The organism is Pseudomonas sp. MT92 (assembly GCF_058792515.1).
Window position 1 is genome coordinate 559,443 of sequence record NZ_JBXAFA010000001.1, and the last position, 56,691, is coordinate 616,133.

Here is a 56,691-nt window from a genome sequence, read left to right on the forward strand (position 1 = left end):
GGGTTTCGCCCAGGTGCTGGTAGGCGAGGGTCAGGAACTCGATCAGGTCCAGATCATACCTGTCGTCAATCTCGACCTCGCCGCCTGCACGCTCCCAGGCTTGCACCAGCCCCTGAAGTTCCCAGTCTGGTTCTTCCGGTTCGATAGGCTCGCTCAAGGAGTCGAGGATGAGTTCCACCAGATTGGTGTCCTGCATCAGCTGCCGAACCTGCTCAGGATCGAGCCCGCGACCGTAGGCGATGCGTTCGGCTAGCCCCCAGTGCAGGTGTGCCCTGGCCCGCAAGGGCAGCGCAGCAATCGCCTTGTGCGCTTGCCTGAGACGACGGTTGGCGTCGGCAGGCTCGGCACTGGCGATCAGCGGCTTCTGCCCCTCCCGGTAGCGCCTCACCCGTTGTGCGGCTGCCAGCGCTTCGATCAACGGCTCAGGTTTTATACCCCACCACTCGGCCCGTTCGCGAAGGTCGATCATTCTTTTATCCTCCCGAAGACCTCAGCCATCGCTTTATCGGCGGCGGCTTGCTTGGTCTTGATGCTGAGGTGCGCGTAGCGTGCCGTCGATTGCTGGCTGCGATGGCCGAGAATCTGGCCCACGGTATAGAGGTCGGTGTCGGCGTTGATCAGGCTGGTGGCTGCATCATGCCTCAGGTCGTGAAACCTGAAAGCGACTAGACCAGCTTCCTTCAGCGCCGCGTTCCAGTGCTTGCGAAAGCACAGCGGTTTCTCGCCATCGCTGCGACCGAACACCAGCCCCTTCGACTTCCTGTGCAACATCAGCGCGGTAATCGCAGGCGCCGGGAACACCAGAACGCGAGGGTCTCCGTTCTTCGTGATAGCGAGCGTGGCAGTGCGTTTCTTCAGGTCGATCCCTTCCCAACGCAATGACTGCAATTCTCCCAGGCGTGCGCCAGTGGTCATTGCCAGCGTGACCAACAGCTTCAGCAGTGGCCATTCGGATTTATCGCAGGCAGCGAGCAGTGCCTTGCGCTCATCGTCGTCGAGGAATCGAATCCGCTGGTTATTTTCTGCCTTGCTGGTGATGCCTTTTGCCGGGTTAACGTTGACGTATTCTTCGTCGATGGCGAACTTGAACAGCGCTGACCAAGCCGCTTTGCGCCGATTCACAGTGGCAGGTGCGCGACCCTTGGCATAAGACTTGAGGTCCGCCTTGATCAGGCTTTCGGTGATGTCGAGCAGACGTACCGTGCCATGCGCATCAGCCAGGGCCTGGACGCGACCTTTGCGCGAGATATCGCGACCCGTCCAAGCTTCCATATAAAGCTCAACCAGTTTGGCGAGGGTGATCTTGGCTTTGGGATTACCCAGGGCTTCAAGGCGTTGACTGTCACGCAGCAGGGCATTGGCCCATATCGTGGCATCAGTTTTACGAGGGAAGGTTTTGGTACTGATCAGTTTGTCGCCGTCGCGGATTACAGCCTTGTAGCGTACCCCGGACTGGCGCTGGATTTTGACGAAAGTGGCGTGCATGGCATAACTCCCGAGGCCCGGATGGGCCTAGCTCGTCGAACGGGAGGACGTACCTTTTCCCGTACCTTGCACGCTTTCGGTTGTTGCGACATCGCAGGTAAACCCTTGATGCTGATGGAGAATTTGGTGGGCCCACACGGACTTGAACCGTGGACCAAAGGATTATGAGTCCTCTGCTCTAACCAACTGAGCTATAGGCCCTCAGTAGGCCGCGGATTATAGCGACGGTTTCGCGGCTGTGCTATCCGAAAAGTCTGAAACAGTTGAACGAAGAAACGTCGCGGCAAATTCGTCGGGGGGCAGGGGCAGGCTGACGATGTAGCCCTGGATCTGCTCGCAGCCTTCGTCGGCCAGGAATTGCTGCTGCGCGTGAGTCTCCACGCCTTCGGCAATCACGGTGAATTGCATGCTGCGGCCGAGGGCGATGATGGCGCGCACGATAGCGGCGTCGTGCGGGTCATCGGGCAGGCCGCGAACGAAGGATTGATCGATTTTGAGTATGTCCAGCGGCAGGCGCTTGAGGTAGCTCAGTGACGAGTAGCCTGTTCCGAAGTCGTCGATCGCCAGTTGCACGCCCAGATGCTTGAGTTGGTGCAGCACCGCCAGCGCTTCCTCGGCCTGGCTCATGATGAAGTTTTCGGTGATTTCCAGTTGCAGGAAACCCGGTTTGAGGTGGTTGTCCTTGAGCAGTTGTTCGATGCGGCCGAGCAGGTTGGGTTGGCGCAACTGAGCGCCCGCCAGGTTGACGGACAGCGGGCCGAGGCCGTCGTAGGTCAGGTTCCATTCGCGCATTTGCCGGCAGGCGGTTTCGAGCACCCAATCGCCGATCTGCAGGATCATGCCGTTCTCTTCGGCCAGGGAGATGAAGTGCTCCGGCGGTACGTCGCCGAAGGTCGGATGGCGCCAGCGAATCAGCGCTTCGGCGCCCACCAGGCGATAGTCGTCGAGGCTGATTTTCGGTTGGTAGTAGAGCTGCAGCTCGTTGCGCTCGATGGCGCGACGCAGTTCATGTTCCAGTGCCACTCGCTCACTGGCCTGCGCGGTGAGGTCGCGGGTGTAGCTTTCGACCCGGTTGCGGCCCTTGGCTTTGGAGCGGTACATCGCCGCGTCGGCGTTCTTGATCAGCGTGGCGACGTCGCCGCCGTCCTGTGGATAAAGGCTGGTGCCGATACTGGAGCTGATGAAAAACTCATGCTCGCCGGCCTGAAACGGAGCGGTGAAGCAGTTAAGCAGTTTGGTCGCGATGTTGTCGGCGTCGCTGGCTTGCTGCAGGCCGGGTAACAGGATGATGAACTCGTCGCCGCCCAGGCGCGCCACGGTGTCGATGTCGCGCAGCTGCTCTTTGAGCCGCACGGCAATGCCTTTGAGCAGTAGGTCGCCGACCGGGTGACCGAGGCTGTCGTTGATGTGTTTGAAACGGTCCAGATCCAGGAACAGCACCGCGCCCTGGCCGCCGTTCTCCTTCTGGGTATTGAGGGCGGTCAGCAGGCGGCTTTCGAATAGCGTGCGGTTGGGCAGGCCGGTGAGCGGGTCGTGGTGGGCCTGGTAATCGAGTCTGGCCTGGGCGTGTTTGAGGCTGGAGATGTCAGCGAACACGGCCACGAAATGGGTGATGAACCTGTCCCGGTTGCGCACGGCGCTGATGGTCAGCCAGCTCGGGTAGAGCTCGCCATTTTTGCGCCGGTTGGAAATCTCGCCTTGCCAGTGACCTTCGGCAGTCAATTGATGCCACATGGCGGCGTAGAACGCGCTGTCATGCAGGCCGGAAGCGAGCAGGCGCGGGGTATGGCCCAGGGCTTCGCTTTCGCTGTAACCGGTGATTTCGGTAAACGCGCGGTTGACGGCGCTGATGTGCTGCTGGGTATCGGTGATCAGTACGCCTTCGGCAGTGCTCTCGAATACCGTCGCCGCTTGTTGCAGTTTTTCCTGCATCAGGTGGCGCTCGGTGATGTCCCGGGCGATGGTCAGCATGCAGTCTTCGTCACCAATCGGCAGCGGACGGCTGGACACTTCGCAGAGGCGGATCTGGCCGTCGCTGCGGCGAATATGGCAACTGAAGTCGCGGACAAAGCCGTCGCGGTGCAGCAGGTCGAGCATCTGCTTGCGCTCGTTGAGGTTGACCCAGATCCCCAGATCCAGCGCCGAACGGTCCACCGACATCGCGCTGTTGAACCCGGTAATGCGGCTGAAGCCCTCGTTGACCTCGATCAGCAGGCCGTCGCTTTGCCGGGACAGCAACAAGCCGTCCGGCGAGGCGTGGAACGCCTTGGCGAATTTCTCTTCGGAGGTTTGCAGTTGTTGCTGGGTTTCCTTGAGCTGGGTGATATCACGTACGACCACCACCAGCGCCGGGGTCGTATCGAGGTCAAAGGGCTCGGCGGAGATCAGGCCGGTAAACACCTGGCCATTGCTGCGACGAAAGGGCATCTCCAGGTTGCGGATGCTGCCGGCCTGCAAGCGCTGCAACAATCCCGGGCCGACGCCGGGTATGCCCCAGATATTGAGGTTGGTGGCGGTCTGGCCGATGACGTCCTCGGCCCGCAGGCCGATCTGTTCTTCGAACGCTTCGTTGACCTCCAGCAGGCAGCCGTCGGAAAGGCGTGCGATCACCAGGATGTCCGGGCATTGCTGGAACACCGAGGCAAACTTCTGCTCCGACAGGCGCAGGGCTTCTTCGGTGCGCTTGGCTTCGCTGATGTCGATCATCAACCCGCGCATCACCGGTTCGTGGCCATGTTCGATCAGGCTGACGATATCGCGCACCCACAGGCAGCGCCCATCGGCGGTGATGACCCGGTAATCGAGGCTGTGGTCGCGTCCGGCCAGCACTTCGTGATCACAGAAGTTCTGCGCGCGGGTCAGGTCGGCGGGGTGAATGATGTTGCGCCAGAAGCCCGGAATCAGCCAATGGGACAGCGGATAGCCGAGCAAGGCCTCGGCGTGGGGCGACACATAGCTGTAGGTGAAGTCGCTCATCCGCGCTTCCCAGGCGATGGCCGACAGGCTCTCCACCAGCCCGCGGTAGTGGTATTCACTGCTGCGCAGTTCCTGTTCCAGATCGACGCGGCGGGCGATCTCCGAGCTCAGTCGGCGGTTGATCCGGATCACTACGGCCAGCACGACCATCAACAGCAGTAAACCCGGCAGGCCGTAGATCAGCAGATCGGACCAGAAAGTCCGATGATCGAGGACGTTGCCTACCCAATGTTCCTGAATGGAACTGATTTCGGCCGGGCTCATGTCCGCCAGAACTTTATCCAGAATGCCGACCAGCATTTTGTTGTTGCGGGGCACGCCCATGGCCAATTGATAGCGATAGGGGGTTTCGCCGCTGACGTAGAGGCCGTCCAGCTTGAGCTGGCGCAGACTCCAGACGCTGGAGGCAAGGTCGCCGACCACGGCGTCCACTTCGTCGGTGGCCAGCGCCTGCAAGGCCGAGCTGACGTTGGGCATCGCCACCAGATTCAAATCGGGGTTGTGGGTGCGTAACAATTCGTGGGGCGCGTAGTTTTCCACCACGGCAATTTTCAGCCCGTACAAGTCCTCGATTTTACGTGGCTGGGGCCCTCCGACATGGGCCAGGATGACAATCGGGAAATCCAGGTAGGGGCGGGTGAATGACAGGTAGCTCTGGCGTTCCGGGGTCGACATGATGCCTGGCAAGAGATCCAGCTTGCCTTGTTTGGCTTGCTCCAGCACGACGGTCCAGCTGACCGGCTCGATAGGCGTCAGTTCAACCGCCAGGCGCCGGCGGATCAGGTCGATGTAGTCTGCCGCAAGGCCCTGATAGCGGCCCTGTTCGTCGCGAAACTCAAAGGGCGGCCATGATGCATCGACACCCAGGCGCAGGTCCGGGTGGGCCGCAAGCCAGCTACGTTCTTCGTCGGTCAGAGTCAGCGCGCCAGCCGTTGCGGTCCAGGTCATCAGCGACAGCAAAAAAAACACGGTCGGCAGTCTGGGCATAACGGTCTCGTTATGGCTCGGGGGAATGCTTCGAGTGTAGACGGGCAAATCGGCGGGAGGGGTAGCGCGGGGGATTTAATCTGTAGAAAGCAAAACCCCCGGCCTGGGCCGGGGGTTCTGTGATCACTCGTCGAGGAAGGAGCGCAGATGCTCGCTTCTCGTCGGGTGGCGCAGCTTGCGCAACGCCTTGGCTTCGATCTGACGAATCCGTTCACGGGTCACGTCGAACTGTTTACCAACCTCCTCAAGGGTGTGGTCGGTATTCATATCGATACCGAAGCGCATGCGCAGAACCTTGGCTTCACGTGCAGTGAGGCCGGAGAGTACTTCGCGAGTCGCTTCTTTAAGGCTCTCAACGGTGGCAACATCGATTGGCGACTGCATGGTCGAGTCTTCGATGAAGTCACCCAGATGGGAGTCTTCGTCATCACCGATCGGGGTTTCCATGGAGATCGGCTCTTTAGCGATCTTCAATACCTTGCGGATCTTGTCCTCAGGCATCTCCATGCGTTCGCCCAGCTCTTCCGGGGTCGGTTCACGACCCATTTCCTGCAGCATCTGACGGGAAATGCGGTTGAGCTTGTTGATCGTCTCGATCATGTGCACCGGAATACGGATGGTGCGGGCCTGGTCGGCGATCGAGCGAGTGATCGCCTGACGGATCCACCAGGTGGCATAAGTCGAGAATTTGTAGCCGCGGCGGTATTCAAACTTGTCTACCGCTTTCATCAAGCCGATGTTGCCTTCCTGGATCAGGTCGAGGAATTGCAGGCCACGGTTGGTGTACTTCTTGGCGATGGAGATCACCAGACGCAAGTTCGCTTCAACCATCTCTTTCTTCGCGCGGCGGGCCTTGGCCTCACCGATCGACATGCGACGGTTGATGTCCTTGATCTCGGCGATCGTCAAACCGGTTTCGGTTTCCAGCGCGGTCAGCTTTTGCTGGCAGCGAATGATGTCCGGCTGCAGGCGACCAATGGCTTCAGCGTATTTGCTTTTGCCTTTGGCCAGCGCGTCGGACCAGCTTTCGTCGACTTCGTTGCCCGGGAACTGGCGCAGGAAATCGGCGCGCGGCATGCGCGCATCACGAACGCAGAGTTGCATGATTGCGCGCTCTTGCTGACGCAGGCGATCCAGAGCACTGCGTACACGCTCGACCAGGCCTTCGAATTGCTTCGGCACCAGTTTGATCGGCATGAACAGGTCGGCCAGGGCCAACAGTTCGGCAATCGCCGCCTTGTTGTGGCGCCCGTGCTTTTTCAGGGCCTTGCGGGTGATTTCCATCTGATCGGCCACAGCGCCAAAGCGCTGTGCAGCGATGATCGGATCCGGACCGCTTTCGGCTTCTTCCTCGTCGTCCGAAGCTTCGGCGTCATCATCGTCGGAATCGTCGTCCGCTTTCACGGCTTTCGGATCGATCGGTGGTGGCACTTCGGCAGCAGGCGGCGCAATGCCGTCGTCCGGGTCGATATAACCGCTCAGGACGTCGGACAGGCGACCACCTTCGGAGGTGACGCGGGTGTACTCGGAGAGAATATGGTCAACCGTGCCAGGGAAGTGCGCGATTGCGCCCATCACTTCACGGATGCCCTCTTCAATACGTTTGGCGATTTCGATTTCGCCTTCACGTGTGAGGAGCTCTACAGTACCCATTTCGCGCATGTACATGCGCACCGGGTCGGTAGTGCGACCAATGTCGGTCTCGACCGCTGCCAGCGCTGCTGCTGCCTCTTCGGCCGCGGCTTCGTCGGTATCGGCGTCGGCCAGCATAAGGGAATCCTTATCTGGCGCAACCTCGAATACGTTGATCCCCATGTCGTTGATCATGCGGATGATGTCTTCCACCTGTTCCGGATCTGAAATATCCTCCGGCAGGTGGTCGTTGACCTCCGCGTAAGTCAGGTAGCCCTGCTCACGACCAAGTGTGATCAACTCTTTGATACGAGACTGCTGTTGCGCTTTTCCGGACATAACACCCTATCCACTGAAGGTCTTGGCGGGCAAAAAACAAGCCGAGGATTATACCTGAGCTATGACCTCACGCGCCAGTTGAGGTCGGGTTTGGTACAGCCATATTGCGTTTTAATAGGTCGCGCATCTGATTTGCGATCTGATTTGCTTCCTCGGCAGTCAATCCTGGCTGCTTCGCTTTTCTGATGAGTTCTTCCAGGCTATCGGTGTGTTGACCCGCTGATAACCTAGTAATGGTGTCTAAAAACTGTTGTTCAAGGTTGTCGCCGTCAATCAGCCATTCCTTTTCGGCCAAGGCCTTCAGCAAGCGTCCCTGTTCAGTGCCGTGCCAGCGAGCCATTAACTGAATAGAGTTTAGCTTAGGGTTTTTTTGCACAGCCTCGATGAGGGCTACCAGCAATTGCCCATAAGTGCTGCTTTCATTGGCGAAGTGGTTGGCGGTTTCGACTTTGCCAGCCAGTTGCGGATGATGAATGAGCGTACGCAACGCAATGAGTGTAGGTGCTTCGACGGCAATGGGTTTGCGCGGGGCACTCTGTTGATCGCGATCGCCGCCACGCTTGCCGTTCTTGTCCCAGGGTTTTTTGTCCCATTTCTTGCCGCCGGCACCGGGCTTCTTCGGTGTCCATTCCTGTTGCGGCACATACATTTCTTGCGATTGCGGCTGATGATAGTCGCTGTAATCAGGCATCGCGTCGTAATCGATGCCAGGGTCATAGGCGGGCGGCGCCTCGTGTGGCGCGCTTTGCGCCAGTTGGCTGACCGTTTCGCTGCTCAGGCCGGTGATTTCGGTCAGGCGCTGGCGCATCAGAATACGCAGGTTGGCTCCCGGCACCTTGTCGATCAGCGGCGCTGCGAGGGTGGCCATGTGGGCCTTGCCTTCGAGGGAGCGCGGGTCCGATTCTTCCGTCAGCTGTTGAAAGAAATAATCTGCCAATGGCTGGGCGTGCTGGTTGATCCGTGCGCGGAAGGCATCCGTGCCTTCGGAGCGCACCAGGGTATCCGGGTCTTCGCCTTCAGGCAGGAACAGGAAGCGGGCCCGTCGCCCATCCTGCAGGCTTGGCAGGGTGGCTTCCAGTGCGCGCCACGCGGCGTTGCGACCCGCCTGGTCGCCGTCGAAGCAAAACAGCACGCTGGGCACGACACGGAACAGTCGCTTGAGGTGTTCTTCGCTGGTCGCGGTACCCAGGGTGGCGACAGCATTGCGCAGGCCTTGCTGGGCGAGGGCGATGACGTCCATGTAGCCTTCGACGACAATGATTTCGTCGAGGTTGCGGTTGTTCTTGCGGGCTTCATACAGGCCGTAGAGTTCCTGGCCTTTATGGAATACCGGGGTTTCCGGCGAGTTCAGGTATTTCGGTTTGTCGTCGCCCAGTACCCGGCCGCCGAAGGCAATGACACGCCCGCGACTGTCGCGGATCGGGAACATCACGCGGTCGCGGAAGCGATCATAGCGTTTGCCGGTTTCGGCGTTCTCGATCAACAGACCGGCATCGATCATGGCTTTCTGCTGCAGGGTATCGCTGCTCAAGTGCTTGAACAGGTTGTCCCAGCCAGGCGGTGCGAAGCCGAGGCCGAAGTCGCGGGCGATTTCGCCGGTCAGGCCACGACCTTTCAGGTAGTCCACCGCAGCTTTGCGCGATGGATGGCTTTTCAGGGCCTGACGGTAAAAGTCGGCCGCTGCGGTGAGCAGTGGATACAGCGGCGAATCGGTCGGCTGGCGCGGCTTGTGCGCGCGGCCGCTTTCTTCCCGTGGAACTTCCATGCCGGCCGCCTTGGCCAGATCTTCGACAGCCTGGACGAAATCCAGGTTGTCGTGGTCCATGATGAAGCCCAGGGTATTGCCGCCGGCGCCGCAGCCGAAGCAGTAATAGAACTGCTTGTCGGGGCTGACGCTGAACGATGGGGTTTTCTCTTTGTGGAACGGGCAGCAGGCGGTGTAGTTCTTGCCGGCTTTTTTCATTTGCAGGCGCGAGCTGACCACGTCGACGATGTCGGTGCGGTTCAGAAGGTCGTCAATGAAGCTCTGGGGAATTAGCCCGGCCATGGCGTTCTCGTCATCTGCGCTGATTGGGTCCGAAACGAAGGGTAGTCGAACGAAGGTCAGTGTTTGAGGCGCACAAGATGGGCGGCTCGACCGGTGTCGTCTGCGTAATCGCTATCGGGAAATGTATCTGCCGAAAATCCCCTGACGTTAATGCCAATCAGTATTCGACTTTTTGAAAGTGTTGCGCTGAATCCGGCTGCGGCCAGTCATGGGCCTCGGATAGCTCATCATTTGCACGCGTGAGGTGCCTTGGGCTGATCGTCGTGAGAGGAATCAGTGGGTGTGCTCGTCAGTAGCCTTGAAAGGCTCGTCAGAAAAGACGTGCACCGCTGGCAAAAGAGCCAGGTCTGACGCGATGAAGCGGATTTGTCTCAGTCGCGTCTGCGGCTTCGACGGTGAAGCATCAAGCGTTTTACGCAAATGCCATTAGCCCGGCGGAGAGCCGGGCTTGGCAGAAGCTTGCTACGATCGTCTGTGTATTAGTACAGACGAACGGCGCGGCGCTGTTCGCGCTGAACTTTCTTGGCGTGACGCTTAACAGCGGCTGCTGCTTTGCGCTTACGCTCAGAAGTTGGCTTCTCGTAAAATTCGCGGCTACGAACTTCAGCCAGTACACCGGCTTTTTCGCAGGAGCGCTTGAAACGACGCAGAGCTACGTCGAAGGGTTCGTTCTCTTTTACTTTGACGGCTGGCATCCAGAGCTACCTTCATTCATTACCGGGGTCAACATCCTCGCGGCAAAAGAGCACTTGAAGACGTCGGTTTTTAAGGGTTGCGGATGTTAACCCCTCATCGCACGGAATGCAAAGCCTCTGATCGAAAACCGCTGGTCGGGGCATCACGCGACGACTATTATGCGCGCCTTCGAATTCAGCCTAAACAAGGCGCAAACCCATGCTAGTACTGGGATTAGAAACCTCCTGCGACGAAACCGGTGTCGCATTGTATGACAGTGAGCGTGGCCTGCTGGCCGATGCGCTGTTCAGCCAGATCGACCTGCATCGTGCCTATGGTGGCGTGGTGCCGGAGCTGGCCTCGCGTGACCACGTCAAACGCATGCTGCCCTTGATTCGTCAGGTGTTGGCCGAAGCCGACTGCGTGCCGACCGAGATCGATGCGATCGCCTACACCGCCGGTCCTGGCCTGGTAGGCGCGCTGCTGGTCGGCGCTTCCTGTGCTCAGGCACTGGCCTTCGCCTGGGGCATTCCGGCCCTTGGTGTACATCACATGGAAGGTCATTTGCTGGCGCCGATGCTGGAGTCGCAACCGCCGGAATTTCCGTTCGTCGCTTTGTTGGTTTCAGGTGGTCATACGCAACTGGTTCAAGTCGACGGGATCGGTCAATACACGCTTTTGGGCGAAACCCTGGATGACGCCGCCGGCGAAGCGTTCGACAAGACCGCGAAGATGATGGGCCTCAACTATCCAGGCGGCCCGGAAATCGCTCGACTGGCGGAGCAGGGGCTTGCAGGACGTTTCGTCTTCCCGCGTCCGATGTGTGACCGACCTGGCCTCGATTTCAGCTTCAGTGGCCTGAAAACCTTTGCCCTGAACACCTGGCAGCGGTGTGTGAGCGCCGGGGACGACAGCGAGCAAGCCCGTTGCGACATCTCGCTGGCGTTCCAGCAGGCCGTGGTGGAGACTTTGACCATCAAGTGCAAGCGTGCCCTGAAGGCGGCAGGCATGAAGCGTCTGGTGATCGCTGGCGGAGTCAGCGCCAACAAGGCGTTGCGCACGTCCCTGGAAAAAATGCTCGGCGACATGAAGGGCGATGTTTTTTATGCCCGTCCACAGTTCTGTACCGATAACGGTGCGATGATCGCTTTTGCCGGTTGTCAGCGTTTGCAGGCCGGTCAGCAGGAAAGCCTGGCGATCAGCGTCCAGGCGCGTTGGCCGATGGAGCAGTTGTCAGCGCTGTGATGAGTGGCGCTGCCGGGCGGCATTTAAAAATGCCGTTCGCGCCCGGCAAACAGGTCGCGTAGATTGCCGCGATGACGCCAGACGATCATCCCCGTGAGCGCGCTCATGGGCAGCAGCGCCGCCGGCTCTTGCCAGGCCAGCAATGGCAGGGTCAGTGGGGTGGCGATCAAGGCGGCCAACGAGCTGGTGCGGGTCAGGTAGAACGTCAGCAGCCAGGCACAGACCGCCAGTAAGGCCGCAGGCGGGTACAGGCCCAGCAACATGCCGGCAGCGGTGGCGACACCCTTGCCACCGCGAAAGCGAAAGTACAGCGGGAACAGGTGGCCGATGACGGCGCAAACGCCAATCCAGGCCTGATCATGCAGGGAAAGTCCGGCAAAACCGGCGATCAGCACAGGCAGCAGGCCTTTGAAGAGGTCGCCGAGCAACGTCAGGACGGCGAGTTTTTTGCCGGCCAGGCGCAACATGTTGGTGGCGCCGGCATTGCCCGAGCCACTCATTCGCGGATCGGGGTTTCCGGTCAGGCGGCTGAGCAAAATGGCGAAGGACAGAGAGCCGAGCAGGTAGGCGAGGATCGCCAATAACCAAAACATGCTAACTATTCCGGGCGAGGACGCCCTGATTCTAACGGCGCATTGCGCCCTTGTCGTGTAGCGGAGAAAAGTGCTTGGACAGAGTGTTTATCGAGGGCCTGGAAGTCGACACCGTCATCGGTGCCTACGACTGGGAGCGAGGCATCCGACAGTGCTTGCGTCTTGATCTGAGTTTCGCCTGGGATAATCGTCCGGCAGCCGCTGGTGATGACCTGACCCTCGCGCTCGATTATGCGAGCGTTTCGTCGCGCATCCAGGCCTTTGCCGAGCAGGCGCAATTCCAGTTGGTGGAAACCTTCGCCGAGCGTCTGGTTGAAGTGCTGATGAGCGAATTCAAAATCACCTGGATGCGTCTGAAACTGACCAAGCCTGGTGCAGTCCCTGCCGCTACCGGTGGTGTGGGTGTGGAGATCGAGCGCGGATGTCGCTGACTCAGGTGTATCTCGGACTCGGTAGCAATATCGAGCGTGAAGCCCATTTGCAGGCCGGCCTGGAAGCATTGGCGGGTTTTCTGGTGGACATTCGTTGCTCGGCGGTTTTCGAAAGCCAGCCGGTGGGGATCAAGAGCGGGCCGTTTTTCAATTTTGTGGTGTCGGCCTTTACCGATCTGCCACTGATTGAGCTGGATCGACGGCTTAAATTCATTGAGGCGGACAATGGTCGCTACGCGCCGGACCGCAAGGGTTTGCCGCTGGACATCGATGTGTTGCTGTTCGGTGATCTGGTGGGCAACTTCGATGGTTTGGTGTTGCCGCGAGCAGAGATTCTGAAAAACGCCTTCGTGCTGTGGCCGTTGTCGTTAATTGCGCCGGATCGAGTTCACCCGGGCGTAGGCAAGAGTTTCGCCACGTTGTGGGCTGAATCACAGATTGATCAGGTGCTGGCTCCCGTGGCTTTTGAGTGGCGCGGTAGTCCGCTCACGCCTTCGAGCTTGCTGTGACTTCACAGGCGCCATCGCGGGCTTTTCCCGCGATGGCAGCGGTCAAATCGACGCAGTCTCTTTGTATGCTTTCAGGGCCTTTAGCCGTTCGCGCTTGATCGCCTCGCCCAATTCTGGCCCTTTGAACCCTTTCTCCAGCAATGGCTGCACCGCCACGCTACGGGCGGCGGTTGCCGCACCGCGAAGGTAATCCGCCTGTGGGTAACTTCGCTCTTCCAGTCCTTTGCGCCCGCGTGCATCCATCTCGCATGCCGCGATGAACTCCTCGAACCGCTGTGGTCGACGGTAAACGTCGAAGCTTTGCAGCAACTCCAACAGCGTCGATGGCTTCAGCTCCAGGGCACGATGGCCGTGGGTGTGATATTCGCCCACCAGCAACGCCAATTCCTGGCAGTCCCTCGGTGCCTTGAAGCGTTCGTTGACCGCTTTGATCAGCTTCAGTCCCTTGAACTCGTGGGCAATGTGTCGAGGCCATTCTTCCTTCGGCGTCAGGCCTTTGCCCAAGTCATGCAGCAGGCACGCCCAGCGCACGGTGAGTGGTTGCTTGTGGCGCGCGGCTTGTTCCAGCGCGCTCAGGGTATGCGCGCCCGTATCGATTTCCGGATGATGGGCTTGCGGTTGAGGTACGCCAAACAAGGCGTCAACCTCAGGCATCAACACGTTGAGCGCACCGCAGGCCCGCAGTACTTCAATGAACACCTGTGGCTGATCTTCCATCAGGGCGCGGGAGATTTCTTTCCAGATGCGTTCCGCTGTGAGCGCTTGCAGTTCACCTGATTCGCTGAGTTGACGCATCAGATCCAGCGTCTCCGGAGCGACGGTGAAGCCAAGCGCGGCATAACGGGCCGCGAAGCGCGCAACGCGCAGAACCCTGAGTGGATCTTCGGCAAACGCGGGGGAAACGTGGCGAAGCAGGCGGGCTTCCAGGTCGCGTTGGCCATGGTATGGATCGGTCAGGTTTTGTTGATCGTCTTCGGCCATGGCGTTGATGGTCAGGTCGCGACGGATCAGGTCTTCTTCGAGGGTCACTTCGGGGCTGGCGTGAAAGGTGAAGCCGCCGTAGCCGCGTCCGCTTTTGCGTTCGGTGCGGGCGAGGGCGTATTCCTCTCCGCTTTTGGGGTGTAGAAACACCGGGAAATCCGCACCTACCGGGCGAAAGCCCTTGGCGAGCATGTCTTCGGTGGTGGCGCCCACCACGACCCAGTCGATATCGGTGACGGGTCTGCCCAGCAGGCGATCACGAACGGCACCGCCGACTTTATAAATACGCATAAAAAACCTCCGTTAGCTCGACAGGATAACCTTTGCGTCGGGCTTTCGGAGGTCGAAACTGGATCAAAGATGAACGACGGCCAAGTCCAGTCGGCCGTAATCACCCTCCCCATGTTCGTTTCTGGGTGGAACGTGATGGGTTTTCATCACCTGATCGCCTTGCAAGGTTTCGAGGTGAATGTCGAAGCCCCAGAGGCGGTGCAAGTGCTTGAGCACTTCCTCAGTGGAATCTCCCAGCGGTTTGCGATCATGTTGCTGGTGACGCAGGGTCAGCGAGCGGTCGCCGCGCCGGTCGATGCTGTAGATCTGTACGTTGGGTTCGCGGTTGCCCAGGTTGTATTGAGCGGCCAGTGTTTCACGGATGATTCGATAGCCACCTTCATCATGGATGGCGGGGACCAGCAGGTCGTCCTTCTGGTCGTCGTCGAGAATGCTGAACAGTTTCAGATCGCGAATTACCTTCGGTGACAGGTACTGCAGGATGAAACTCTCGTCCTTGAAGCTACTCATGGCGAACTTGATGGCTGCCAGCCAGTCAGTGCCGGCAATGTCCGGGAACCAGCGGTAATCCTCTTCCGTGGGTTCTTCGCACATGCGCCGGATATCGCGGTACATGGCGAATCCCAGGGTATAGGGGTTGATCCCGCTGTAATACGGGCTATCGAAGCCCGGTTGATAGATTACGCTGGTATGGGACGTCAGGAACTCCATCATGAAACCATCGGTGACCAAGCCTTCGTCGTACAGGTCGTTCATCAAGGTGTAGTGCCAGAACGTGGCCCAGCCCTCGTTCATCACCTGAGTCTGACGCTGTGGGTAGAAGTACTGGGCGATTTTTCGCACGATCCGTACGATTTCCCGTTGCCACGGCTCCAGCAGTGGTGCGTGTTTTTCGATGAAGTACAGGATGTTTTCCTGAGGTTCGGCGGGGAAGCGTGCGTTGTCCTTGTCGCTGTATTTGTCCGCGCCTTTGGGAATGGTACGCCACAGATCATTGATCTGTTTCTGCATATGTTCTTCGCGGTCCTTTTGCCGGCGACGTTCTTCTTCGGCGGAGATCGGATAAGGCCGTTTGTAGCGGTCGACGCCATAGTTCATCAGGGCGTGGCAGGAATCGAGCAGGTCCTCGACCGCGTCGATGCCGTGGCGCTCTTCGCATTGCATGATGTATTGCTTGGCGAACACCAGGTAATCGATGATCGAACTGGCGTCTGTCCAGGTGCGAAACAGGTAATTTCCCTTGAAAAAGCTGTTGTGCCCATAACAGGCGTGCGCAACGACCAGTGCCTGCATGCAGATGGTGTTTTCTTCCATCAGGTAGGCGATGCACGGGTCCGAGTTGATCACGATCTCGTAGGCCAGTCCCATCTGGCCGCGGCTGTAGGATTTTTCAGTGCTGAGGAAGTGTTTGCCGTAGGACCAGTGGTGATAGCCCAGAGGCATGCCGACGGAGGCGTAGGCATCCATCATCTGTTCTGCGGTGATCACTTCGATCTGGTTGGGGTAAGTGTCGAGCGCATAGCGAGCCGCAAGGCGACTGATTTCTTTGTCGTAGGCCTGGATCAGCTCGAACGTCCATTCCGAGCCGGTGGAAATGGGTTGGCGCTTTTGCTCTTTGGCGGTCATGTCACTAACCTGCGCTGGAAGAGTTCACGGAAGACCGGATAGATATCCCCGGCCGAGACCAGTTGTTGCTGGGCAAAAGTGTCGGAGAACGCTTCGGCGATGCGCTCATACTCGAACCACAGGGCCTGATGTTCGCGTGGGGTGATCTCAACGTAAGTGTAGTACTGCACGAACGGCATGATCTGGTTGATCAGGATGTCGCGGCAAATCGGCGAGTCGTCGTTCCAGTTGTCACCGTCGGAGGCTTGGGCGGCGTAGATGTTCCACTCGTTGCTCGGATAGCGCTCGGCCATGATCTCCTGCATCAGTTTCAAGGCGCTGGACACGATGGTCCCGCCGGTTTCGCGGGAGTAGAAAAACTCTTCTTCGTCCACTTCGCGGGCGCTGGTGTGGTGACGGATGAATACGACGTCAATCTTGTCGTAATTACGCTTGAGGAACAGGTACAGCAGGATGAAGAAGCGCTTGGCGATGTCTTTGGTCGCCTGAGTCATGGACCCAGACACGTCCATCAGGCAAAACATCACGGCCTTCGAACTGGGATTGGGCTGCTTGATCAGCAGGTTGTATTTGAGGTCGAAGGTGTCGAGAAAGGGAACGCGATGGATGCGCGCGCTGAGTTTTTCAATTTCTGCTTCGATTTTCTGAATATCGCCGAAATTGTCCGGTTCTTCTTGCTTGAGTCGCAGAAGTTCCTCTTTCGCTTCGCGCAGTTTCGCCCGGCTGCTGCCGGACAGCGCAATTCGTCGCGCATGAGCCGAGCGCAGGGTGCGGATGATGTTGATCCGCGATGGGTTGCCCTCGTTACTGATGCCCGCGCGAACGGTTTTGAACGTGTCGGTGCCGGTCAGGTTGCGCTTGACCAGGTTCGGTAGCTCAAGATCCTCGAACATGAATTCGAGGAATTCCTCCTGGGTGATCTGGAAGACGAACTCGTCCATCCCTTCGCCCGAGTTGCCGGCCTTGCCAGGGCCTCGACCGCCGCCACCTCCCGGTGGGCGCGCAATGTGTTCGCCGCTGGTGAATTCCTTGTTGCCGGGGTGCACGACCGTCTGTTTGCCACCGCGACCATGGTGAAGCACCGGCTCATCGATGTCGCGGCCGGGGATGCTGATTTGCTCGCCGTGTTCCATGTCGGTAATGGAGCGCCGGCTGACCGCCTCTTCGACAGCCTTCTTGATGTGGTCACGGTAACGCCGCAGAAACCGCTGACGGTTCACCGTGCTCTTGTTCTTGCCATTGAGACGTCGGTCGATCACATAGCTCATAGGGAGCCCTCCGGACAGCTACAAGTTACCAGCTTCAAGCGGCAAGCTTGAAGCTTTCAAGGCAAACAGAGCCACCAACAGCCTCAAGCGCCCCGTTCGGTGTGCTTGAGGCTTGTAGCTTGCCGCTTGCGGCTGCCTTACTGCGATTTTCTGACCCGTAGATACCACTCGGACAGCAGTCGTACCTGTTTGTCGGTGTAGCCCCGCTCGACCATCCGTGTGACGAAGTCGTTGTGCTTCTGCTGGTCCTCTTTGCTGGCCTTGGCATTGAAGCTGATGACCGGCAGCAGGTCCTCGGTGTTGGAGAACATTTTCTTCTCGATGACCACCCGCAGTTTTTCGTAGCTGAGCCAGGTTGGGTTCTTTCCGTTGTTGTTGGCTCGGGCACGCAGTACGAAGTTGACGATTTCGTTGCGGAAATCCTTCGGATTGCTGATGCCGGCCGGTTTTTCGATTTTTTCCAGCTCCTCGTTGAGTGCCACGCGGTTGAGGATTTCGCCGGTTTCCGGATCGCGGTATTCCTGATCCTGAATCCAGAAGTCGGCGTACAGCACGTAGCGGTCGAAGATGTTCTGGCCGTACTCGCTGTAAGACTCGAGGTAAGCGGTCTGGATCTCCTTGCCGATGAATTCGATGTAGCGCGGCGCCAAGTACTCCTTGAGGAAGCGCAGGTAGCGTTCGCGGGTTTCCGCCTGGAATTGTTCCTGTTCGATCTGTTGTTCAAGTACGTAAAGCAAGTGCACCGGGTTGGCGGCGATTTCGTGCGGGTCGAAGTTAAAGACCTTCGACAGGATCTTGAACGCGAAACGGGTCGACAGGCCGTTCATGCCTTCATCGACGCCGGCGTTATCGCGGTATTCCTGGATCGACTTGGCCTTCGGATCGGTGTCCTTGAGGTTTTCGCCGTCGTACACGCGCATTTTGGAGTAGATGTTGGAGTTCTCCGGCTCCTTGAGCCGAGACAGCACAGTGAACTGGGCGAGCATCTTCAAGGTATCGGGTGCGCAATGGGCCTTGGCCAGCGAGCTGTTGAACAGCAGTTTGTCGTAGATCTTCACTTCGTCGCTGACCCGCAGGCAGTACGGTACTTTGACGATGTAGATCCGGTCGATGAACGCTTCGTTGTTCTTGTTGTTGCGGAAGGTGTGCCATTCCGATTCGTTGGAGTGGGCCAGCAGGATCCCGGTAAACGGAATCGCGCCAAGACCTTCGGTACTGTTGTAGTTACCTTCCTGAGTCGCCGTCAGCAATGGGTGCAGCACCTTGATCGGTGCCTTGAACATTTCGACGAACTCCATCAGGCCCTGGTTGGCCCGGCACAATGCGCCGGAGTAGCTGTAGGCATCGGCGTCGTTTTGCGGGAACTCTTCCAGTTTGCGGATATCGACCTTGCCCACCAGTGCCGAGATGTCCTGGTTGTTCTCATCTCCCGGCTCGGTTTTGGCCACGGCGATCTGGTTGAGGATCGACGGGTAGAGTTTCACCACGCGGAACTGGCTGATATCGCCGCCGAATTCGGCCAGGCGTTTGGTGGCCCACGGCGACATGATGGTATTGAGGTAGCGCCGTGGAATGCCGAAGTCTTCCTCGAGGATCGCGCCATCTTCAGTGGCGTTGAACAGACCCAGGGGTGATTCGAAAACCGGCGAGCCCTTGATGGCGTAGAAGGGCACTTTCTCGATCAGTTGTTTCAGCTTCTCGGCCAGGGATGATTTACCGCCACCAACAGGGCCGAGCAGATAGAGGATTTGCTTCTTCTCTTCCAGGCCCTGAGCGGCATGGCGGAAATACGACACGATCTGGTCGATGCATTCTTCCATCCCGTGGAAGTCTTCAAAGGCCGGATAGCGACGGATCACCTTGTTGGAGAAGATTCGCGACAGCCTCGAATTGGTCGAAGTGTCGAGCAGTTCCGGTTCACCGATGGCCAGAAGCAGACGCTCGGCGGCGGAAGCGTAGGCGCTGCGGTCCTTTTTGCACAGCTCAAGATACTCTTGCAGCGTGAGTTCTTCCTGGCGTGTGGACTCGAAACGTTGTTGGAAGTGGCTAAAGATACTCATGACGTCACCTCGCTCGATACGTGGAGCCGACGCCGGATCACTCAGTCGATGCTGGCAGCTACCGCACAGGCAGTCGCTGTTTACCCCCCAGAACTCTCTCGAAGCTGACGACTCCGAAAGCTACTCCCGATGACCCGCGCGCCGGTGTACCGGCTCTCCCCTGTTTTGGATGGCCTGCGCTTAAGGATAGTTGGGAATTCGGGAGGTAAAGGCGAGATACGTAATTAGTTGTGGCAGACCGTTCGTCTGCCACCGCGCTAGCCCGCGGGAGCCGGGGCTTGCGTGTTACAAAAAAATTATTCGGAGGTGCCTTGCGCCGTTTCTGAAGGATACGTCGTACGCCACAGCTCAAAACCGCCATCCATGCTGTAGACGTCGGAGAAGCCCTGGCTGATCAGGTAGGCGGCTGCGCCTTGGCTGGAATTGCCGTGGTAGCAAACCACCACGGTGGGGGCATCAAGGTCGGCGCCCTGGATGAAAGCGTGCAAGGAGTGGTTGTCCAGATGCTTCGAGCCGGCGATGTGCAGCGCCGCGAAAGTTGCAGGATCACGGACGTCGACCACCACTGCGCCTTGTTCGCGCAGGGCTTGGGCCTGTTCAGGGGGGATACGTTTGAATTCGCTCATGTCGGGCTCCTGTGGCTCGGCTGAATAGGCAGTCTAGCGCGGGGCGCTGGCTGGCGATGTGTCGGGAATGGGTGAGGCGACTGGCGGCAGGGCGGCATGGCCATGCTCGTCGCACTTGCAGGACAGGCGTTCGCCAGTGTCGACATTCATCAGGGTCAGGGCGCCGCCCCAGACGCAACCGGTGTCGAGGGCCGAGATGCCCCGCTCCTGGACCTTGCCTTCCAGCGCGGCCCAGTGACCGAAGATAATCTTCAGGTCCTTGGTCTTGCGGTCCTTGTGCTGGAACCAGGGTTTGTAGCCCGGTGGTGCGGTGTCCAGGCCTTCCTTGCTCTTGAGGTCAAGCTTGCCGTCGGCAGTGCAGAAGCGCATGCGCGTGAAATAGTTGGTGATCACCCGCAGGCGAGTCACGCCTTTGAGGTCGCTGTCCCATTTCGCCGGATCGTTGCCGTACATGCCATCGAGATAGGGCGCGAACAGGTTGTCGTCGCGCAGGGCCGTTTCGACCTCGGCAGCGCATTTGAGGGCCTTGCGCAGCGACCATTGCGGCGGAATGCCGGCATGCACCAACGCTACGTTGCGTTGCTCGTCGTAGTGCATGAGTTTTTGTTGGCGCAGCCAGTCCAGCAAATCGGCGCTATCGGGCGCCTCAATGATTTCGCGCAGGGTATCGGCTTTCTTCAGGCGTTCGATGTTCTGGCCGGCGGCCAGCAAATGCAGGTCGTGGTTGCCGAGTACGCATACCAGCGATTCGCGGATGCTATAGAGGAAGCGCAACGTTTCCAGTGATTGCGGGCCGCGATTGACCAGATCGCCCACCAGCCACAGGCGATCCTTTTCCGGGGCGAAGGCGACTTTTTTGAGCAGGCATTGCAACGCCTCAAGGCAGCCTTGCAAATCACCGACAGCGTATGTCGCCATCAGTGCAAGGCTCCGGGGACCGCTAGACGGAACGGGGCGATGATGGCGTCGAATTGCTTACCGTCGTCGGCAATCATCTGATAGCTGCCTTGCATGGTCCCGACTTTAGTCGTCATGACCGTGCCGCTGCTGTAGGTGTGGCTTTTGCCTGCCGCGATCAACGGTTGCTGGCCGACCACGCCTGCACCGCGAACCTCTTCGACATGCCCGTCGCCGTCGGTGATCACCCAATGCCGTGACAACAGTTTGGCGGGTAACTCGCCATTGTTTTGCACGGTAATGGTATAGGCGAAGGCAAAGCGGTTTTGTTCGGGTTGCGATTGTTCTGCCAGATAGCGGGTGACGACGCTGACGTCGACCTGATAACGAGGATCGGACATGCAAGAGGCCTTAAAAACGAAGCGGAACGCGGGGCGTAGCTGATGGAGTTCAGTCTAGGCCAAGTATCGGATAGTAAACCAGACATGGGCGCTGGTGTCCTATCCGATAACGCGTCAGGTCTGTCAGATATCGGCAGGCTTCTGTAGGGCTTGTTCGCTGAGCTTGTCGGCCAGGCGCACGAAGGCGGCCAGATCGAGCTGCTCGGGACGCAGGCTGCCATCGACGCCAGCGGCTTCGATTTCGGCGTTGCTCAACAGCAGCTTGAGGGTGTTGCGCAATGTTTTGCGGCGCTGGTTGAAGGCTTCGCGTACGACGCGTTCGAGCAGCCGGTGGTCTTTGGCGGGGTGGGGCAGAACGGCGTGGGGCACCAGTCGCACGATGGCCGAATCGACCTTCGGCGGGGGATTGAACGCGCCCGGGCCAACGTTGAACAGGTGCTCAACACGGCAGTGATACTGAACCATGATCGACAGCCGGCCCCAATCACCACCGCCAGGCCCTGCCGCTAGACGCTCGACCACTTCTTTCTGCAGCATGAAGTGCATGTCGCGAATCAAGTGAGAGTTGTTTAGCAGGTGGAAAATCAGCGGGGTGGAGATGTTATACGGCAGGTTGCCAACCACTCGCAGGCTGCCCGGCGCGGCGTTCAGGCTGTTGAAGTCGAACTTCAGCGCGTCACCCTGGTGCAGGTTGAAGTTGCTCTTGCCGGCGAATTGCTGGTTGAGGATCGGGATCAGATCCTTGTCCAGCTCTACCACGTCAAGTTGTGCGCCGCTGTTGAGCAGGCCTTCGGTCAACGCGCCCTGGCCAGGGCCGATTTCCAGCATGCGGTCATCGGGTTTGGCGTGGATGGAGCGCAGGATGCGGTCGATAACGCCGGCATCGTGCAGAAAGTTCTGGCCGAAGCGCTTGCGCGCCCGGTGTTGGTATTGCTCGGTCATAAACGGGTCTCGGCCATCTGATAGGCGGTTTCCAGGGCGACTTGCAGGCTGCCGGTATCGATTTTGCCGCTACCGGCCAGATCCAGCGCAGTGCCGTGATCGACTGATGTGCGGATGATCGGCAAGCCCAGGGTCACGTTGACTGCAGCGCCAAAGCCTTTGTATTTCAGCACAGGCAGGCCCTGGTCGTGGTACATCGCCAGCACTGCGTCGCAGTGCTCCAGATATTTGGGGGTGAACAGAGTGTCGGCGGGCAGCGGACCTCGCAGGTCCATGCCTTCGCCGCGCAGGCGCTCTAGTGTGGGTTCGATAATGTCGATTTCTTCATGGCCCAGGTGCCCACCTTCACCGGCGTGGGGGTTTAACCCGCATACCAGGATCCGTGGTTGGGCAATGCCGAACTTGTGTTGCAGATCGGCATGCAGAATGCGCGTGACCCGCTCCAGACGCTCCGGTGTGATTGCATCGGCAATCTCGCGAAGGGGCAGGTGGGTGGTGACCAGGGCCACGCGCAATCCGCGAGTGGCGAGCATCATGACCACTTGCGCGGTATGGGTCAGGTCGGCGAGGAATTCGGTGTGTCCGGAAAAGGCGATCCCGGATTCGTTGATCACGCCCTTGTGCACGGGGGCCGTGATCATTCCGGCAAAGTGCCCGTCCAGGCAGCCTTGGCCTGCGCGGGTCAGGGTCTCCAGGACGAAAGCGGCATTGGCCTTGTCCAGTTGCCCGGCGACGACCTTGGCGTTGAGTGGGGTATCCCAGACATACAGGCTGTTGGCGGGTGCGGGCGCATCTGGCCAGGCGTCTGGAGTGACCGGCAGCAAGTCGACAGCCACGCCCAGTTGCGCGGCCCGCTCGAGGAGCAGGTCGCGGCTGGTAATGGCAATCAGGGGGTGCGGCTGGGCTTGCGAGGCGAGCAGCAGGCACAGGTCGGGACCTATGCCGGCTGGTTCACCGGGTGTCAGCGCAAAACGTTTGGGTTTCACTGCGCTGCCTGGTTCGCGCCAGGGAGTTTGATTTCAACATACGCTTCGTCACGGATCTGACGCAGCCAGGTTTGCAGCTCTTCGTCGTATTTGCGGTTACGCAGTACGGTCATCGCTTGTTGCTCGCGAGCCTGGGTGGTGTTGTCGGTGGCGCGGCGACCAAGGACTTCCAGGACGTGCCAGCCGTATTGAGTCTTGAAAGGCTTGGACAGTTGACCTTGCGGGGTCTTGGACATCACTTCGCGGAATTCCGGGACCAGAACGCTCGGGTCGATCCAGTTCAGGTCGCCACCGTTGAGGGCGGAACCCGGGTCTTCCGAGTAGCTTTTCGCCAGTTCGCCGAAGTCTTCGCCCGCCTCGATGCGGGTATAGAGCGACTGAACCAGGGCCTTGGTTTTTTCTTCGTCGCGAATCGGGCTTGGTTTGACCAGGATGTGGCGCACATGCACTTCGTCACGTACCTGGGTCTCGCCGCCACGCTTGTCGGTGATCTTCAGGATGATGAAACCGCCCGGCGTACGCATCGGCTGGGTCACATCACCGACCGCCATGGTGCTCAGCAGGCGATCGAACGGCGGTGGCAGTTGAGCGGCTTTACGCCAGCCCATGTCGCCGCCTTCCAGTGCGGTTTCGCTGGCGGATTTGGCGATGGCCAATTGACCGAAGTCGGCGCCTTGCTTGAGTTGTTGATAAATCGCATCAGCCTGTTTGGCAGCATTCTGAATCGCGTCAGAGTTGGCGCTTTCTGGCGTAGGAATCAGGATGTTGGCCAGGCGGAACTCTTCGGACAGCTGCATTTTGCCGAGGTCCGACGCCAGGAAGTTCTTCACTTCCTGCTCGGAGACCTGGATGCGCTCAGCCACACGACGCTGACGCACGCGGCTGATCACCATCTCGCGACGAATCTGTTCACGTGCATCGTCATATGACACGCCGTCGCGAGTCAGCGCGGCGCGGAATTGATCGACCGACATGTTGTTTCGCTGGGCAATGGTGCCGACAGCCTGGTTCAGTTCTTCATCGGTGATGCGGATGCCGGAACGTTCGCCGATCTGCAGTTGCAGGTTTTCGACGATCAGGCGCTCGAGCACCTGTTGCTCCAGCACGCTGGCCGGTGGCACGGCGGTGCCGCGCTTGGCGATGGTTTGCTGAACTTCATGGACCCGCTGGTCCAATTGGCTCTGCATGACCACATCGTTATCGACAATGGCCACCACTTTATCGATGGACTGTACCGCAGCGTTGGCCGCGGTACCCAGGAACAGCGCGCCCAGCAGCAGCGGGCGCAGACAATCAGAAAGCTTGGTCTTCACGTTCACGATAACCTTGGATGCCTTTGTCGAGGAAGCTCTCTACTTTGGCGCCGGTGAGGCCGCCGAGTCCCTTCAGAACGATTTGTAGGAATACGCCGTGGTCGCCTTTTTCGTTTTGCGGTGCTTCCTGACTGAATTCGTCGTAGGAAACCCAGTAACGGTTGATCAGGCGCAGTTTCCAGCAGCAGTTGTCGTACTCGAAACCACCGAAGGCTTCCAGGGTACGGTTACGGTTGTAGTCATACTGCCAGCGGCTGATGGCGTTCCATTGCGGCACGACTGGCCAGATTACCGAGAAGTCGTGCTGTTGGATTTTGTAGTAATCCTTCACGTAGCCAGGCTGGCCCGGGGTGCCATAGTCACCGCCGCCCACCTGCCATTTACCGGTGTTCTGGTCATAACGGACCTGGTCATTACGATAGCGATAGCCGGCGTTGATGACCTTGTTCGGGTTGTCTTCAGGCTGGTAGTGGAACATCGCGCTGCCCGAGCGAGGGCTGCGGCTGTCCGGGTCCCAGTTGTAATCGGCCGTCGTGCGCCAATCGCGGTTCCAGCGATATTCGTAATCCAGTGCGTAAGGCGAAACGTTCGAATGCGCATCCTGACGGGTTTTCGCATCGATGCCCGGCAACTGGACTTCGCGATCCTTGAAGTACATGGCCTGACCGACGCTGACGCGTTGACGCTCGAAGCCGTTGTCTTCAATCCAGCGGCTGGTCACGCCCAGGGACAGCTTGTTCTCGTCACCGACGCGGTCGGAACCCGAGAAGCGGTTGTCACGGAACAGCGACGCATAGTTGAAGGTGTATTCGCTGGTGTCGAACACCGGAATGTTTTCCTGGTCCTTTTCCGGCACGTACAAGTAGAACAAGCGCGGCTCAAGGGTCTGACGATAGTTCTTGCCGAACCATTGGGTGTTGCGGTCGAAGTACAGGCCGCTGTCGATGCTGGCAATCGGCACGCCACGATTCTGGTTGCTGCCGAAGGTGCCATTGAGCTGGTCCTGTTCCGGTGTCTGCGCAGCAATCTGGCTTTTGCCGATGCTGTCCAGGTCCAGTTGATACTGGGTGTATTGGTACTTGAGCGTTGGCTTCAGGAAACCATAAGTCCAGTCGAGCGGCAGGCTTACGGCCGGTGCAAGATTGAGGCGATCGCCGTTGGCGCGTGCCAGACCTTGAACGTTGGTGTCCAGTCGCGGCGATACATTGCCGTTTTCATCGGTGAACGTGCCATTTTTCAGGTCGCGATCGAACCGTACGACTTCAGTGTTATAGGTGAAATTCAGGCCGTTTGGATGATACGGCAGCGCACCGTCGAAGGTGATCTGCGGCAGACGGTCATACGGCGTGATGTTCGAAACGGTTGCAAGCTCGTAAGCCTGGGCGTTCACGCGGGCGGTGTAGCTGTCGCCACGATAGGTGACGGTGCCTTGTTGGTTCACATAGTCTGCGCTTTTCACACCAATCTGGTCGGTCTGCAGATCCTGGAAGTAATAAGGATCGCTGATCTTGGTGTAATCGACTTGCGTGAAGACTCGCGAATCGAGGCCGCCCTTGTGTTGCCAGTTGTACATGTAGCGGTTTTTCTCGTAATCGGTCTGCTTGCTGCGCTCGGTGTCCTCGTCGTTGAGGTACGCAGCACCGAACTGGCCTTCGCTGGACTTGGTGAGGTAGCGGAACTCGCCTTCCATCAACAAGCCATGCTTTTCCATGTAGCGCGGGTACAACGTGGCGTCGTAGTTCGGTGCCAGGTTGAAGTAGTACGGTGTCACCAGCATGAAGCCGGTATCGCTGCCGGTGCCGATGGTCGGCGGCAGGAAGCCGGACTGGCGGCGGTCGTCGATCGGGAAATAGATGTACGGCGTGTACAGGACTGGAATGTCCTTGACCCGCAGTGTCACGTTGGTCGCAGTACCGAAGCCGGTGGCCGGGTTCAGGGTGATGTTGTTACCCTTGAGCTGCCAGGCGTTGCTGTTCGGTTCGCACGTGGTGTACGTACCATCCTTGAGGCGGATGATCGCGTTCTCGGCACGTTTGGCGTACAGCGCGTTACCGCGAATACGCGACTTGTGCATCACGTATTCGGCGTTATCGACCTTGGCTTCACCGGTGTCGAGCTGCACATCGGCGTGATCGCCCACGATCAGCGCGCCGTTGTCGCGGATACGGACATTGCCGCTGAGTTCGCCACGGCTCTCGGCTTGGTACAGGTTGGCCTCGTCGGCTTCGACCTGCATGCTGCCCTGGCGCATGACCACGTCACCGGCCAGGGTGGCGACTTGTTCATCCTGCTTGTAGCGAGAGGCTTTCGCGCCGATAAAGGTTGGCGCGTCACTTTTATTCGTCTTGTCATTCATGCCAGGACGAATCGGTTCGATATAGGAACCAGAGCAATAAGGACCGGTTTCTGCCAATTGCGCCGCTGTGAGCTGATCGCGTGGAACCCAGTCGAGGTGGCTATAGTCTTCGCTACGCGACTTCAGGCCGCGGCCCTTGGACTCGGTCACGAGCACAGGCTTGGCGCCAGTGTCTTCACTGGTGCCTTCCTGTGACGGGGTCTCGCCAGTGGCGCTGACTGCGCTGCCTTCATGCACGGGACGCGGTGGCAAGGCTGCCGCCGGCGCCTTTGGCGCACATGCCCAGGCACCCGAAGCAGAGACTGAGCAGTCATACTGTTCCGCAGCGACCACGAAGGAAGTGGCTAGAGGTTGCAAGGCCAGCATACTGCCGGTTACCAACAACGGAAATTTTTTACGAAACGCGGGGGATTTCAATGCCATCTTATTAGTCCGGGCTTCCTGCGTGCCATCTGCCCGCGGTGTGGGCCGCACGCCTCTCGATGGTCTGAAAAAGATGCTGGATAATAAAGCATGACCCGCTTGACGGCTAGCGCCGTCGGAGACCCTTGCAATGCCTGACCAAGATGTACGTTTGCAACACCTGAAAGTTTGGCTCGATGAGCAATTGGCAAACCTTTATACAGAACAGGGTTGGGGTGCCGTACCCCCGGCCACGTTGACCGCAGCCAGTAGCGATGCGAGTTTCCGGCGTTATTTTCGTTGGGAAGGTGCGGGAAAAAGTTTCATCGTGATGGATGCCCCGCCGCCTCAGGAAAACTGCAAACCCTTCGTGGATATCGCTTTTTTACTGGCGAAATCCGGAATAAATGTGCCGAAAATTTATGCCGAGGACCTCGAGCGCGGTTTTCTTTTGCTCAATGACTTGGGCAACAAGACGTATCTGGATGTCATCGACAGCGAAAACGCCGACGATTTGTTCACCGATGCGCTGCAAGCACTGCTGGCGTTTCAACAGTTGCCGATGGTTGCGCCACTACCGAGTTATGACGTGGCGCTGCTGCGTCGAGAGTTGGAGTTGTTTCCCGAGTGGTACGTGAAACGCGAGCTGGGCATCGAGTTCGACGCCGCTCAGCAAGTGCTTTGGCAGCAGGTCAGCGACCTGTTGATCGACAGCGCACTGGCCCAGCCGAAAGTCCTCATACACCGTGACTATATGCCACGCAACCTGATGCTCAGCGAACCGAACCCCGGTGTGCTGGATTTCCAGGACGCTGTGTATGGCCCGGTGACTTATGACGTGACTTGTCTGTTCAAGGATGCCTTCCTCAGTTGGCCCGAGGAGCGCGTGCGTGGCTGGCTGGAGAGTTACTGGCAGCAAGCGGCGGCGTTGAATATTCCGGTTCAGCCCGACTTCGAGGATTTCCTGCGTGCCAGTGATTTGATGGGCGTGCAACGACACCTGAAAGTGATCGGCATCTTCGCCCGCATCTGTCACCGCGACGGCAAGCCACGTTACCTGTCCGATGTTCCGCGATTCTTTTCTTATATAGAGGCCGTGATCGCGCGTCGTCCGGAGTTGGCTGAGCTGGACGTGTTGCTGGCCAGTCTGCGTGCTGGAGTCATGGCATGAAGGCAATGATTCTGGCAGCAGGCAAGGGCGAGCGCATGCGCCCCCTGACGCTGACCACGCCAAAGCCGCTGGTCCGTGCAGGTGGGGTGCCCCTGATCGAGTATCACCTGCGTGCCCTGGCGGCGGCCGGGTTTGACGAAATCGTGATCAATCATGCCTGGCTGGGCCAGCAGATCGAAGACTATCTGGGCGATGGCTCGCGGTACGGTGTGCACATTCAGTATTCGCCGGAAGGGGAGCCGCTGGAAACTGGAGGCGGGATTTTCCGCGCATTGCCGTTGTTGGGTGATGAGGCTTTTGTGGTGGTCAACGGCGATATCTGGACCGATTACGACTTCAGCGTGTTGCATCAGCCGATTGTCGGTCTGGCTCACCTGGTGCTGGCGAACAACCCGGACCACCATCCGGCCGGGGACTTCCAGTTGATCGACGGGCAGGTGCGCGACAGTCAAGCGGATGCGCCCACGCTGACCTACAGCGGTATCGCAGTGCTACATCCGCAGTTGTTCGAAGGCTGCTCTGCCGGGGCGTTCAAACTGGCACCGTTACTGCGCTCGGCAATGGCGAACGGACAAGTGTCCGGCGAACGGCTGAACGGGCAGTGGGTCGATGTCGGCACTCACGAGCGATTGGCGCAAGTCGAAACCCTGATTGAAGCGAGACGCTGACATGCTGTGGCCAGGGACTCTGATTGGAGCCGGAGCGGGTTTTGCCATCGCCAGCATTCCTGGGGCCATGCTGGGTGCATTGTTGGGGCAGGCGCTGGACCGGCGCCTGCACTTGCAGAGCTGGGGGCACTTGCTTGAAAAGCTTGGTGGCCGCCCGGCGCTGCGCAACGATGAACTGTTGTTTGTTTTGTTGGGGCGATTGGCCAAGAGCGACGGGCAGGTTGTGGATGGCCATATTCAACAGGCGCGGCAGGAAATGCGGGCGCTGGAGATGAACGAATCGGCTCAGCGTCGGGCGATAGCAGCGTTCAATCGCGGCAAGTCGGGCAATGATCGGTTGCGTGGTTACCTGCGCCGCTTGAGTGCGCAACCCCATGCGGCAGAAGGGGTATTGCGCGCCTGTTGGCGGATGATCTGGGCGGACGGCCGGGCCGGCACCCGTGAGCGGGAGCTGATTGCTCAATGGGGGCGGTGGCTGGGCTGGCGGTCGCATCAGGTGCAGGCGTTGGCGGCGGACTATGAGCCGCAAAAGCGATCGGTGGCGAACAAAGCAGCCACCTATCAAGACGCCATGCGGCTGTTGGGCGTGTCAGCCACCACTGAGCCGGCGCAGATCAAGCGAGCCTATCGCCGCCTGCTCAGTCGTCATCATCCGGACAAAGTCGCCGGAAGGGGGGCGACGGAACTTCAGGTCCGCGAAGCGACCGAGAAAACTCGTGAATTGCAGGGTGCTTATATGCTGATTCGTCAGCGGCGGGATTTTTGATAGCGGCAACGGTATGTATGGCTCGTGATGCCTGTATCGCTGGCAAGCCCGCGATACAGGCGACCCGGTCACTCAGTCTGCTGCGGTTTGTGGACTTAACCAACCCCGAACCCGGCGCACCAATTGTTCCTGCTCCGCCTTGGCATTGCCCGGTAATGCCTTGAGCGACACCTGGCTAAACGCCGAAGACTTCAAGCGTTTGCTGGCCTGCAAACGGGCGAGCGCCGCGTCGCGGTCCAGGGGTTTGTCCTTGTAGTAAATGTCGGCGGTAGGCAGTTTCAGGGTTGGCGTGAGTTCGTCCAGTTCGGGTTTCGCTTGAACCGGCGTCTGCGCGGCAACCATGACGAACCGCTCGACCTGCGATGTCTGTTTTTCGCTCAGGTAGCGTGCCGCCCAGTAAGCGCCAGTGCCGTGTCCCAATACGACGATGCTGCGCGCGCTTTGCTGTTCAGCGAACGCAATCGCAGCGTCGATACGGGCGAAGATTCGCTCGGCATCAGCCTTGGCCTGCTCTTCCGTGGTTTCGGCGATCGCCTTGTCGGCCACGTCCGCTTCGCCACCAGCCGCCTGTTCGATGGGGGGCGCGGTGGTCGAATCCTTGCTGCCGGTGTCCGCCGCCTTGGGGGCTGGCGCCACTTCAACGATGCGCGGCGCAATGGCATCGCTTTGCAGGTCCGGCAAGGTGATACTCAGGCTGCTCCACGCGGCGTTCGGCAAGTTGCGCCGTAAAGGGCCGATCGCTTGAGGCCAGTCAACGGTTTCGCCCGCGCCCGGGATGATAATCACTGCACCTTTGGGTTCGGCCGTATTGGCCGGTTTCCACAAGGCCAGGAAGGTATCGCCGCCCGCTTGCAGTTGCTGCTGTTCCTGAGCCGGGATTTTTCGCTCGAGTGCTGTCGCTTCTTCCTGACTACGCTCAGGCAAGGGCTGGCGTTCGACCGGTTTTTCTTCGGCGGGCTTTTGCGCGGCATCGGGTGCCGGGTCGGCAGCTTCGACCGAAAAAGCGCAAGGCAGGATCAGCGACAGGCACAATGCTGGCAGTGCCAGGCGGTAGACAGGGGGCATCGGATATTCCAGGCCAGAAGTAATTCCGGCAGCCTAATGGGTTGGTCAGTATTTGTCAGTGTGTGAGAGTTCGATGATGCGTTTTCGCTGCCTGTGGGTTATCGGCTGTTTGTGGTTTCCCTTGATGGGCTGGGCGGCAGTCATGCCCCCGGCGCACGTTGCAATCTTGTCGCCCAAGCAGCAACAGTGGCTGGCCCGGCAAGGAGAATTGCGGGTCGGGCTGGTGTTGCAAGCGCCCTATGCGCAATACGATCGCCGCTTGCAGCGGCTGTCCGGGGTTAACGTCGAGCTGATGAAATGGCTGGCCAAGTCGCTCAAGGTCGAACTGACCTGGCGTAACTTTCCCGACCTTGAGCAGTTGGAAGCCGCTGCGCGCCAGGGCGAAATCGACATCGCGCCAGGGCTGACCCAGACGCCTGGTGGTCTGCGCCTCTGGCAGTTTTCCGACCCATACATGCGCGTGCCTCAATTGGTGGTCAGCGACCAGAAAAGCACCGGCGCGGTCGAGCTGGAAAAACTCGACAGCCAGACCCGCGTCGCGATACGCATGCCCAGCGTCACTGCCGATTACCTGCGCAGCAACTACCCGCATTTAAACCTGCAGGGCGTTCCGGTCGAGCGTCAGGCGTTGCAATTGTTGTTGAGTCAGCAAGCGGCCTACGCCGTCGTCGATGAGGCGCAATTGGGGCGTCTGTCTGTCGAGCCGGAGTTCGCCGGGCTGGTCGTCGTGGGCGACATCGGCTTGCCCCAACTGTTGCGAATCGCGACGCGGCGCGACCTGCCGGAGTTGGCAGGCATCGTCGAAAGCGCATTGCGGGCAATCCCGGCCAAGGATCTGGAGACCCTGCACAACCAATGGCTTCAGCCCAAGTACCCGCGGCTTACCGAAACACCGGGCTTCTGGCAAAACCTTTGCCTGCTGTTGCTGGTGTTGGCATTGAGCAGCATGGCCATCGTGTTTTGGCAGCGCCGTCAGCAGCTCAGCCTGGAGCAACGACTGGCGGCAGCGCAGCAAGACATTGCCTTGCGTGCCGCGAGTGAAGAAGCCTTGCGGCTGACGCAGTTTTCCATCGATCAGAGCACCGTCGGCATCCTCTGGGTCAATTGGGACAGTCATGTGCGCTATGCCAACCGAGCGGCCGAAAGCATGTTGGGCTATTCATCGGGGGGAATCATCGATCGCCCCCTGATCGACTTCGAGCCCGGTCTGAACATGGATCGCTGGTTGAACCTGTGGAAACTCGCCAGGGCCAGCGACGACGCCCCGCAAAGTTTCGAAACCAATTGCCTGCGGGCCGACGGCAGCATCCTGCCGGCCGACGTCTCGCTGAGTTTCCTGCGTTTTCGCGATGGCGAATACCTGGTGGTTTACCTCACCGATGTCACCGAGCGCCGCCGTGCCCTGGCCGCACTGCAGGAAAGCGAAGCGCGGCTGCAAGGGATCGCGGCGAATGTGCCTGGACTGGTCTTTCGCCTTGAGCGGGCGCCGGTGACCGGGCAGATCGATTTTGCCTATATCAGTGAAGGCAGCGAGAGTCTGGTGGGGTACTCGCCGGCCACCCTGGCCCATCGCGACAAAGGCCTGCGCAGCCTGGTGCACCCGGACGACAAGGCCAGCTATCACCAGACCCAGGACCACGCCCTGGACACCGACAGCGACTGGTCATGGCAAGGGCGAATCCTGACCCGTCAGGGCGAGCAACGCTGGGCGGAAATCAAGGCGATTACCCGGCGACTCGAGGACGGCGCGTACGTATGGGATGGCATCGTCTGGGACATCAGCGAGAGCAAACGCATCGAACTGGAGCTGGCCAGTTCCCGGGAGCAACTGCGGGAGTTGTCCGCGCACCTGGAGAGCGTGCGTGAAGAGGAAAAGGCCCGCATCGCGCGGGAAGTCCACGACGAGCTGGGGCAGATGTTGACCGTGCTCAAACTGGAAACGTCCATGTGCGAACTGGCCTACGCCCAGCTCGACCCCGGTCTGAACGAACGCCTGAACAGCATGAAGCGCCTGATCGCGCAGTTGTTCCAGCTGGTGCGTGATGTGGCGACAGCGTTGCGGCCACCGATTCTTGATGCCGGGATTGCCTCGGCCATTGAATGGCAGGCCCGTCGCTTCGAGGCGCGCACGCAGATTCCTTGTCTGGTGCAGGTGCCGGACAATTTGCCGGTGCTCAGTGATGCCAAGGCGATTGGCTTGTTCCGTATCCTTCAGGAAGCACTGACCAATGTCATGCGCCATGCCCAGGCGCATACTGTCGAACTGACACTGGCCCTTGATGGCAATGAGTTGTGTCTGACCATCAGCGATGATGGCGTAGGATTTGTTGCAGCCGCGGGCAGGCCGACCTCCTTTGGGGTGGTCGGCATGCGCGAGCGAGTGTTGATCATGGGCGGCCAATTGTCGCTTGAGAGTGAGCCGGGCGAGGGCACGACCCTGATCGTGCGAGTGCCGTTGGATGAGGAGAAGTAAGTGATCCGTGTACTGGTAGCCGAAGACCACACCATCGTCCGCGAAGGCATCAAGCAATTGATTGGCCTGGCCAAGGATCTGCTGGTGGTGGGGGAGGCGAGTAATGGCGAACAGTTGCTCGAGACCTTGAGACATGTGCCCTGTGAAGTGGTGCTGCTGGACATCTCCATGCCGGGCGTCAACGGCCTCGAAGCGATTCCACGGATACGTGCGCTGAACAATCCGCCAGTGATTCTGGTGCTGTCGATGCACGACGAAGCGCAAATGGCGGCGCGGGCGTTGAAGGTCGGCGCCGCAGGTTATGCCACCAAGGACAGCGACCCGGCCCTGCTGTTGACCGCCATCCGCCGGGTTGCGGCGGGTGGGCGTTATATCGATCCGGACCTGGCCGACCGGATGGTCTTCGAAGTCGGCCTGACCGATTCGCGGCCCTTGCACTCGCTGCTGTCGGAACGTGAGTTTTCAGTGTTCGAACGCTTGGCCCAGGGGGCGAACGTCAACGACATCGCCCAGCAATTGGCGTTGAGCAGCAAGACCATCAGCACCCACAAGGCGCGGTTGATGCAGAAACTCAACATCAATTCGCTGGCGGAACTGGTGAAGTACGCGATGGAACACAAACTCCTCTAAACCAGTGGGAGCTTGCTCGCTCCCACTGGTTTAGTGTTCGCATACCCATTTGCGACACATGGTTTCAGCGCTTTTGCCTTTGCTTGCTGCTTCTGGCTGACAGCTTGCCGCTGCGTATGCCAAAACGCGCCATCCTTGTAGGGCAATCCCTACCCCCAACCTTCCATCCGTCTGAGGCGATTCTCTCCTGCACCCCGATTTGCGTGGTCCTCAGCGTCCACTAGGCTTAGTCCACAGCAGTCATCAACAACAAAGGTGTGGGTATGAGCCAGGTCGATTCAAGTGCAGGGGCCAATGATGTTCTGGTCAGCTTTCGTGGAGTGCAGAAGAGCTACGACGGCGAGAACCTGATCGTCAAAGACCTCAACCTGGATATTCGCAAAGGCGAATTCCTCACCTTGCTCGGGCCATCCGGTTCCGGCAAGACCACCAGCCTGATGATGCTTGCCGGTTTCGAAACACCGACCGCCGGCGAGATCCTCCTGGCTGGTCGCGCCATCAATAACGTGCCGCCGCACAAACGCGACATTGGCATGGTGTTCCAGAACTACGCGTTGTTCCCGCACATGACGGTCGCCGAGAACCTGGCGTTCCCGCTCACGGTGCGTGGCATGAACAAGAGCGATGTGGGCGACAAGGTCAAGCGTGTACTGAGCATGGTGCAACTCGATGCCTTTGCTCAGCGTTATCCGGCACAACTTTCCGGTGGTCAGCAGCAACGTGTGGCATTGGCCCGCGCACTGGTGTTCGAGCCACAACTGGTGCTGATGGACGAACCCCTCGGCGCGCTCGACAAGCAGTTGCGTGAACACATGCAGATGGAAATCAAACACCTGCACCAGCGTCTGGGCGTGACCGTGGTCTACGTGACCCACGACCAGGGCGAAGCCCTGACCATGTCTGACCGCGTGGCGGTGTTCCATCAGGGTGAAATCCAGCAGATCGCGCCACCGCGCACGCTCTACGAAGAGCCGAAAAACACCTTCGTCGCCAACTTCATCGGCGAGAACAACCGTCTCAATGGCCGTTTGCACAGCCAGACCGGCGACCGCTGTGTGGTGGAACTGGGACGTGGTGAAAAAGTTGAAGCGCTGGCGGTGAATGTCGGCAGGACCGGTGAACCCGTCACCCTGTCGATTCGTCCGGAGCGCGTGAGCCTCAATGGCTCCAGCGAGTCTTGCGCCAACCGCTTCTCGGGAAGGGTGGCGGAATTCATCTATCTGGGCGACCACGTCCGGGTTCGCCTTGAAGTCTGTGGCAAGACCGACTTCTTCGTGAAACAACCGATTGCCGAGCTCGATCCCGGGCTGGCAGTCGGCGATGTGGTACCGCTTGGCTGGCAGGTCGAACACGTTCGCGCGCTCGATCCCCTTCTAGAGGCGAACTGATCGCCCCGGCAATACCAACACCAACCCTGCACGTGGAGAGAACAATAAATGTTGAGATCCCTGAAATTCACCGCTCTGGCACTGGGCATGATGGGGGCAGCAAGCGCGATGGCCGCTGGCCCTGACCTGACCGTGGTGTCCTTTGGCGGCGCGAACAAGGCAGCGCAGGTCAAAGCTTTCTATGCACCGTGGGAAGCTGCAGGCAACGGCAAGATCGTGGCAGGCGAGTACAACGGTGAAATGGCCAAGGTCAAGGCCATGGTCGACACCAAGAGCGTGTCCTGGGATCTGGTGGAAGTAGAGTCGCCAGAACTGTCCCGTGGTTGTGACGAAGACATGTTCGAGCCGCTTGATCCGAAGTTGTTCGGCAAGACCGAAGACTACGTTAAAGGCGCGATCCAGCCGTGCGGCGTGGGTTTCTTCGTATGGTCGACCGTGCTGGCCTACAACGCCGACAAGCTGAAAACCGCACCGACCAGCTGGAAGGACTTCTGGGACACCAAGCAATTCCCGGGCAAGCGTGGCCTGCGTAAAGGCGCCAAGTACACCCTGGAATTCGCTCTGATGGCCGACGGCGTTGCGCCGAAAGACGTCTACAAAGTGCTGGCCAGCAAAGACGGCCAGGACCGTGCGTTCAAGAAGCTCGATGAGCTCAAGCCAAGCATTCAATGGTGGGAAGCCGGCGCTCAACCACCGCAATACCTCGCTTCCGGCGACGTGGTCATGAGCTCGGCCTACAACGGTCGTATCGCTGCCGTGCAGAAAGAAAGCAACCTGAAAGTCGTGTGGAACGGCGGTATCTACGACTTCGACGCATGGGCCATTCCAAAGGGTCTGGACAAGGCGCGGGCAGAAGCGGCGAAGAAATTCATCGCCTTCTCGGTACAGCCACAGCAGCAGAAGACCTACTCGGAAAACATCGCCTACGGCCCGGCCAACACCCAAGCCGTACCGTTGCTGGCCAAGGATGTCCTGAAAGACATGCCGACCACCCCGGAAAACATCGCCAACCAGGTGCAGATCGACGTCAGCTTCTGGGCTGACAACGGCGAGCAACTGGAACAGCGCTTCAATTCCTGGGCCGCGAAGTAAGCAAACCCCGTGGTTTGAACGCCGCAATCCTTGTGGGAGCGAGCTTGCTCGCGATAGCAGTGGGTCAGTCAACATTGATGTTGAATGTTATGCCCCCATCGCGAGCAAGCTCGCTCCCACAGGTTGTTTGTATGCCTCTGTAACGATCAAAGATTTCCGGAGTACGCCATGGCTATCGCCGTTCCCCTGAACGCGGGCACTGATCCCACCTTGAAGCAACGGCTCAAGCACGCCGAGCGGGTCAACCGCTGGAAGGCCCAGGCCTTGATCGCGCCGCTGGTGCTGTTTCTGTTGCTGGTGTTCCTGGTGCCAATCGTGGCGCTGCTCTACAAAAGTGTCGGTAACCCGGAAGTGGTCGGCGGCATGCCGCGCACCGTGACGGCTATCGCCAGTTGGGACGGCCGTGGCCTGCCCGCTGAACCGGTCTACAAGGCCGCCAGCGAGGACCTCGCTGAAGCCCGCAAGAATCAGACCTTGGGCGACCTGTCCAAGCGCTTGAACATGGAATTGGCCGGCTATCGCAGCCTGTTGACCAAAACCGCACGTGCCTTGCCGTTCGCCACCGAGCCGACCTCTTATAAAGAAGCGCTGGAAGGTCTCGACGAGCGTTGGGGTGACCCGGCTTATTGGCAAGCCGTACGCCGTAACACCAGCAGCATTACGCCTTACTACTTGCTGGCTGCCGTCGATCACCGTATCGATGACCTCGGCGAACTGGCCCCGGCCACCCCGGATCAGGCCATCTACCTCGACATCTTCGCCCGGACTTTCTGGATGGGCCTGATCATCACGGTGATCTGTCTGGTCCTGGCCTATCCATTGGCCTACCTGCTGGCGAACCTGCCATCGCGTCAAAGCAACCTGCTGATGATTCTGGTGCTGCTGCCGTTCTGGACCTCGATCCTGGTGCGGGTCGCGGCGTGGATCGTGCTGCTGCAGTCGGGGGGGCTGATCAACAGCGGCCTGATGGCCCTGGGCATCATCGATAAGCCGCTGGAGCTGGTGTTCAACCGCACCGGTGTCTACATCTCGATGGTGCACATCCTGCTGCCGTTCATGATTCTGCCGATCTACAGCGTGATGAAAGGCATCTCGCCGACCTACATGCGTGCGGCGATTTCCCTCGGTTGCCATCCGTTTGCAAGCTTCTGGCGTGTGTACTTCCCGCAGACCTATGCCGGTGTCGGCGCCGGTTGCCTGTTGGTGTTCATCCTCGCCATCGGCTACTACATCACCCCGGCGTTGCTGGGCAGCCCGAACGATCAGATGGTCAGCTACTTCGTCGCCTTCTACACCAACACCAGCATCAACTGGGGCATGGCGACCGCACTGGGTGGGCTGCTTCTGCTGGCAACGGTCGTGCTTTATCTGATTTACAGCTGGCTGGTAGGCGCCAGTCGCCTGCGCCTGAGCTAAGGGGAGAACGAAATGCTGAGTCCTTATATGTCGCCCATTGAGCGGGTGTGGTTCTACAGTTTGCGGATTCTCTGCGGCCTGATTCTGTTGTTCCTGATCCTGCCGGTACTGGTGATCATTCCGCTGTCGTTCAACTCCGGCAGTTTCCTGGTCTACCCGCTGCAGGGCTTCTCGCTGCAGTGGTACCACGATTTCTTCGCTTCGGCGGAGTGGATGCGTGCGCTGAAAAACAGCATCATCGTCGCCCCGGCGGCCACGGTGCTGGCGATGGTCTTCGGTACGCTGGCGGCCATTGGCCTGACCCGTGGCGACTTCCCCGGCAAGGCGCTGGTCATGGCGCTGGTGATTTCGCCGATGGTGGTGCCGGTGGTGATCATCGGTGTGGCCAGCTACCTGTTCTTTGCGCCGCTGGGCCTGGGTAACAGCTTCTTCTCGTTGATCGTGGTGCACGCGGTACTGGGCGTGCCGTTCGTGATCATCACCGTGTCGGCGACGTTGCAGGGGTTTAACCAAAACCTGGTGCGCGCCGCTGCCAGCCTCGGTGCTTCGCCGCTGACGGCGTTTCGGCGGGTAACCTTGCCGCTGATCGCTCCCGGTGTGATTTCCGGTGCATTGTTCGCCTTCGCCACCTCGTTCGACGAAGTCGTGGTGACGCTGTTCCTCGCCGGTCCAGAGCAAGCGACCTTGCCACGGCAGATGTTCAGCGGGATCCGCGAAAACCTCAGTCCGACGATTGCCGCTGCGGCGACCTTGCTGATCGCTTTCTCGGTGATCCTGCTGCTGACCCTGGAATGGTTGCGTGGGCGTAGCGAGAAACTGCGTACTGCGCAGGTCTGACGCCACTCGACCCACTGTAGGAGCGAGCAGGCTCGCTCCTACAGGTGTTATTGGTGGTTCTCGGGCTCGTCGGTCATTCACGACCTGAATACCAGACAACCCCAAATCCCCAGCTACTCTTGTGCCCAGCTCCCCTACCTATAAGAGGCTGCGCACATGAGTCTTTCCTCTTTCAAAATCGCTCACAATCTGATCACCGGCGCCGGAGCCATCGAGCAACTGGCGGCTGAGTTGACGCGTCTGGACATCGACAACCCGCTGATCGTCACCGACGCCGCCCTGGTGAAATCCGGCACGGTGGAACTGGCGCTGGCGCAGTTGGGGGAGCGTACTTACGAAATCTTCGACCGGGTTCTGCCGGACCCGGAAATCGCCATCGTCGAAGACTGCATGCGGGTCTACCGCGATGGCGGGCATGACGGCTTGATCGGTCTGGGCGGCGGCAGCGCCATCGACATCGCCAAGAGCGTAGCGGCGTATGCCGGTTATCACGGTGCGCTGGAGGATTTGTTCGGCATCGACCAGGTGCCGCGCAAAGGCCCGCCGCTGATCGCCATCCCGACCACCGCCGGTACCGGCTCGGAAGTCACCAACGTGGCGATCCTCTCCGACAAGGTCGCGCAGTTGAAGAAAGGCATTGTCAGTGACTACCTGTTGCCAGACGTTGCGCTGGTCAGCCCGCAGATGACCCTGACGTGTCCCCGCAGTGTCACAGCGGCCAGTGGTGTCGATGCGCTGGTGCATGCCATCGAGTCTTATTTGTCACTGAATGCGTCGGCGATAACCGATTCCCTGGCCATCGGGGCCATCAAACTGATCGTCCGGGCGCTGCCCAAGGCCTATGCCAATCCGTCCAATCTGCAGGCCCGAGAAGACATGGCTACCGCCAGCCTGATGGCCGGCATGGCCTTTGGTAATGCCGGTGTCGGTGCGGTCCATGCGCTGGCGTATCCGCTGGGCGCGCGTTACAACATTGCCCACGGCGTCAGCAACGCCTTGCTGCTGCCCCATGTCATGCACTGGAACAAGATGGCCTGCTTCGAGCGCATGCAGGACATTGCGGAGGCTATGGGGGTGAAGACCGCTCATCTGAGCGTCACGCAAGCGGCCGATAAAGCGGTGGAAGCCATGACCGAGCTGTGCGCGGCAGTGGAAATCCCCTCAGACCTGCGCAGCTTCGGGGTTCCCGAGGAGGCCATTGCGACCATGGCCGTGGAAGCAGCGGGGATCGAGCGCCTGATGCGTAATAATCCGCGCAAACTGAATGCGGTCGATATCGAGAAGATCTACCGCGCGGCTTACTAGGCACAACCCAATCATCGCGGTCACGGTGCGCGCGTCAAAGCATGAGGTATACAATGCGCGCCATCGTGATTCTGCTCAGAAAAGGTGCGTCATGCAGCCCTTCGTAATTGCTCCGTCGATTCTCTCCGCCGACTTCGCCCGCCTGGGTGAAGAAGTAGACAATGTCCTGGCCGCTGGCGCCGACTTCGTGCACTTCGATGTCATGGACAACCATTACGTGCCAAACCTGACCATCGGCCCGATGGTGTGCTCGGCACTGCGCAAGTACGGTGTAACCGCGCCGATCGACGCGCATTTGATGGTCAGCCCCGTGGACCGCATCGTCGGTGACTTCATCGAAGCGGGCGCGACCTACATCACCTTCCACCCGGAAGCCACGCAGCACGTCGACCGTTCCCTGCAACTGATCCGTGAAGGCGGCTGCAAATCGGGCCTGGTGTTCAACCCCGCGACCCCGCTGGACGTGCTCAAATACGTGATGGACAAGGTCGACATGATCCTGCTGATGAGCGTCAACCCGGGCTTCGGCGGGCAGAAATTCATTCCCGGCACCCTCGACAAGCTGCGCGAAGCACGGGCGCTGATCGATGCCTCCGGCCGCGATATCCGCCTGGAAATCGACGGCGGCGTGAACGTCAACAACATCCGTGAAATCGCAGCGGCTGGCGCCGACACGTTCGTCGCCGGTTCGGCCATTTTCAACGCGCCGAACTATCAGGAAGTGATCGAGAAGATGCGTTCCGAACTGGCGCTGGCTCGTCCATGAGCGGTTTTGAGCAGCTGTTCCCGGGAAGCCTGCCAAGGTTGGTGATGTTCGATCTGGACGGCACGCTGATCGATTCGGTCCCTGACCTCGCAGCGGCTGTGGATAACATGCTGCTCAAGCTCGGCCGTCAACCCGCAGGTATCGAATCAGTGCGCGAGTGGGTGGGTAACGGTGTCCAGATGCTGGTGCGCCGGGCCCTGGCCAACAACATCGACGCCGAAGGTGTCGATGAGGCCGAAGCCGAACATGCCCTGGAGCTGTTCAACGGCTTCTATGAAGATGGTCACGAGCTGACCATGGTTTACCCCGGCGTACGCGATACCCTGAAGTGGCTGCACAAACAGGGTGTCGAGATGGCGCTGATCACCAACAAGCCGGAACGCTTCGTCGCGCCGCTGCTTGATCGGATGAAGATTGGTCGGTATTTCCGCCTGATCATCGGCGGCGACACCCTGCCGCAGAAAAAGCCGGACCCGGCCGCCCTGTTTTTCGTGATGAAAATGACCAATATCCCGGCGTCGCAGTCCTTGTTCGTCGGCGATTCGCGCAGTGATGTGCTGGCGGCGAAAGCGGCGGGGGTCAAGTGCGTGGCCCTGAGCTACGGCTATAACCATGGTCGTCCGATCGCCGAGGAATCGCCGGCACTGGTGATCGACGATCTGCGCAAGCTAATTCCCGGTTGCCTGGATCCGGCGGCTGAGATAACGTTGCCCGACGCTGTTCAATCCCCTCCTGGAAATTCCATCGTGGTGGTCACTCGCAAACTCTGGATGAAAGTCATTAAGGCCCTGGCCCGCTGGCGTTGGCGCGCCTGACTTTTTCCTGGCCGGTTACCCGGCGCGTTTGCATACCTGACTGTTAGACCCTCAAGCCACGAGGCACCTCATGATCCGCGAAGAATTCCTGCGTTTGGCCGCTGCCGGCTACAACCGCATCCCGCTTGCCTGCGAAACCCTGGCCGACTTCGACACGCCGCTGTCGATCTACCTGAAACTGGCCGATGAGCCCAATTCCTACTTGCTGGAGTCGGTACAGGGCGGGGAGAAGTGGGGCCGTTACTCGATCATCGGCCTGCCATGCCGCACCGTGCTGCGGGTTCACGACCATCACGTCAGTGTGACCGTCGATGGCGTCGAGACTGAAAGTCACGACGTGGATGACCCGCTGGCCTTCGTCGAAACCTTCAAGGCCCGCTATAACGTACCGACCATCGCCGGTCTGCCGCGCTTCAACGGCGGCCTGGTGGGTTACTTCGGCTACGACTGCGTGCGTTATGTGGAGAAGCGTCTGGGCAAATGCCCGAACCCGGATCCGCTGGGCGTGCCGGACATCCTGCTGATGGTCTCCGACGCGGTGGTGGTGTTCGACAACCTCGCCGGCAAGATGCACGCCATCGTCCTGGCCGATCCGGCACAGGAAGACGCCTTCGAACAAGGTCGTGCACGCCTGGAAGAACTGCTGGAAAAACTGCGTCAGCCGATCACCCCACGCCGTGGTCTGGACTTCAGCAAGCAGCAATCGGCCGATCCGGTGTTCCGCTCCAGTTTTACCCAGGATGATTACGAAAAAGCCGTCGACACCATCAAGGAATACATCCTGGCTGGCGACTGCATGCAGGTTGTACCGTCCCAGCGCATGTCGATTGACTTCAAGGCTGCACCCATCGACCTGTACCGCGCGCTGCGTTGCTTCAACCCGACGCCTTACATGTACTTCTTCAATTTCGGCGACTTCCACGTCGTAGGCAGTTCGCCGGAAGTGCTGGTGCGGGTCGAAGACAACCTGATCACGGTGCGCCCGATTGCCGGTACCCGCCCGCGCGGGGCCACCGAAGAAGCCGATCTGGCGCTGGAAAAAGACCTGCTGTCCGATGACAAGGAAATCGCCGAGCACTTGATGTTGATCGACCTGGGTCGTAACGACACCGGTCGGGTCTCGGAAATCGGTTCGGTGAAGCTCACCGAGAAGATGGTCATCGAACGTTATTCCAACGTGATGCACATCGTGTCCAACGTCACCGGGCAATTGAAGGCCGGGCTGACGGCGATGGACGCCCTGCGGGCAATCCTGCCGGCGGGCACTTTGTCGGGCGCACCGAAGATTCGCGCGATGGAAATCATCGACGAGCTGGAACCGGTCAAGCGTGGTGTCTACGGCGGTGCCGTCGGCTACTTCGCCTGGAACGGCAACATGGACACCGCCATTGCAATCCGCACGGCGGTGATCAAGAACGGCGAGCTGCATGTGCAGGCCGGTGGCGGCATCGTCGCCGACTCGGTGCCGGCGCTGGAATGGGAAGAAACCCTGAACAAGCGCCGCGCGATGTTCCGCGCCGTTGCCCTGGCTGAACAAACTCCAGAAAGCTGACCCATGGACTGACCCGTATGCCGGCCGCCTCGACCGATCGAGCGCAGGCCGCAACGGGTGGTTCATCCGAAGGCTGCATTAGAAGTCAGTGAATTCAAGAGGTTCTTAACGCCATGTTGCTGATGATCGATAACTACGACTCTTTTACCTACAACGTTGTGCAATACCTGGGTGAGCTGGGCGCCGAGGTCAAAGTCGTGCGCAACGATGAACTCACCATTGCTGAAATCGAAGCCCTCAACCCTGAGCGCATCGTGGTGTCTCCCGGTCCTTGCACCCCGACCGAAGCCGGTATTTCGATTGAGGCGATCAAGCACTTCGCCGGCAAACTGCCGATCCTCGGCGTGTGCCTGGGCCATCAGTCCATCGGCCAGGCCTTTGGCGGCGATGTGGTCCGTGCCCGCCAGGTCATGCACGGCAAGACCAGCGCGGTATTTCACGAAGACAAAGGCGTGTTCGAGGGTCTGAATCATCCGCTGACGGTCACCCGCTATCATTCCTTGGTCGTTAAGCGTGAAACGCTGCCCGATTGCCTGGAGCTCACCGCCTGGACTCAACTCGAAGACGGTTCGGTGGACGAGATCATGGGGCTGCGCCACAAGACCCTGAACATTGAGGGTGTGCAGTTTCACCCGGAGTCTATCCTCACCGAACAGGGTCACGAGCTGTTCGCGAATTTCCTCAAACAAACCGGCGGCACGCGCTAAGGACTTTTCATGAATATCAAGACTGCCCTGAGCCGTATCGTCGAGCAACTCGACCTCAGCACCGATGAGATGCGCGATGTGATGCGCGAAATCATGACCGGACAATGCACGGACGCGCAGATCGGCGCGTTCATGATGGCCATGCGCATGAAGAGTGAAAGCATCGATGAAATCGTTGGTGCCGTGTCGGTCATGCGTGAACTGGCGGACAAGGTCGAGCTCAAGACACTCGACGGTGTTGTCGATGTGGTCGGCACCGGCGGCGACGGCGCCAATATCTTCAACGTGTCGACCGCCGCCGCCTTCGTGGTTTCGGCGGCCGGCTGCACCGTGGCCAAGCACGGTAACCGTGCGGTTTCGGGCAAGAGCGGCAGTGCCGATTTGCTGGAAGCCGCCGGTATCTACCTGAACCTGACGCCGGTCCAGGTGGCGCGTTGTATCGACAACGTTGGTATTGGTTTCATGTTTGCCCAGACTCATCACTCTGCGATGAAATACGCCGCGAGTCCGCGTCGTGACCTAGGCCTGCGTACGCTGTTCAATATGCTCGGCCCGCTTACGAATCCGGCCGGTGTGAAGCATCAAGTGGTCGGCGTATTCACTCAGGCGTTGTGCCGGCCTTTGGCTGAAGTGTTGCAGCGTCTGGGCAGCAAGCATGTGCTGGTGGTGCATTCGAAGGACGGTCTGGACGAGTTCAGCCTGGCTGCGCCAACCTTTGTTGCCGAACTCAAGAATGACCAGATCACTGAATATTGGGTCGAACCGGAAGATTTGGGTATGAAGAGCCAGAGCCTGCATGGCCTGGCGGTGGACAGCCCGGCGGCGTCCCTTGAGCTGATCCGCGATGCGCTGGGCAAGCGCAAGACCGAAAACGGTCAGAAAGCGGCTGAGATGATCATGCTCAATGCCGGTGCCGCCTTGTACGCCGCCGACCATGCCAGCAGTTTGAAAGAGGGGGTTGCCCTGGCGCACGATGCGCTGCACACCGGTCTCGCTCGGGAAAAACTCGAGGAGCTGGGTGCATTTACCGCGGTATTCAAAGTGGAGAATGAGGGATGAGTGTACCGACGGTTCTGGAAAACATTCTGGCGCGCAAAGTCGAGGAAGTTGCCGAGCGCAGTGCTCGCGTGAGCCTCGCCGAGCTGGAAAGCCTGGCCAAGGCGGCCGATGCACCCCGTGGTTTTGCCAAGGCTTTGCTGGCTCAGGCCAAGCTGAAACAGCCGGCGGTCATTGCTGAAATCAAAAAAGCATCGCCGAGCAAAGGCGTGATTCGGGAGAACTTCGTTCCCGCCGCTATCGCCAGGAGCTACGAGAAAGGCGGCGCCACCTGCCTGTCAGTGCTCACCGATATCGACTATTTCCAGGGCGCTGATGAGTACCTGCAGCAGGCACGTGCCGCGTGCAAACTGCCGGTGATTCGCAAGGATTTCATGATCGATCCCTACCAGATCGTCGAGGCTCGTGCGCTGGGCGCGGACTGCGTGCTGTTGATCGTCTCCGCTTTGGACGATGTGAAAATGGCCGAGCTGGCGTCGGTGGCGAAAAGCGTCGGCCTTGATGTTCTGGTGGAGGTTCACGATGGCGACGAGCTGGAGCGGGCCTTGAAAACCCTCGACACGCCGCTGGTTGGCGTGAACAACCGCAACTTGCACACTTTTGATGTCAGTCTGGAAACCACCCTCGACCTGTTGCCGCGGATCCCGCGCGATCGCCTGGTGATCACCGAGAGCGGCATCCTCAACCGTGCCGACGTCGAATTGATGGAAATCAGCGACGTTTACGCGTTCCTGGTCGGCGAAGCATTCATGCGTGCCGAAAGCCCGGGTACCGAACTGCAGCGCCTGTTCTTTCCGGAACGTGGCATTCCTGTCAGTGGTTCTACACTCGACTGATCACCCGCAGATCGAGTCGACCCTATCGCGAGCAGGCTCGCTCCCACAAAAATTCAGCCAACACTGGGGATTCAATGAGGGAGCGAGCCAGCTCGTGATGGCGGCATAAGAAACACCACAGACGATATGTCCTACGGAATACCTTATGACCTCACTTGTTTCCCTGACCATCGAAGCCGGCCTGCAAGCCGAACAGGATTTGTTGGCGTCGGTCTGCGCCGGCGCCTCGGAGTTCGGCCTGCTGTTCTGGCAACCGAGTGATCGCGCATTGGTCATGCCGCGCCGCTTGAATCGTCTGCCCGGTTTCCAGCACGCCTGCGAAGTTTCTGCCGCCGCCGGCTGGCCAGTGCTGTTGCGCGAAACAGGCGGTGAACCTGTGCCGCAATCGGCATCGACGATCAACATCGCACTGGTTTACGCACCACCGCGCAGCGAGGGGGATCTGAACCGCATCGAGTCCGGTTACCGTCGGCTGTGCGACCCGATCTGTCAGTTGCTGGATGAACAGGGCGGTACGTCGTCGCTTGGGGAAATCGAAGGCGCATTCTGCGACGGCCGTTTCAACGTCAACCTCGACGGCCGCAAGATGGTCGGCACGGCCCAGCGGTGGCGCCAGAGCCAGGGTGGCCAGCGCCCGGTGGGGCTGGTGCACGGAGCTATGCTGCTGGATAACGAGCGTGAATCGATGGTTGCCGCAGTTAACCGCTTCAACGAGGCTTGCGGTCTGGAGCAGCGAGTACGCGCCGAAAGCCATATCGCTTTGCATGAAAAGTTTACGGCATCAGACGCGCTGGAGCGTCTCAATGAGCTCTATCAACAAATGCTGACGCAGATGTTCAGCGCTTAGCGTGTACCGAAGACCACCATGGTCTTGCCTTTGACGTCCACGAGATTGCGTTCTTCCAGGTCCTTGAGTACGCGGCCGACCATCTCGCGGGAACACCCGACAATCCTTCCGATTTCCTGACGGGTCACTTTGATCTGCATGCCGTCGGGGTGGGTCATCGCATCGGGCTGTTTGCACAACTCCAGCAGGCAGCGGGCGACACGCCCGGTGACGTCGAAGAACGCCAGGTCGCCGACCTTTCGAGTCGTGTTACGCAAACGTTGTGCGATTTGTCCGCTTAGCACGTAAAGAATGTCTGGATCTTGCTGGGACAATTCGCGGAATTTCGCGTAGCTGATTTCCGCGACTTCGCATTCGACCTTGGCGCGTACCCAGGCGCTGCGCTGCTGTTCCAGGCCTGCTTGTTCAAACAGACCCAGCTCACCGAAAAAGTCCCCGCCGTTCAGGTAGGCGATGATCATTTCCCGGCCGTCGTCATCCTCGATCAGGATGGTGACCGAGCCTTTAATAATGAAAAACAGGGTTTCCGAGCGATCACCGGCACAAATGATATTGCTCTTGGCCTGATAGCGACGACGCTGGCAATGCATCAACAATTTGTCGAGGTTTTTGATCTTGGGGGGTAGGGCAATCGCAACCATGGTTGTATTCCGAAAAAACTGCACGGTGTAGTTGGTTTTTTATGCATCGCGAAGCCGCGGCAACCTGGCTGTGCGCCAGCGAATTGGCGCCAGCTTAACAGACGCTTCCTGCAATATTCGAGAATTTACCTACAGCTCAGGAGGTTATGTCCTAGGAAGGCGAGCGCTGTCAATCACGGGGCCTGTGCTAAGCTGGCTACCCTTTTTTATACAGTGGAGTCTTGGCGATGAAGGCACGCATCCAATGGGCTGGCGAAGCCATGTTCCTCGGCGAATCCGGTAGTGGTCATGTCGTGGTCATGGACGGTCCGCCCGATGCTGGCGGTCGTAACCTGGGTGTTCGGCCGATGGAGATGCTCCTGCTCGGCGTTGGCGGTTGCAGCAATTTCGACGTGGTCAGTATCCTCAAGAAGTCCCGTCAGGCTGTCGAGAGTTGCGAAGCCTTCCTCGAAGCTGAGCGTGCGACCGAAGATCCAAAGGTTTTCACCAAGATCCACATGCACTTTGTGGTCAAGGGCCGCAGCCTGAAAGAAGCCCAGGTCAAGCGTGCCATCGAGCTGTCTGCCGAGAAGTATTGCTCGGCCTCGATCATGCTCGGTGCGGCCGGTGTCGAGATTACTCACGACTACGAAATCATCGAACTCGGTTGAATCGACATTCAACTATCATAAAAGCAGTGCAGACTCTGGCGATCCCAAGCTGACGTCTGCATAATGCGCCACTTTTTTCAGGGTAGTGGCCAGTCCTCCGACAGACCGCGCACCCGAACAGACAACCAAAATCGCCATCGCGAAGAGGTGTTAACCGTCCTACGCAGGTGCGTCCTTCGCATCTGACGGGCATGCTTGATCACGCGGCCGGGCCGCAATACATAGAGAGTTTTTAACGGTGAAAAGCAAACTCAAGCTCCACGGGTTCAATAACCTGACAAAGACCTTGAGCTTCAACATCTATGACATCTGCTACGCGGAAACCCCGCAAGACCAACAGGCATACGTTGAGTACATCAATAAAGAGTACAACGCCAAGCGCCTGACGCAGATCCTCACAGAGGTTGTCGATATCATTGGTGCCAACATCCTGAACATCGCCAGTCAGGACTATGAGCCGCAGGGCGCCAGCGTCACGATTCTGATCTCTGAAGAACCGGTGACCCCGACTGACAGCCAGATCGAAGAATCTCCGGGCCCGTTGCCCGAAATTATTCTGGCCCACCTCGACAAGAGCCACATCACGGTGCACACCTACCCGGAAATCCATCCGGTCGACGGCATTGCAACCTTCCGTGTGGATATCGACGTGTCGACATGCGGGGTCATTTCACCGCTTAAAGCGCTCAACTTCCTGATTCATCAGTTCGATTCGGACATCGTGACAGTGGATTACCGTGTGCGTGGTTTCACCCGCGACGTTGAAGGCAAAAAGCACTTCATCGACCACGAGATCAATTCGATTCAGAACTACCTTTCCGACGACACCCGCGACGCGTACCAGATGACCGACGTGAACGTGTATCAGGAAAACCTGTTCCACACCAAAATGTTGCTGAAAAACTTCGAACTGGATAACTACCTGTTCGGTGACGCCACCAGCAATCTGTCCTCTGAGCAGCGTGCCCAGGTGACCGACCGTGTGAAACACGAAATGCTCGAAATTTTCTACGCGCGCAATATGTCGAGCTAAGACCACCGAGCACAAAAAAGGCGACTACCTTGCGGCAGTCGCCTTTTTTATTGCTGGCGCGGGCGTCTGTCAAAAACGGAGTCAGATCCGATAAGTACTCTTGGTCATGACCTTGGCCAGCAAGCTCATGCCGAACTTCACTGGCGCCGGAAAGCGGAAACCACCCGCCTCGCGCGCGCTCTCGGCATGTTGTTCTTCATCAAGGCGCATCTGCTCAAGGATCGCCCGGGACTTTTCATCTTCGGCTGGCAGTTGCTCAAGGTGTTCGTTCAAATGCTTGCACACCTGATCTTCGGTCGCTGCAACGAACCCCAGGCTGACTTTGTCGCTGATCAACCCGGCGACCGCACCAATCCCGAACGACATGCCGTAAAACAGCGGATTGAGAATGCTGGTATGGCTACCCAGCTGATGAATGCGCTGCTCGCACCAGACCAGGTGGTCGATTTCTTCTTCGGCGGCATGCTCCATGGCGGCACGCACTTTCGGCAGCTTGGCGGTCAGGGCCTGACCCTGGTACAGCGCCTGGGCGCAGACTTCACCGGTGTGGTTGATGCGCATCAGGCCGGCAACGTGCCGAGTGTCTTCATCGCTCATCTTCGTGTCCGGCTGCACAATGGCAGGCGACGGACGGTACGGCTGACCACTGAAGGGCAGCAAAGTACGCATTGCGGCATCGGCTTGCAGCAGAAGGCGGTCAATTGGCGAGTAGTGACGCTGGGTAGTCATGCTGACCTCCGGGGGGAATCTCGGCGGCCAGTTTAACTCAATCGGCCGTGGAAGGTTTGCGCTGGGTCATTGTGAGGCTGGGGTGGTGACAATGAGGTGAAGCCTTTGTGGGAGCGAGCCTGCTCGCGAAGAGGCGCTGACATCCAACGATTGTATTGGCTGCCACTGAGGCTTCGAGAGCAAGCTCGCTCCTGCAGGTTTTACGACATCAGCCCGGCGGCCAGTGCATCTGGCGCTGACCCAGCACGTGCATGTGAATGTGATAGACAGTCTGGCCACCCAGTTCATTGCAGTTCATGACGACGCGGAAGCCGTCTTCGCAACCCAGTTCCTTGGCCAGGCGCTGGGCCGTGAACAGGATATGCCCGGCCAATGCCTTGTCGTCCTCGGTCAGGTCGTTCAGGGTGCGCACCGGTTTTTTCGGAATTACCAGAAAATGCACGGGCGCCTGTGGGGCGATGTCGTGGAAGGCCAGTACCTGGTCGTCCTCGTAAATGATCTTCGCCGGGATTTCCCGGTTGATGATCTTGGTGAACAGAGTATCCACAGCTGTTTTCTCCGTTGTTTGGGCTGGCCTGAGTGTACTCATGGGTTTTGCCCGAGCCCAGCGTTTTACCTTGCAGGTCGATCAGCGCGGGCAGTGAGCCTTGATGACCATGCCAGCGATTGTCCGGGTCAGCCACCGCGAGCCGAAGCGGGGCAGGGCAGCGAGCCAGCGGTTGCGTCGTCCCGGGATGATGATTGCGCGATTTTTTTCCAGGGCCCGCACCGTATAGAGTGCAACTTCTTCCGGACTCATCAGCAGTTTGCTGTCGGCCAGTTTGTCGGTGTTCAGTTGTGCGGTGCGGAAAAAGCCTGTGCGCGTCGGGCCAGGGCAGAGCACTGATACGTTGACCGCGCATTTTTTCAGCTCGACGCGCAGGCCTTCGGAAAAATGCAGCACGTAAGCCTTGCTGGCGTAATACGTACTCATCCACGGGCCGGGCTGGAACGCCGCAAGCGAGGCCACATTCAGAATCTGTCCACCGCCCTGTAGCGCCATGCTGTTGCCGATGGCATGGCACAGGCGAGTCAGGGCCAGGATGTTCACTTCGATCAGGTCCTGTTCAGTCATCCAGTCCTGGGCCAGGAATGGGCCGCAAGTGCCAATGCCGGCACAATTGACCAGCAAGTCGATTTGCCGGTCACCTTCCTCCAGTTCCAGCAGGAACCCGGAGAGCCGCAGCGGCTCACCCAGGTCACAGGCACGGAACAACACTTCCACGCCAAAACGTTGAGTCAGTTCAATCGCAATACTTTCCAGCTGATCACGCTGGCGGGCCACCAGAATCAGGCTGCGGCCACGCCGGGCCAGCGCTTCGGCCATCGCCAGGCCGATGCCGCTGGAAGCGCCAGTGATCAGAGCGTAACGGGTCATGCAGTTCTCCATCGCAACAGCTCCGCGCCGCGACGCAGGTGTCATGGGCGGGGAGCGCTGTTCATTCTTGCGCAGAGTCTACAGGGGGCTGGGCTTGTTCGGCTGCATCGTCGGTGGAATTTGGTGTCGGTTCGACCTCTACCTCGATCTCGTCGGTGGTGACCGAGCCGCTTTGGTAGCTGTTTTCGAGGGTGTTTTCGTATGTGTCCTGAATGGCTGAGATACCGCCTGCCATTGCTCCGACGATCATCAGGGCGATCAACACCAGCCATAACGAAGACAGTACCTTGACCGCCGTGCTGTTGGGCGGCGGAGGTGCGCCGTAGCGGTTGGCCACGCCGGATCCCGGTAAGACTACTAGCAGCAGCGGAAAGAAACTGCCTACGAACGGTACAAGGTTCAGCAACCATAGCCAGCCTGACCAGCCAACATCATGCAGGCGCTGAACGCTGATGAGGATGGTGGCGATGAGGAATACCACACACAGGACGAACGCCAGAATGCCCCCGGCGATCAGGCCAGCGGTCGAGTCGGTGCTGACGAGGGCCAGGGCGATCAGGGCAAATACGCCGACCACCGCGATCGTCACCAGGCTCAGCACCATTGACCATGCCAGAAACCGCAGGCGTCCGATGCGGCCTTCGATGCTGAACGGCTTGAGCGGCGCGTACTCAGGCACGCGCTCAGCGACGTCAGCCTGCGGTGGCGCGTAAGGGGAGTCGGGCGCGTGATCACGGACATCGGAGAGACTCAGTTCAATCACGGGTTCCGGCTCGAGGCGGGCATCTATACCGGTGTTCTTTAGGGCTTGCAGGTAGGTCTGTGCGTCAATCTGCGACAGGTCACGTTTGAGTGTGACGGGTTGACCGCTGAACAAGCGTTCGACGGCGGCGACCTCGCTTTTGTATAGCGCGGCGAGATTGAGTTTGGCGGTATTGATATCAACACCCGGCAGTAGCGTGCCGTCGAAGACGATTTTGAAGCGGTGTTCGCTCATTGCCGAGGCATCCTTGTCGCGAGTGTTTTAAGGGTGAAATGCTGGATGGCCTGATTTTTCTGTCAGCGAGGCCAGCGTTTGGGCAGTTGTGCGGCTTGTTCCAGTGCCTTGCGATACTCCGCGTCGAGCCGCGCCACCAACTGGTCAACGCTGGGTAAATCATCTATTCCCCCAACGCCCTGGCCTGCGGACCACACGGTTTTCCAGGCTTTGGCTTCATCGCTGATCGGCTTGAGCTTGGCGCCGAAGTTGACTTCGCCCTTGTTTTGCAGCGCTGCCATGTCAAACCCGGCGGCTTCCAGGCTCTGGCGCATGAAACTCGCCGGTACACCCGACACCGCTGGAGTATGAATGATGTCTGCCGCCCTGGATGTCAGCAGCATCTCCTTGTAGGCGTCAGGCGCATGACTTTCGGCCGTGCCGATAAAGCGTGTGCCGAAGTAGGCCAGGTCCGCACCGAGCAATTGGGCGGCGAGGATTTCGTGCCCGTGGTTCAGGCATCCAGCCAGCAGCAACGTTTTGTCGAAGAATTGTCGGATCTCGGCGATCAGCGAGAACGGGCTCCAGGTCCCGGCATGCCCACCGGCACCGGCGGCCACGGCAATCAACCCATCCACGCCGGCCTCGGCGGCTTTTTCGGCATGGCGGCGAGTCGTCACGTCATGGAACACCAGGCCGCCGTAACTGTGCACGGCGTCGACCACTTCTTTCACTGCTCCAAGGCTGGTGATCACGATCGGCACTTTGTGCTCGATGCAGATCGCCAGATCGGCCTGTAATCGCGGGTTGCTGTTGTGGACGATGAGGTTCACAGCGTACGGCGCGGGATTGTCCAGCGAAGCGAGCCCGGCTTCGATCTCTTCCAGCCAGCTCTTGAAGCCGCTGCTCTCGCGCTGATTGAGCGCAGGAAAGCTGCCCACCAGCCCGTTGCGGCAGCAGGCGAGCACCAGTTGCGGATTGGAAATCAGGAACATCGGCGCCACCACCACGGGTAGGCGCAAGCATTGTTCGAGCAGAGCGGGCAGCGACATGGGATGTACCCCGGTGAGATGTGCCTGTTGAGTTTAGAACGGCCGTACAACGACCAGAATCACGATAGCCAGCAATATCAGAACCGGCACTTCATTGAACCAGCGATAAAAGACATGGCTACGGGTGTTTTCGCCACGGGCAAATCGCTTCACTTGGGCGCCGCACATGTGGTGGTAGCCGATCAGCAGGACCACCAGGGTCAGTTTCGCGTGCATCCAGCCGCCCTGGCTGAAGTAGGCGCCAGGGTTGAGGCTGATCAGCCAGCCGCCGAAAATCAGCGTTGCGATCATTGCCGGGCCCATGATGCCGCGGTACAGCTTGCGCTCCATGAGGCTGAAGCGTTCCTTGCTGACGGTGTCCTCGCTTTGAGCGTGATAGACGAACAGGCGCGGCAGGTAAAACAGGCCGGCAAACCAGCACACGACGCTGATGATGTGAAAAGCTTTGAGCCACAGATAAAGCATTTTGGTTATTCCCAGATTCACGGTAGTCGGGATAGTAGAGGCTTGAGGCTCCATACGTCACCTTGCCGGTTGTCGCAGGCGCGCCAGCCCCCTATTATCGACGGCTTTCCAGTGGGTTCGTTGAGGGCAGGTTTATGGTCAAGGTCGGTATCGTCGGCGGCACGGGTTACACCGGTGTCGAACTGCTGCGTCTGTTGGCACAGCATCCGCAAGCTGAAGTGGTAGTCATCACTTCCCGATCCGAGGCCGGCCTGGCCGTGGCCGACCTGTACCCGAACCTGCGAGGCCATTACGACGGCCTGGCGTTCACCGTTCCGGACATCAAGACCCTGGGCGCCTGCGACGTGGTGTTCTTCGCCACGCCACACGGCGTTGCCCACGCTCTGGCGGGTGAGTTGCTGGCGGCGGGGACCAAGGTCATCGACCTGTCGGCTGACTTCCGTCTGCAGGATGCTGATGAATGGGCCAAGTGGTACGGCCAGCCGCACGGCGCACCAGCGTTGCTGGATGAAGCGGTGTATGGCCTGCCGGAAGTTAATCGCGAGCAGATCAAGAAGGCGCGACTGATCGCAGTGCCGGGTTGCTACCCGACTGCTACGCAATTGGGTTTCCTGCCGTTGCTTGAAGCTGGTCTTGCCGATGCATCGCGCCTGATCGCCGACTGCAAGTCCGGTGTCAGCGGTGCCGGTCGTGGCGCTGCTGTCGGTTCGTTGTACTCCGAGACATCGGAGAGCATGAAGGCCTATGCCGTCAAAGGCCACCGTCACTTGCCGGAAATCCGTCAGGGTCTGCGTCGTGCCGCAGGCAAGGATGTCGGCCTGACCTTTGTTCCGCATCTGACGCCGATGATCCGTGGCATTCATTCCACGCTCTACGCGACTGTCGTGGATCGCTCGGTGGATCTGCAGGCGCTGTTCGAAAAGCGTTATGCCAACGAACCGTTTGTCGACGTCATGCCCGCCGGAAGCCACCCGGAAACCCGCAGCGTGCGTGGTGCCAACGTCTGCCGGATTGCGGTACATCGGCCACAGGACGGTGATCTGGTGGTTGTGCTGTCGGTGATCGACAACCTGGTCAAAGGTGCATCGGGTCAGGCGGTGCAGAACATGAACATCCTGTTCGGACTGGATGAACGCCTTGGTCTGTCTCACGCTGGCATGTTGCCGTAAGGCTCTGTAGCGCCCAGTAAAAAGGCCCGTTGAACGGGCCTTTTTTCATTCTGGGTCGGCGACTTGATTGGTTGATATACCCTAACAATAGTTGACCGCTTTTCTAGGAGAAGCGGATAATGCGCGTCATCACGCATTATGGCGGCGTAGCGCCGGGAGATAGTCAGCATGAGCGTCGAATCCTTCACCCCCACGGCTTTGCAATTTACCCACGGTGCCGCGCACAAGGTGAAGAGCCTGGTCGATGAAGAGGGGAATGATCGCTTGAAGCTGCGCGTATTCGTTACGGGCGGCGGTTGTTCAGGTTTTCAGTATGGCTTCACCTTCGATGAAGAAGTGGCCGATGACGACACCATCGTCGAGCGCGAAGGTGTGAGTCTGGTGGTCGATCCGATGAGCTTCCAGTACCTGGCCGGGGCCGAGGTGGATTATCAGGAAGGTCTGGAAGGTTCGCGCTTCGTCATCAAGAACCCGAATGCAACCACAACCTGTGGCTGCGGCTCTTCGTTCTCGATCTGATCAGCACGCCTGCATCACTAAGCGCCGCATGGCCTCTGGGCTCTGCGGCGTTTTGCTGTCTGGCGTTTATGCGGGGTAGATCGCGCCCAATACACGCAAGCCGCGGGCGCCGGTGACGCTCGGGCGATTGGCGGCGATGCCTTCGAGACAGCAGTGGGCCAGCCAGGCGAAGGCCATGGCTTCGACCCAGTCAGGGTCGACACCGTAAGCCGCAGTGCTGCTGACGGTTGCGCCCGGCAGCAGGCTGGCCAGTCGGTTCATTAGTGTGGTGTTATGCGCGCCGCCGCCACAGACCAGCAGTTCCTGGGTGTTCGATTGGGCGCTTTGCAGGGATTCGACGATGGTCAGCGCAGTCAACTCAAGTAGTGATGCCTGCACGTCCTCGGAAGCGAAGGTCGGCAACTGCGCCAGGTGATGCATCAGCCATGGCAGGTTGAAAACCTCCCGGCCGGTGCTCTTTGGTCCCTTGGTCAAGAAGAATGGGTCGCTAAGCAGCGCTTTTAACAGCACTGGCTCGACTTTTCCGCTGGCAGCCCATTGACCGTTGCGATCAAAGTTGTCGCCACGCTGCTGATGAATCCAGGCGTCCAGCAGTACATTCCCCGGGCCGCAGTCGAAACCGGCGACAGGCTTGCCCGGCTCGATCAGGCTGAGGTTGCTGAAGCCGCCGACGTTGAGCACGGCTCGGTTGCCGGCCCGCTCTTCAAACAAGGCTTCGTGGAAGGCAGGCACCAGGGGGGCGCCTTGCCCGCCTGCGGCCACATCGCGGCTGCGGAAATCACTGACCACGGTGATATGGGTCAGCTCCGTCAATAGCGCCGGATTACCGATCTGTACCGTAAAGCCTCGCGCCGGCTCGTGGCGAATGGTCTGGCCATGGCTGCCAATCGCTCGAATGTCTTCAGGTTTGAGTTGTTCTTGTGCGAGGAGGCCGTGAATGCCCTGCGCTGCGAGCGTTACCCAGTTCTGCTGGGCGATGGCGGAGCGGGCTATCTCGTCGGGTCCGCTGGCGCACAGGCCAAGTAGCTCGGTGCGCAGCGTTTCGGGCATGGGTATGTAGTGTGTGGCGATCAGCCTGATCGCCTGGTTTTGCTCGATCAGCGCAATATCCAGTCCATCAAGGCTGGTCCCGGACATTACGCCTATATAGAGCGGCATGGCTTAGCGCTTGCTCGAAGCCAGCATGGTGGCCTTTTCCTGCTCCATGCGCGCCATCAGAGGCTGGCTCTGTGCGAGGAAGCGGGCGCGTTCGGCCTTGGCGATTGGATCAGCCATTGGCAATTTCTGGCCCAGTGGATCCACGTGCACGCCATTGACCTGGAACTCGTAGTGCAAGTGCGGTCCGGTCGAAAGTCCGGTGGTGCCGATGTAGCCGATGACCTGGCCCTGTTTGACGGTGCCACCGGTCTTCACGCCCTTGGCAAAGCCTTGCATGTGGCCATACAGCGTGGTGTAGGTGTTGCCATGCTGGAGGATAATGGTATTGCCGTAGCCGCCGCGGCGTCCTGCCAGCAATACCTTGCCATCACCGGCAGCCTTGATCGGAGTGCCACGTGGTGCTGCGTAGTCGACACCTTTATGT

Annotated in this window: 52 protein-coding genes and 1 tRNA gene (2 of these 53 running past the window's edge); 24 read left to right on the forward strand and 29 right to left on the reverse strand. The window is 59.3% G+C overall.

What is annotated here, in order from left to right; all coding sequences use genetic code 11:
- From AC1Q6D_RS02660 to rpsU, 7 genes are all read right to left on the reverse strand, one after another.
- On the reverse strand, positions 1–469 hold the 5' portion of the coding sequence (locus AC1Q6D_RS02660; RefSeq protein WP_103404104.1) for a hypothetical protein. It extends 62 nt beyond the left edge of the window; 469 of the gene's 531 nt are visible here — the first part of the coding sequence; it begins with the start codon at positions 467–469; its stop codon lies beyond the left edge, outside the window.
- On the reverse strand, positions 466–1,485 hold the full coding sequence (locus AC1Q6D_RS02665; RefSeq protein ID WP_103404103.1) for a tyrosine-type recombinase/integrase: 1,020 nt from the start codon (positions 1,483–1,485) through the stop codon (positions 466–468). The genes AC1Q6D_RS02660 and AC1Q6D_RS02665 overlap by 4 nt, the downstream gene beginning before the upstream one ends.
- A 124-nt stretch (positions 1,486–1,609) precedes the next feature.
- Positions 1,610–1,686: transfer RNA gene (locus AC1Q6D_RS02670), tRNA-Ile, on the reverse strand.
- Positions 1,687–1,701: 15 nt separating this feature from the next.
- Positions 1,702–5,448 (reverse strand): bifunctional diguanylate cyclase/phosphodiesterase, encoded by a 3,747-nt coding sequence (locus AC1Q6D_RS02675; RefSeq protein ID WP_103404102.1) that lies wholly within the window; start codon positions 5,446–5,448, stop codon positions 1,702–1,704.
- 123 nt (positions 5,449–5,571) lie between these two features.
- Positions 5,572–7,419 carry an RNA polymerase sigma factor RpoD gene (gene rpoD, locus AC1Q6D_RS02680; RefSeq protein ID WP_047534175.1) on the reverse strand — a complete coding sequence of 616 codons (1,848 nt, stop codon included), beginning with the start codon at positions 7,417–7,419 and terminating at the stop codon, positions 5,572–5,574.
- A 67-nt stretch (positions 7,420–7,486) separates the two neighbouring features.
- Positions 7,487–9,466, reverse strand: a complete 1,980-nt coding sequence (dnaG, locus tag AC1Q6D_RS02685) for a DNA primase (RefSeq protein WP_103404101.1) — start codon at positions 9,464–9,466, stop codon at positions 7,487–7,489.
- Between the two features lie 479 nt (positions 9,467–9,945).
- Positions 9,946–10,161 (reverse strand): 30S ribosomal protein S21, encoded by a 216-nt coding sequence (gene rpsU / locus AC1Q6D_RS02690; protein WP_002551877.1) that lies wholly within the window; start codon positions 10,159–10,161, stop codon positions 9,946–9,948.
- Between the two features lie 199 nt (positions 10,162–10,360).
- On the opposite strand from rpsU, the gene tsaD reads away from it, so the two are divergent.
- A complete protein-coding gene (gene tsaD, locus AC1Q6D_RS02695) occupies positions 10,361–11,386 on the forward strand; it encodes a tRNA (adenosine(37)-N6)-threonylcarbamoyltransferase complex transferase subunit TsaD (RefSeq protein WP_103404100.1) in 1,026 nt (341 codons plus the stop codon).
- 23 nt (positions 11,387–11,409) lie between these two features.
- Here tsaD and plsY read toward each other — a convergent pair whose 3' ends face one another.
- Positions 11,410–11,979: a glycerol-3-phosphate 1-O-acyltransferase PlsY gene (plsY, locus tag AC1Q6D_RS02700; protein ID WP_103404099.1), complete on the reverse strand. Its 570-nt coding sequence runs from the start codon at positions 11,977–11,979 to the stop codon at positions 11,410–11,412.
- Positions 11,980–12,053: 74 nt separating this feature from the next.
- Between plsY and folB the strand changes: the two genes are divergently transcribed.
- Positions 12,054–12,410, forward strand: coding sequence for a dihydroneopterin aldolase (folB, locus tag AC1Q6D_RS02705; RefSeq protein WP_008051601.1), 357 nt, complete (start codon positions 12,054–12,056; stop codon positions 12,408–12,410).
- Positions 12,401–12,919 (forward strand): 2-amino-4-hydroxy-6-hydroxymethyldihydropteridine diphosphokinase, encoded by a 519-nt coding sequence (folK, locus tag AC1Q6D_RS02710; protein ID WP_103404098.1) that lies wholly within the window; start codon positions 12,401–12,403, stop codon positions 12,917–12,919. The genes folB and folK overlap by 10 nt, the downstream gene beginning before the upstream one ends.
- Before the next feature lie 42 nt (positions 12,920–12,961).
- Here the strand turns inward: folK and AC1Q6D_RS02715 are convergent, their stop codons facing one another.
- The 11 genes from AC1Q6D_RS02715 to AC1Q6D_RS02765 all read right to left on the reverse strand — a co-directional run bounded on the left by AC1Q6D_RS02715 (position 12,962) and on the right by AC1Q6D_RS02765 (position 27,089).
- Positions 12,962–14,191, reverse strand: coding sequence for a multifunctional CCA addition/repair protein (locus tag AC1Q6D_RS02715; protein ID WP_103404097.1), 1,230 nt, complete (start codon positions 14,189–14,191; stop codon positions 12,962–12,964).
- 63 nt (positions 14,192–14,254) lie between these two features.
- On the reverse strand, positions 14,255–15,817 hold the full coding sequence (locus AC1Q6D_RS02720; protein WP_047534154.1) for a SpoVR family protein: 1,563 nt from the start codon (positions 15,815–15,817) through the stop codon (positions 14,255–14,257).
- Positions 15,814–17,085, reverse strand: coding sequence for a YeaH/YhbH family protein (locus AC1Q6D_RS02725; RefSeq protein WP_007947798.1), 1,272 nt, complete (start codon positions 17,083–17,085; stop codon positions 15,814–15,816). Before AC1Q6D_RS02725 ends, AC1Q6D_RS02720 begins: the two co-directional genes overlap by 4 nt.
- Positions 17,086–17,222: 137 nt before the next feature.
- Entirely contained in the window at positions 17,223–19,145 is a 1,923-nt protein-coding gene (locus AC1Q6D_RS02730) for a PrkA family serine protein kinase (RefSeq protein ID WP_047534149.1), read from the reverse strand.
- A 296-nt stretch (positions 19,146–19,441) separates the two neighbouring features.
- Positions 19,442–19,771 carry a thiosulfate sulfurtransferase GlpE gene (glpE, locus tag AC1Q6D_RS02735; RefSeq protein ID WP_030130002.1) on the reverse strand — a complete coding sequence of 110 codons (330 nt, stop codon included), beginning with the start codon at positions 19,769–19,771 and terminating at the stop codon, positions 19,442–19,444.
- Between the two features lie 33 nt (positions 19,772–19,804).
- Positions 19,805–20,689 (reverse strand): symmetrical bis(5'-nucleosyl)-tetraphosphatase, encoded by an 885-nt coding sequence (locus tag AC1Q6D_RS02740; protein WP_103404096.1) that lies wholly within the window; start codon positions 20,687–20,689, stop codon positions 19,805–19,807.
- Complete coding sequence (apaG, locus tag AC1Q6D_RS02745) at positions 20,689–21,069, reverse strand: Co2+/Mg2+ efflux protein ApaG (protein WP_090466770.1); 381 nt, start codon at positions 21,067–21,069, stop codon at positions 20,689–20,691. Before apaG ends, AC1Q6D_RS02740 begins: the two co-directional genes overlap by 1 nt.
- Positions 21,070–21,192: 123 nt before the next feature.
- A complete protein-coding gene (rsmA, locus tag AC1Q6D_RS02750; protein WP_047534137.1) occupies positions 21,193–22,011 on the reverse strand; it encodes a 16S rRNA (adenine(1518)-N(6)/adenine(1519)-N(6))-dimethyltransferase RsmA in 819 nt (272 codons plus the stop codon).
- Entirely contained in the window at positions 22,008–22,997 is a 990-nt protein-coding gene (gene pdxA, locus AC1Q6D_RS02755; protein WP_047534133.1) for a 4-hydroxythreonine-4-phosphate dehydrogenase PdxA, read from the reverse strand. Before pdxA ends, rsmA begins: the two co-directional genes overlap by 4 nt.
- Positions 22,994–24,316 carry a peptidylprolyl isomerase SurA gene (gene surA / locus AC1Q6D_RS02760; RefSeq protein ID WP_177329335.1) on the reverse strand — a complete coding sequence of 441 codons (1,323 nt, stop codon included), beginning with the start codon at positions 24,314–24,316 and terminating at the stop codon, positions 22,994–22,996. The genes pdxA and surA overlap by 4 nt, the downstream gene beginning before the upstream one ends.
- Positions 24,291–27,089: an LPS-assembly protein LptD gene (locus AC1Q6D_RS02765; protein ID WP_103404095.1), complete on the reverse strand. Its 2,799-nt coding sequence runs from the start codon at positions 27,087–27,089 to the stop codon at positions 24,291–24,293. Before AC1Q6D_RS02765 ends, surA begins: the two co-directional genes overlap by 26 nt.
- Positions 27,090–27,219: 130 nt before the next feature.
- Here AC1Q6D_RS02765 and AC1Q6D_RS02770 point away from each other — a divergent pair, with 130 nt between their 5' ends.
- Genes AC1Q6D_RS02770 through AC1Q6D_RS02780 form a run of 3 tightly spaced genes read left to right on the forward strand, consistent with a single transcriptional unit; the run spans position 27,220 to position 29,673 of the window.
- Entirely contained in the window at positions 27,220–28,239 is a 1,020-nt protein-coding gene (locus AC1Q6D_RS02770; RefSeq protein WP_103404094.1) for an aminoglycoside phosphotransferase family protein, read from the forward strand.
- Positions 28,236–28,907, forward strand: coding sequence for an N-acetylmuramate alpha-1-phosphate uridylyltransferase MurU (murU, locus tag AC1Q6D_RS02775; RefSeq protein ID WP_103404093.1), 672 nt, complete (start codon positions 28,236–28,238; stop codon positions 28,905–28,907). The genes AC1Q6D_RS02770 and murU overlap by 4 nt, the downstream gene beginning before the upstream one ends.
- Before the next feature lies 1 nt (position 28,908).
- Positions 28,909–29,673, forward strand: a complete 765-nt coding sequence (locus AC1Q6D_RS02780; RefSeq protein ID WP_047534126.1) for a TerB family tellurite resistance protein — start codon at positions 28,909–28,911, stop codon at positions 29,671–29,673.
- Positions 29,674–29,745: 72 nt separating this feature from the next.
- Here the strand turns inward: AC1Q6D_RS02780 and AC1Q6D_RS02785 are convergent, their stop codons facing one another.
- Positions 29,746–30,738: an alpha/beta hydrolase family protein gene (locus tag AC1Q6D_RS02785; RefSeq protein ID WP_090466774.1), complete on the reverse strand. Its 993-nt coding sequence runs from the start codon at positions 30,736–30,738 to the stop codon at positions 29,746–29,748.
- A 73-nt stretch (positions 30,739–30,811) separates the two neighbouring features.
- Between AC1Q6D_RS02785 and AC1Q6D_RS02790 the strand changes: the two genes are divergently transcribed.
- From AC1Q6D_RS02790 to AC1Q6D_RS02855, 14 genes are all read left to right on the forward strand, one after another.
- Positions 30,812–33,211: a PAS domain-containing sensor histidine kinase gene (locus AC1Q6D_RS02790; RefSeq protein ID WP_103404092.1), complete on the forward strand. Its 2,400-nt coding sequence runs from the start codon at positions 30,812–30,814 to the stop codon at positions 33,209–33,211.
- Complete coding sequence (locus AC1Q6D_RS02795) at positions 33,212–33,841, forward strand: response regulator (protein ID WP_103404091.1); 630 nt, start codon at positions 33,212–33,214, stop codon at positions 33,839–33,841. It abuts the gene before it with no gap.
- Positions 33,842–34,104: 263 nt separating this feature from the next.
- On the forward strand, positions 34,105–35,229 hold the full coding sequence (locus AC1Q6D_RS02800) for an ABC transporter ATP-binding protein (protein ID WP_103404090.1): 1,125 nt from the start codon (positions 34,105–34,107) through the stop codon (positions 35,227–35,229).
- Positions 35,230–35,277: 48 nt separating this feature from the next.
- Positions 35,278–36,321, forward strand: a complete 1,044-nt coding sequence (locus tag AC1Q6D_RS02805; protein WP_047534118.1) for an ABC transporter substrate-binding protein — start codon at positions 35,278–35,280, stop codon at positions 36,319–36,321.
- Between the two features lie 168 nt (positions 36,322–36,489).
- Positions 36,490–37,737 (forward strand): ABC transporter permease, encoded by a 1,248-nt coding sequence (locus tag AC1Q6D_RS02810; RefSeq protein WP_103404089.1) that lies wholly within the window; start codon positions 36,490–36,492, stop codon positions 37,735–37,737.
- 12 nt (positions 37,738–37,749) lie between these two features.
- Positions 37,750–38,574 (forward strand): ABC transporter permease, encoded by an 825-nt coding sequence (locus AC1Q6D_RS02815; RefSeq protein ID WP_047534114.1) that lies wholly within the window; start codon positions 37,750–37,752, stop codon positions 38,572–38,574.
- Positions 38,575–38,730: 156 nt separating this feature from the next.
- Complete coding sequence (locus AC1Q6D_RS02820) at positions 38,731–39,879, forward strand: iron-containing alcohol dehydrogenase (RefSeq protein ID WP_103404088.1); 1,149 nt, start codon at positions 38,731–38,733, stop codon at positions 39,877–39,879.
- 91 nt (positions 39,880–39,970) lie between these two features.
- Positions 39,971–40,645 (forward strand): ribulose-phosphate 3-epimerase, encoded by a 675-nt coding sequence (gene rpe / locus AC1Q6D_RS02825; RefSeq protein ID WP_008061583.1) that lies wholly within the window; start codon positions 39,971–39,973, stop codon positions 40,643–40,645.
- Complete coding sequence (locus AC1Q6D_RS02830; protein WP_047534109.1) at positions 40,642–41,460, forward strand: phosphoglycolate phosphatase; 819 nt, start codon at positions 40,642–40,644, stop codon at positions 41,458–41,460. Before rpe ends, AC1Q6D_RS02830 begins: the two co-directional genes overlap by 4 nt.
- A gap of 70 nt (positions 41,461–41,530) precedes the next feature.
- Entirely contained in the window at positions 41,531–43,012 is a 1,482-nt protein-coding gene (gene trpE, locus AC1Q6D_RS02835) for an anthranilate synthase component I (RefSeq protein ID WP_103404087.1), read from the forward strand.
- 113 nt (positions 43,013–43,125) lie between these two features.
- Complete coding sequence (locus AC1Q6D_RS02840; protein WP_103404086.1) at positions 43,126–43,719, forward strand: aminodeoxychorismate/anthranilate synthase component II; 594 nt, start codon at positions 43,126–43,128, stop codon at positions 43,717–43,719.
- A 9-nt stretch (positions 43,720–43,728) separates the two neighbouring features.
- On the forward strand, positions 43,729–44,778 hold the full coding sequence (trpD, locus tag AC1Q6D_RS02845; protein ID WP_047534102.1) for an anthranilate phosphoribosyltransferase: 1,050 nt from the start codon (positions 43,729–43,731) through the stop codon (positions 44,776–44,778).
- Positions 44,775–45,611, forward strand: a complete 837-nt coding sequence (trpC, locus tag AC1Q6D_RS02850; RefSeq protein ID WP_103404085.1) for an indole-3-glycerol phosphate synthase TrpC — start codon at positions 44,775–44,777, stop codon at positions 45,609–45,611. Before trpD ends, trpC begins: the two co-directional genes overlap by 4 nt.
- A 145-nt stretch (positions 45,612–45,756) precedes the next feature.
- Complete coding sequence (locus AC1Q6D_RS02855) at positions 45,757–46,458, forward strand: lipoate--protein ligase family protein (protein WP_103404084.1); 702 nt, start codon at positions 45,757–45,759, stop codon at positions 46,456–46,458.
- Here AC1Q6D_RS02855 and crp read toward each other — a convergent pair.
- Positions 46,455–47,099, reverse strand: a complete 645-nt coding sequence (gene crp / locus AC1Q6D_RS02860; protein ID WP_047534096.1) for a cAMP-activated global transcriptional regulator CRP — start codon at positions 47,097–47,099, stop codon at positions 46,455–46,457. The two genes, AC1Q6D_RS02855 and crp, sit on opposite strands and share 4 nt — an antisense overlap.
- A gap of 227 nt (positions 47,100–47,326) precedes the next feature.
- Between crp and AC1Q6D_RS02865 the strand changes: the two genes are divergently transcribed.
- Together AC1Q6D_RS02865 and speD are read left to right on the forward strand one after the other, a co-directional pair.
- Positions 47,327–47,749 (forward strand): OsmC family protein, encoded by a 423-nt coding sequence (locus AC1Q6D_RS02865; RefSeq protein ID WP_103404083.1) that lies wholly within the window; start codon positions 47,327–47,329, stop codon positions 47,747–47,749.
- Between the two features lie 238 nt (positions 47,750–47,987).
- Positions 47,988–48,782: an adenosylmethionine decarboxylase gene (speD, locus tag AC1Q6D_RS02870; RefSeq protein WP_047534092.1), complete on the forward strand. Its 795-nt coding sequence runs from the start codon at positions 47,988–47,990 to the stop codon at positions 48,780–48,782.
- A gap of 81 nt (positions 48,783–48,863) precedes the next feature.
- On the opposite strand, the gene coq7 is transcribed toward speD, so the two are convergent.
- From coq7 to hemJ, 6 genes are all read right to left on the reverse strand, one after another.
- Complete coding sequence (coq7, locus tag AC1Q6D_RS02875) at positions 48,864–49,511, reverse strand: 2-polyprenyl-3-methyl-6-methoxy-1,4-benzoquinone monooxygenase (RefSeq protein ID WP_103404082.1); 648 nt, start codon at positions 49,509–49,511, stop codon at positions 48,864–48,866.
- Between the two features lie 208 nt (positions 49,512–49,719).
- Complete coding sequence (locus tag AC1Q6D_RS02880; RefSeq protein WP_047534088.1) at positions 49,720–50,058, reverse strand: histidine triad nucleotide-binding protein; 339 nt, start codon at positions 50,056–50,058, stop codon at positions 49,720–49,722.
- Positions 50,059–50,139: 81 nt separating this feature from the next.
- Positions 50,140–50,928: an SDR family NAD(P)-dependent oxidoreductase gene (locus AC1Q6D_RS02885; RefSeq protein ID WP_047534086.1), complete on the reverse strand. Its 789-nt coding sequence runs from the start codon at positions 50,926–50,928 to the stop codon at positions 50,140–50,142.
- A gap of 61 nt (positions 50,929–50,989) precedes the next feature.
- Positions 50,990–51,925 (reverse strand): DUF805 domain-containing protein, encoded by a 936-nt coding sequence (locus AC1Q6D_RS02890; protein WP_103404080.1) that lies wholly within the window; start codon positions 51,923–51,925, stop codon positions 50,990–50,992.
- A gap of 62 nt (positions 51,926–51,987) precedes the next feature.
- Positions 51,988–52,956: an NAD(P)H-dependent flavin oxidoreductase gene (locus AC1Q6D_RS02895; protein WP_103404079.1), complete on the reverse strand. Its 969-nt coding sequence runs from the start codon at positions 52,954–52,956 to the stop codon at positions 51,988–51,990.
- A gap of 33 nt (positions 52,957–52,989) precedes the next feature.
- A complete protein-coding gene (hemJ, locus tag AC1Q6D_RS02900; RefSeq protein WP_090325662.1) occupies positions 52,990–53,421 on the reverse strand; it encodes a protoporphyrinogen oxidase HemJ in 432 nt (143 codons plus the stop codon).
- 134 nt (positions 53,422–53,555) lie between these two features.
- Between hemJ and argC the strand changes: the two genes are divergently transcribed.
- Positions 53,556–54,590, forward strand: a complete 1,035-nt coding sequence (gene argC, locus AC1Q6D_RS02905) for an N-acetyl-gamma-glutamyl-phosphate reductase (protein WP_103404078.1) — start codon at positions 53,556–53,558, stop codon at positions 54,588–54,590.
- A 168-nt stretch (positions 54,591–54,758) separates the two neighbouring features.
- Complete coding sequence (gene erpA, locus AC1Q6D_RS02910; RefSeq protein WP_007906865.1) at positions 54,759–55,109, forward strand: iron-sulfur cluster insertion protein ErpA; 351 nt, start codon at positions 54,759–54,761, stop codon at positions 55,107–55,109.
- 66 nt (positions 55,110–55,175) lie between these two features.
- On the opposite strand, the gene AC1Q6D_RS02915 is transcribed toward erpA, so the two are convergent.
- Both AC1Q6D_RS02915 and AC1Q6D_RS02920 read right to left on the reverse strand, forming a co-directional pair.
- Entirely contained in the window at positions 55,176–56,267 is a 1,092-nt protein-coding gene (locus AC1Q6D_RS02915; RefSeq protein ID WP_103404076.1) for an anhydro-N-acetylmuramic acid kinase, read from the reverse strand.
- A 3-nt stretch (positions 56,268–56,270) separates the two neighbouring features.
- Positions 56,271–56,691: the 3' portion of a peptidoglycan DD-metalloendopeptidase family protein gene (locus AC1Q6D_RS02920; RefSeq protein ID WP_090466798.1), read on the reverse strand. The gene runs 998 nt beyond the window's last position; only the last 421 of its 1,419 coding nucleotides appear in the window; its start codon lies beyond the right edge, outside the window; its stop codon occupies positions 56,271–56,273.

What these genes read in the sequence shown, in the direction of transcription:
- trpD (WP_047534102.1), top strand. Translation starts at nt 43,729, where the DNA reads ATGAATATCAAGACTGCCCTGAGCCGTATCGTCGAGCAACTCGACCTC.
- AC1Q6D_RS02885 (WP_047534086.1), bottom strand. Translation starts at nt 50,928, where the DNA reads ATGACCCGTTACGCTCTGATCACTGGCGCTTCCAGCGGCATCGGCCTG.
- AC1Q6D_RS02740 (WP_103404096.1), bottom strand. Translation starts at nt 20,689, where the DNA reads ATGGCGACATACGCTGTCGGTGATTTGCAAGGCTGCCTTGAGGCGTTG.
- AC1Q6D_RS02815 (WP_047534114.1), top strand. Translation starts at nt 37,750, where the DNA reads ATGCTGAGTCCTTATATGTCGCCCATTGAGCGGGTGTGGTTCTACAGT.
- rpoD (WP_047534175.1), bottom strand. Translation starts at nt 7,419, where the DNA reads ATGTCCGGAAAAGCGCAACAGCAGTCTCGTATCAAAGAGTTGATCACA.
- murU (WP_103404093.1), top strand. Translation starts at nt 28,236, where the DNA reads ATGAAGGCAATGATTCTGGCAGCAGGCAAGGGCGAGCGCATGCGCCCC.
- coq7 (WP_103404082.1), bottom strand. Translation starts at nt 49,511, where the DNA reads ATGACTACCCAGCGTCACTACTCGCCAATTGACCGCCTTCTGCTGCAA.
- AC1Q6D_RS02820 (WP_103404088.1), top strand. Translation starts at nt 38,731, where the DNA reads ATGAGTCTTTCCTCTTTCAAAATCGCTCACAATCTGATCACCGGCGCC.
- trpC (WP_103404085.1), top strand. Translation starts at nt 44,775, where the DNA reads ATGAGTGTACCGACGGTTCTGGAAAACATTCTGGCGCGCAAAGTCGAG.
- crp (WP_047534096.1), bottom strand. Translation starts at nt 47,099, where the DNA reads ATGGTTGCGATTGCCCTACCCCCCAAGATCAAAAACCTCGACAAATTG.
- AC1Q6D_RS02725 (WP_007947798.1), bottom strand. Translation starts at nt 17,085, where the DNA reads ATGAGCTATGTGATCGACCGACGTCTCAATGGCAAGAACAAGAGCACG.
- AC1Q6D_RS02810 (WP_103404089.1), top strand. Translation starts at nt 36,490, where the DNA reads ATGGCTATCGCCGTTCCCCTGAACGCGGGCACTGATCCCACCTTGAAG.
- hemJ (WP_090325662.1), bottom strand. Translation starts at nt 53,421, where the DNA reads ATGCTTTATCTGTGGCTCAAAGCTTTTCACATCATCAGCGTCGTGTGC.
- AC1Q6D_RS02765 (WP_103404095.1), bottom strand. Translation starts at nt 27,089, where the DNA reads ATGGCATTGAAATCCCCCGCGTTTCGTAAAAAATTTCCGTTGTTGGTA.
- AC1Q6D_RS02865 (WP_103404083.1), top strand. Translation starts at nt 47,327, where the DNA reads ATGAAGGCACGCATCCAATGGGCTGGCGAAGCCATGTTCCTCGGCGAA.
- AC1Q6D_RS02805 (WP_047534118.1), top strand. Translation starts at nt 35,278, where the DNA reads ATGTTGAGATCCCTGAAATTCACCGCTCTGGCACTGGGCATGATGGGG.
- AC1Q6D_RS02855 (WP_103404084.1), top strand. Translation starts at nt 45,757, where the DNA reads ATGACCTCACTTGTTTCCCTGACCATCGAAGCCGGCCTGCAAGCCGAA.
- AC1Q6D_RS02780 (WP_047534126.1), top strand. Translation starts at nt 28,909, where the DNA reads ATGCTGTGGCCAGGGACTCTGATTGGAGCCGGAGCGGGTTTTGCCATC.
- AC1Q6D_RS02730 (WP_047534149.1), bottom strand. Translation starts at nt 19,145, where the DNA reads ATGAGTATCTTTAGCCACTTCCAACAACGTTTCGAGTCCACACGCCAG.
- AC1Q6D_RS02800 (WP_103404090.1), top strand. Translation starts at nt 34,105, where the DNA reads ATGAGCCAGGTCGATTCAAGTGCAGGGGCCAATGATGTTCTGGTCAGC.
- rsmA (WP_047534137.1), bottom strand. Translation starts at nt 22,011, where the DNA reads ATGACCGAGCAATACCAACACCGGGCGCGCAAGCGCTTCGGCCAGAAC.
- AC1Q6D_RS02895 (WP_103404079.1), bottom strand. Translation starts at nt 52,956, where the DNA reads ATGTCGCTGCCCGCTCTGCTCGAACAATGCTTGCGCCTACCCGTGGTG.
- AC1Q6D_RS02790 (WP_103404092.1), top strand. Translation starts at nt 30,812, where the DNA reads ATGATGCGTTTTCGCTGCCTGTGGGTTATCGGCTGTTTGTGGTTTCCC.
- AC1Q6D_RS02665 (WP_103404103.1), bottom strand. Translation starts at nt 1,485, where the DNA reads ATGCACGCCACTTTCGTCAAAATCCAGCGCCAGTCCGGGGTACGCTAC.
- glpE (WP_030130002.1), bottom strand. Translation starts at nt 19,771, where the DNA reads ATGAGCGAATTCAAACGTATCCCCCCTGAACAGGCCCAAGCCCTGCGC.
- AC1Q6D_RS02770 (WP_103404094.1), top strand. Translation starts at nt 27,220, where the DNA reads ATGCCTGACCAAGATGTACGTTTGCAACACCTGAAAGTTTGGCTCGAT.
- AC1Q6D_RS02675 (WP_103404102.1), bottom strand. Translation starts at nt 5,448, where the DNA reads ATGCCCAGACTGCCGACCGTGTTTTTTTTGCTGTCGCTGATGACCTGG.
- AC1Q6D_RS02840 (WP_103404086.1), top strand. Translation starts at nt 43,126, where the DNA reads ATGTTGCTGATGATCGATAACTACGACTCTTTTACCTACAACGTTGTG.
- plsY (WP_103404099.1), bottom strand. Translation starts at nt 11,979, where the DNA reads ATGTTTTGGTTATTGGCGATCCTCGCCTACCTGCTCGGCTCTCTGTCC.
- AC1Q6D_RS02715 (WP_103404097.1), bottom strand. Translation starts at nt 14,191, where the DNA reads ATGCGTATTTATAAAGTCGGCGGTGCCGTTCGTGATCGCCTGCTGGGC.
- rpsU (WP_002551877.1), bottom strand. Translation starts at nt 10,161, where the DNA reads ATGCCAGCCGTCAAAGTAAAAGAGAACGAACCCTTCGACGTAGCTCTG.
- folK (WP_103404098.1), top strand. Translation starts at nt 12,401, where the DNA reads ATGTCGCTGACTCAGGTGTATCTCGGACTCGGTAGCAATATCGAGCGT.
- AC1Q6D_RS02720 (WP_047534154.1), bottom strand. Translation starts at nt 15,817, where the DNA reads ATGACCGCCAAAGAGCAAAAGCGCCAACCCATTTCCACCGGCTCGGAA.
- dnaG (WP_103404101.1), bottom strand. Translation starts at nt 9,466, where the DNA reads ATGGCCGGGCTAATTCCCCAGAGCTTCATTGACGACCTTCTGAACCGC.
- tsaD (WP_103404100.1), top strand. Translation starts at nt 10,361, where the DNA reads ATGCTAGTACTGGGATTAGAAACCTCCTGCGACGAAACCGGTGTCGCA.
- AC1Q6D_RS02890 (WP_103404080.1), bottom strand. Translation starts at nt 51,925, where the DNA reads ATGAGCGAACACCGCTTCAAAATCGTCTTCGACGGCACGCTACTGCCG.
- rpe (WP_008061583.1), top strand. Translation starts at nt 39,971, where the DNA reads ATGCAGCCCTTCGTAATTGCTCCGTCGATTCTCTCCGCCGACTTCGCC.
- AC1Q6D_RS02915 (WP_103404076.1), bottom strand. Translation starts at nt 56,267, where the DNA reads ATGCCGCTCTATATAGGCGTAATGTCCGGGACCAGCCTTGATGGACTG.
- erpA (WP_007906865.1), top strand. Translation starts at nt 54,759, where the DNA reads ATGAGCGTCGAATCCTTCACCCCCACGGCTTTGCAATTTACCCACGGT.
- AC1Q6D_RS02785 (WP_090466774.1), bottom strand. Translation starts at nt 30,738, where the DNA reads ATGCCCCCTGTCTACCGCCTGGCACTGCCAGCATTGTGCCTGTCGCTG.
- AC1Q6D_RS02830 (WP_047534109.1), top strand. Translation starts at nt 40,642, where the DNA reads ATGAGCGGTTTTGAGCAGCTGTTCCCGGGAAGCCTGCCAAGGTTGGTG.
- argC (WP_103404078.1), top strand. Translation starts at nt 53,556, where the DNA reads ATGGTCAAGGTCGGTATCGTCGGCGGCACGGGTTACACCGGTGTCGAA.
- trpE (WP_103404087.1), top strand. Translation starts at nt 41,531, where the DNA reads ATGATCCGCGAAGAATTCCTGCGTTTGGCCGCTGCCGGCTACAACCGC.
- apaG (WP_090466770.1), bottom strand. Translation starts at nt 21,069, where the DNA reads ATGTCCGATCCTCGTTATCAGGTCGACGTCAGCGTCGTCACCCGCTAT.